Annotated in this window: 53 protein-coding genes and 3 tRNA genes (1 of these 56 only partly in view); 29 read left to right on the top strand and 27 right to left on the bottom strand. The window is 72.1% G+C overall.

Going from position 1 to position 55,206, the window contains the following annotated elements:
- From ACWC94_RS06850 to ACWC94_RS06835, 4 genes are all read left to right on the top strand, one after another.
- A protein-coding gene (locus tag ACWC94_RS06850) for an alpha/beta fold hydrolase (RefSeq protein WP_450795309.1) crosses the window boundary here: on the top strand, window positions 1–626 show its 3' portion. Its footprint begins 133 nt before the window's first position; the window shows 626 of its 759 coding nt (coding positions 134–759); the start codon falls outside the window, past its left edge; its stop codon occupies window positions 624–626.
- Window positions 627–758: 132 nt separating this feature from the next.
- Window positions 759–2,585 carry an acyl-CoA dehydrogenase gene (locus tag ACWC94_RS06845; RefSeq protein WP_450795351.1) on the top strand — a complete coding sequence of 609 codons (1,827 nt, stop codon included), beginning with the start codon at window positions 759–761 and terminating at the stop codon, window positions 2,583–2,585.
- A gap of 139 nt (window positions 2,586–2,724) precedes the next feature.
- A complete protein-coding gene (locus tag ACWC94_RS06840; RefSeq protein ID WP_450795308.1) occupies window positions 2,725–4,023 on the top strand; it encodes a M18 family aminopeptidase in 1,299 nt (432 codons plus the stop codon).
- Between the two features lie 66 nt (window positions 4,024–4,089).
- Complete coding sequence (locus tag ACWC94_RS06835) at window positions 4,090–4,344, top strand: DUF6458 family protein (RefSeq protein WP_450795307.1); 255 nt, start codon at window positions 4,090–4,092, stop codon at window positions 4,342–4,344.
- A gap of 30 nt (window positions 4,345–4,374) precedes the next feature.
- Here ACWC94_RS06835 and ACWC94_RS06830 read toward each other — a convergent pair whose 3' ends face one another.
- On the bottom strand, window positions 4,375–4,761 hold the full coding sequence (locus ACWC94_RS06830; RefSeq protein WP_450795306.1) for a cupin domain-containing protein: 387 nt from the start codon (window positions 4,759–4,761) through the stop codon (window positions 4,375–4,377).
- 52 nt (window positions 4,762–4,813) lie between these two features.
- Here ACWC94_RS06830 and ACWC94_RS06825 point away from each other — a divergent pair, with 52 nt between their 5' ends.
- Window positions 4,814–5,782, top strand: a complete 969-nt coding sequence (locus ACWC94_RS06825) for a GlxA family transcriptional regulator (protein WP_450795305.1) — start codon at window positions 4,814–4,816, stop codon at window positions 5,780–5,782.
- A gap of 32 nt (window positions 5,783–5,814) precedes the next feature.
- Window positions 5,815–6,309, top strand: coding sequence for an LURP-one-related/scramblase family protein (locus tag ACWC94_RS06820; protein WP_450795304.1), 495 nt, complete (start codon window positions 5,815–5,817; stop codon window positions 6,307–6,309).
- Window positions 6,310–6,328: 19 nt separating this feature from the next.
- Here the strand turns inward: ACWC94_RS06820 and ACWC94_RS06815 are convergent, their stop codons facing one another.
- Window positions 6,329–7,123, bottom strand: coding sequence for a carbon-nitrogen family hydrolase (locus ACWC94_RS06815; protein WP_450795303.1), 795 nt, complete (start codon window positions 7,121–7,123; stop codon window positions 6,329–6,331).
- Between the two features lie 220 nt (window positions 7,124–7,343).
- Between ACWC94_RS06815 and ACWC94_RS06810 the strand changes: the two genes are divergently transcribed.
- Window positions 7,344–8,168 carry a maleylpyruvate isomerase family mycothiol-dependent enzyme gene (locus tag ACWC94_RS06810; RefSeq protein ID WP_450795302.1) on the top strand — a complete coding sequence of 275 codons (825 nt, stop codon included), beginning with the start codon at window positions 7,344–7,346 and terminating at the stop codon, window positions 8,166–8,168.
- Between the two features lie 33 nt (window positions 8,169–8,201).
- Here ACWC94_RS06810 and ACWC94_RS06805 read toward each other — a convergent pair whose 3' ends face one another.
- Together ACWC94_RS06805 and ACWC94_RS06800 are read right to left on the bottom strand one after the other, a co-directional pair.
- Window positions 8,202–9,509, bottom strand: a complete 1,308-nt coding sequence (locus ACWC94_RS06805) for an MFS transporter (RefSeq protein ID WP_450795301.1) — start codon at window positions 9,507–9,509, stop codon at window positions 8,202–8,204.
- On the bottom strand, window positions 9,506–10,180 hold the full coding sequence (locus ACWC94_RS06800; RefSeq protein WP_450795300.1) for a GntR family transcriptional regulator: 675 nt from the start codon (window positions 10,178–10,180) through the stop codon (window positions 9,506–9,508). The genes ACWC94_RS06805 and ACWC94_RS06800 overlap by 4 nt, the downstream gene beginning before the upstream one ends.
- Window positions 10,181–10,369: 189 nt before the next feature.
- Between ACWC94_RS06800 and ACWC94_RS06795 the strand changes: the two genes are divergently transcribed.
- From ACWC94_RS06795 to ACWC94_RS06775, 5 genes are all read left to right on the top strand, one after another.
- Window positions 10,370–11,281 (top strand): D-alanyl-D-alanine carboxypeptidase family protein, encoded by a 912-nt coding sequence (locus tag ACWC94_RS06795; protein ID WP_450795299.1) that lies wholly within the window; start codon window positions 10,370–10,372, stop codon window positions 11,279–11,281.
- A gap of 99 nt (window positions 11,282–11,380) precedes the next feature.
- Entirely contained in the window at window positions 11,381–11,731 is a 351-nt protein-coding gene (locus ACWC94_RS06790) for a GntR family transcriptional regulator (protein WP_450795298.1), read from the top strand.
- On the top strand, window positions 11,728–12,708 hold the full coding sequence (locus tag ACWC94_RS06785; protein WP_450795297.1) for a DUF1648 domain-containing protein: 981 nt from the start codon (window positions 11,728–11,730) through the stop codon (window positions 12,706–12,708). The genes ACWC94_RS06790 and ACWC94_RS06785 overlap by 4 nt, the downstream gene beginning before the upstream one ends.
- Window positions 12,709–12,715: 7 nt before the next feature.
- Window positions 12,716–13,285 carry an RNA polymerase sigma factor gene (locus ACWC94_RS06780; RefSeq protein WP_450795295.1) on the top strand — a complete coding sequence of 190 codons (570 nt, stop codon included), beginning with the start codon at window positions 12,716–12,718 and terminating at the stop codon, window positions 13,283–13,285.
- Window positions 13,282–13,737 carry a hypothetical protein gene (locus ACWC94_RS06775; protein ID WP_450795294.1) on the top strand — a complete coding sequence of 152 codons (456 nt, stop codon included), beginning with the start codon at window positions 13,282–13,284 and terminating at the stop codon, window positions 13,735–13,737. Before ACWC94_RS06780 ends, ACWC94_RS06775 begins: the two co-directional genes overlap by 4 nt.
- Here the strand turns inward: ACWC94_RS06775 and ACWC94_RS06770 are convergent.
- Both ACWC94_RS06770 and ACWC94_RS06765 read right to left on the bottom strand, forming a co-directional pair.
- Window positions 13,734–14,660 carry an alpha/beta fold hydrolase gene (locus ACWC94_RS06770; RefSeq protein ID WP_450795293.1) on the bottom strand — a complete coding sequence of 309 codons (927 nt, stop codon included), beginning with the start codon at window positions 14,658–14,660 and terminating at the stop codon, window positions 13,734–13,736. The genes ACWC94_RS06775 and ACWC94_RS06770 overlap by 4 nt on opposite strands.
- A gap of 65 nt (window positions 14,661–14,725) precedes the next feature.
- Window positions 14,726–15,520 (bottom strand): hypothetical protein, encoded by a 795-nt coding sequence (locus tag ACWC94_RS06765; protein ID WP_450795292.1) that lies wholly within the window; start codon window positions 15,518–15,520, stop codon window positions 14,726–14,728.
- A gap of 232 nt (window positions 15,521–15,752) precedes the next feature.
- Here ACWC94_RS06765 and ACWC94_RS06760 point away from each other — a divergent pair, with 232 nt between their 5' ends.
- From ACWC94_RS06760 to ACWC94_RS06740, 5 genes are all read left to right on the top strand, one after another.
- A complete protein-coding gene (locus ACWC94_RS06760) occupies window positions 15,753–16,481 on the top strand; it encodes a Type 1 glutamine amidotransferase-like domain-containing protein (RefSeq protein WP_450795290.1) in 729 nt (242 codons plus the stop codon).
- 70 nt (window positions 16,482–16,551) lie between these two features.
- Window positions 16,552–16,623: transfer RNA gene (locus tag ACWC94_RS06755), tRNA-Arg, on the top strand.
- A gap of 10 nt (window positions 16,624–16,633) precedes the next feature.
- Window positions 16,634–16,705: transfer RNA gene (locus ACWC94_RS06750), tRNA-Pro, on the top strand.
- Between the two features lie 2 nt (window positions 16,706–16,707).
- Window positions 16,708–19,065, top strand: a complete 2,358-nt coding sequence (locus tag ACWC94_RS06745; RefSeq protein WP_450795289.1) for a hypothetical protein — start codon at window positions 16,708–16,710, stop codon at window positions 19,063–19,065.
- 194 nt (window positions 19,066–19,259) lie between these two features.
- Window positions 19,260–20,144: a BRO-N domain-containing protein gene (locus ACWC94_RS06740; protein WP_450795350.1), complete on the top strand. Its 885-nt coding sequence runs from the start codon at window positions 19,260–19,262 to the stop codon at window positions 20,142–20,144.
- Window positions 20,145–20,230: 86 nt separating this feature from the next.
- On the opposite strand, the gene ACWC94_RS06735 is transcribed toward ACWC94_RS06740, so the two are convergent.
- From ACWC94_RS06735 to pdhA (ACWC94_RS06725), 3 genes are read right to left on the bottom strand one after another with little or no spacing between them, the layout of a single operon-like run.
- Window positions 20,231–21,613: a dihydrolipoamide acetyltransferase family protein gene (locus tag ACWC94_RS06735; protein WP_450795288.1), complete on the bottom strand. Its 1,383-nt coding sequence runs from the start codon at window positions 21,611–21,613 to the stop codon at window positions 20,231–20,233.
- Window positions 21,614–21,623: 10 nt separating this feature from the next.
- Window positions 21,624–22,601 carry an alpha-ketoacid dehydrogenase subunit beta gene (locus ACWC94_RS06730; RefSeq protein ID WP_450795287.1) on the bottom strand — a complete coding sequence of 326 codons (978 nt, stop codon included), beginning with the start codon at window positions 22,599–22,601 and terminating at the stop codon, window positions 21,624–21,626.
- A gap of 1 nt (window position 22,602) precedes the next feature.
- Window positions 22,603–23,811, bottom strand: coding sequence for a pyruvate dehydrogenase (acetyl-transferring) E1 component subunit alpha (gene pdhA, locus ACWC94_RS06725; protein ID WP_450795286.1), 1,209 nt, complete (start codon window positions 23,809–23,811; stop codon window positions 22,603–22,605).
- Between the two features lie 322 nt (window positions 23,812–24,133).
- On the opposite strand from pdhA (ACWC94_RS06725), the gene ACWC94_RS06720 reads away from it, so the two are divergent.
- A complete protein-coding gene (locus tag ACWC94_RS06720) occupies window positions 24,134–24,811 on the top strand; it encodes a response regulator (RefSeq protein ID WP_450795285.1) in 678 nt (225 codons plus the stop codon).
- Window positions 24,812–24,903: 92 nt separating this feature from the next.
- Window positions 24,904–25,947, top strand: coding sequence for a phosphotransferase (locus ACWC94_RS06715; protein ID WP_450795284.1), 1,044 nt, complete (start codon window positions 24,904–24,906; stop codon window positions 25,945–25,947).
- A gap of 93 nt (window positions 25,948–26,040) precedes the next feature.
- On the opposite strand, the gene ACWC94_RS06710 is transcribed toward ACWC94_RS06715, so the two are convergent.
- Window positions 26,041–27,693 (bottom strand): protein kinase domain-containing protein, encoded by a 1,653-nt coding sequence (locus ACWC94_RS06710; protein ID WP_450795283.1) that lies wholly within the window; start codon window positions 27,691–27,693, stop codon window positions 26,041–26,043.
- Window positions 27,694–28,036: 343 nt separating this feature from the next.
- Here ACWC94_RS06710 and ACWC94_RS06705 point away from each other — a divergent pair, with 343 nt between their 5' ends.
- Window positions 28,037–29,671, top strand: a complete 1,635-nt coding sequence (locus ACWC94_RS06705) for a protein kinase domain-containing protein (RefSeq protein WP_450795282.1) — start codon at window positions 28,037–28,039, stop codon at window positions 29,669–29,671.
- Between the two features lie 153 nt (window positions 29,672–29,824).
- Here the strand turns inward: ACWC94_RS06705 and ACWC94_RS06700 are convergent, their stop codons facing one another.
- Window positions 29,825–30,370, bottom strand: coding sequence for a bacterial proteasome activator family protein (locus tag ACWC94_RS06700; RefSeq protein WP_450795281.1), 546 nt, complete (start codon window positions 30,368–30,370; stop codon window positions 29,825–29,827).
- A gap of 174 nt (window positions 30,371–30,544) precedes the next feature.
- Between ACWC94_RS06700 and ACWC94_RS06695 the strand changes: the two genes are divergently transcribed.
- Window positions 30,545–31,264 carry a hypothetical protein gene (locus ACWC94_RS06695; protein ID WP_450795280.1) on the top strand — a complete coding sequence of 240 codons (720 nt, stop codon included), beginning with the start codon at window positions 30,545–30,547 and terminating at the stop codon, window positions 31,262–31,264.
- A 188-nt stretch (window positions 31,265–31,452) separates the two neighbouring features.
- Here the strand turns inward: ACWC94_RS06695 and ACWC94_RS06690 are convergent, their stop codons facing one another.
- The 6 genes from ACWC94_RS06690 to pdhA (ACWC94_RS06665) all read right to left on the bottom strand — a co-directional run bounded on the left by ACWC94_RS06690 (window position 31,453) and on the right by pdhA (ACWC94_RS06665) (window position 38,418).
- Window positions 31,453–32,433, bottom strand: coding sequence for an NAD(P)H-quinone oxidoreductase (locus ACWC94_RS06690; RefSeq protein ID WP_450795279.1), 981 nt, complete (start codon window positions 32,431–32,433; stop codon window positions 31,453–31,455).
- 75 nt (window positions 32,434–32,508) lie between these two features.
- Window positions 32,509–33,864 carry a molybdopterin molybdotransferase MoeA gene (locus ACWC94_RS06685; protein ID WP_450795278.1) on the bottom strand — a complete coding sequence of 452 codons (1,356 nt, stop codon included), beginning with the start codon at window positions 33,862–33,864 and terminating at the stop codon, window positions 32,509–32,511.
- Window positions 33,864–34,763 carry an NTP transferase domain-containing protein gene (locus tag ACWC94_RS06680; RefSeq protein ID WP_450795277.1) on the bottom strand — a complete coding sequence of 300 codons (900 nt, stop codon included), beginning with the start codon at window positions 34,761–34,763 and terminating at the stop codon, window positions 33,864–33,866. The genes ACWC94_RS06685 and ACWC94_RS06680 overlap by 1 nt, the downstream gene beginning before the upstream one ends.
- A gap of 33 nt (window positions 34,764–34,796) precedes the next feature.
- Window positions 34,797–36,263, bottom strand: a complete 1,467-nt coding sequence (locus ACWC94_RS06675; protein WP_450795276.1) for a dihydrolipoamide acetyltransferase family protein — start codon at window positions 36,261–36,263, stop codon at window positions 34,797–34,799.
- On the bottom strand, window positions 36,263–37,267 hold the full coding sequence (locus ACWC94_RS06670) for an alpha-ketoacid dehydrogenase subunit beta (protein WP_450795275.1): 1,005 nt from the start codon (window positions 37,265–37,267) through the stop codon (window positions 36,263–36,265). Before ACWC94_RS06670 ends, ACWC94_RS06675 begins: the two co-directional genes overlap by 1 nt.
- The gene (pdhA, locus tag ACWC94_RS06665) at window positions 37,264–38,418 is read right to left on the bottom strand and encodes a pyruvate dehydrogenase (acetyl-transferring) E1 component subunit alpha (protein ID WP_450795274.1); all 1,155 of its coding nucleotides are present in this window, start codon (window positions 38,416–38,418) and stop codon (window positions 37,264–37,266) included. The genes ACWC94_RS06670 and pdhA (ACWC94_RS06665) overlap by 4 nt, the downstream gene beginning before the upstream one ends.
- A 175-nt stretch (window positions 38,419–38,593) precedes the next feature.
- Here pdhA (ACWC94_RS06665) and ACWC94_RS06660 point away from each other — a divergent pair, with 175 nt between their 5' ends.
- Window positions 38,594–39,091: an Lrp/AsnC family transcriptional regulator gene (locus ACWC94_RS06660; RefSeq protein WP_450795273.1), complete on the top strand. Its 498-nt coding sequence runs from the start codon at window positions 38,594–38,596 to the stop codon at window positions 39,089–39,091.
- 3 nt (window positions 39,092–39,094) lie between these two features.
- Here the strand turns inward: ACWC94_RS06660 and ACWC94_RS06655 are convergent, their stop codons facing one another.
- Both ACWC94_RS06655 and ACWC94_RS06650 read right to left on the bottom strand, forming a co-directional pair.
- Entirely contained in the window at window positions 39,095–39,682 is a 588-nt protein-coding gene (locus ACWC94_RS06655; protein ID WP_450795272.1) for a TetR/AcrR family transcriptional regulator, read from the bottom strand.
- Window positions 39,679–41,196: a 3-hydroxyacyl-CoA dehydrogenase gene (locus ACWC94_RS06650; protein WP_450795271.1), complete on the bottom strand. Its 1,518-nt coding sequence runs from the start codon at window positions 41,194–41,196 to the stop codon at window positions 39,679–39,681. The genes ACWC94_RS06655 and ACWC94_RS06650 overlap by 4 nt, the downstream gene beginning before the upstream one ends.
- Before the next feature lie 160 nt (window positions 41,197–41,356).
- Between ACWC94_RS06650 and paaN the strand changes: the two genes are divergently transcribed.
- Entirely contained in the window at window positions 41,357–43,051 is a 1,695-nt protein-coding gene (gene paaN, locus ACWC94_RS06645; RefSeq protein WP_450795270.1) for a phenylacetic acid degradation protein PaaN, read from the top strand.
- Here the strand turns inward: paaN and ACWC94_RS06640 are convergent.
- The 4 genes from ACWC94_RS06640 to ACWC94_RS06625 form a co-directional block, all read right to left on the bottom strand.
- Window positions 43,048–43,803: a TrmH family RNA methyltransferase gene (locus ACWC94_RS06640; protein ID WP_450795269.1), complete on the bottom strand. Its 756-nt coding sequence runs from the start codon at window positions 43,801–43,803 to the stop codon at window positions 43,048–43,050. The two genes, paaN and ACWC94_RS06640, sit on opposite strands and share 4 nt — an antisense overlap.
- The gene (locus ACWC94_RS06635) at window positions 43,800–45,098 is read right to left on the bottom strand and encodes an HTTM domain-containing protein (RefSeq protein WP_450795268.1); all 1,299 of its coding nucleotides are present in this window, start codon (window positions 45,096–45,098) and stop codon (window positions 43,800–43,802) included. Before ACWC94_RS06635 ends, ACWC94_RS06640 begins: the two co-directional genes overlap by 4 nt.
- Window positions 45,095–45,802 (bottom strand): DUF5819 family protein, encoded by a 708-nt coding sequence (locus tag ACWC94_RS06630; protein WP_450795267.1) that lies wholly within the window; start codon window positions 45,800–45,802, stop codon window positions 45,095–45,097. The genes ACWC94_RS06635 and ACWC94_RS06630 overlap by 4 nt, the downstream gene beginning before the upstream one ends.
- Window positions 45,803–46,317: 515 nt before the next feature.
- On the bottom strand, window positions 46,318–46,536 hold the full coding sequence (locus ACWC94_RS06625; protein ID WP_450795266.1) for a hypothetical protein: 219 nt from the start codon (window positions 46,534–46,536) through the stop codon (window positions 46,318–46,320).
- A gap of 103 nt (window positions 46,537–46,639) precedes the next feature.
- Here ACWC94_RS06625 and paaA point away from each other — a divergent pair, with 103 nt between their 5' ends.
- The 6 genes from paaA to ACWC94_RS06595 all read left to right on the top strand — a co-directional run bounded on the left by paaA (window position 46,640) and on the right by ACWC94_RS06595 (window position 51,569).
- Window positions 46,640–47,677: a 1,2-phenylacetyl-CoA epoxidase subunit PaaA gene (paaA, locus tag ACWC94_RS06620; protein WP_450795265.1), complete on the top strand. Its 1,038-nt coding sequence runs from the start codon at window positions 46,640–46,642 to the stop codon at window positions 47,675–47,677.
- Window positions 47,674–47,961, top strand: coding sequence for a 1,2-phenylacetyl-CoA epoxidase subunit PaaB (gene paaB, locus ACWC94_RS06615; protein WP_014673816.1), 288 nt, complete (start codon window positions 47,674–47,676; stop codon window positions 47,959–47,961). Before paaA ends, paaB begins: the two co-directional genes overlap by 4 nt.
- On the top strand, window positions 47,958–48,689 hold the full coding sequence (gene paaC, locus ACWC94_RS06610) for a 1,2-phenylacetyl-CoA epoxidase subunit PaaC (protein WP_450795264.1): 732 nt from the start codon (window positions 47,958–47,960) through the stop codon (window positions 48,687–48,689). Before paaB ends, paaC begins: the two co-directional genes overlap by 4 nt.
- Window positions 48,683–49,210: a 1,2-phenylacetyl-CoA epoxidase subunit PaaD gene (gene paaD, locus ACWC94_RS06605; RefSeq protein WP_450795263.1), complete on the top strand. Its 528-nt coding sequence runs from the start codon at window positions 48,683–48,685 to the stop codon at window positions 49,208–49,210. Before paaC ends, paaD begins: the two co-directional genes overlap by 7 nt.
- Window positions 49,210–50,274: a 2Fe-2S iron-sulfur cluster-binding protein gene (locus ACWC94_RS06600; protein WP_450795262.1), complete on the top strand. Its 1,065-nt coding sequence runs from the start codon at window positions 49,210–49,212 to the stop codon at window positions 50,272–50,274. The genes paaD and ACWC94_RS06600 overlap by 1 nt, the downstream gene beginning before the upstream one ends.
- A gap of 152 nt (window positions 50,275–50,426) precedes the next feature.
- Window positions 50,427–51,569, top strand: coding sequence for an acyl-CoA dehydrogenase family protein (locus tag ACWC94_RS06595; RefSeq protein ID WP_450795349.1), 1,143 nt, complete (start codon window positions 50,427–50,429; stop codon window positions 51,567–51,569).
- Between the two features lie 63 nt (window positions 51,570–51,632).
- Here ACWC94_RS06595 and ACWC94_RS06590 read toward each other — a convergent pair whose 3' ends face one another.
- From ACWC94_RS06590 to ACWC94_RS06575, 4 genes are all read right to left on the bottom strand, one after another.
- On the bottom strand, window positions 51,633–51,962 hold the full coding sequence (locus ACWC94_RS06590) for a rhodanese-like domain-containing protein (protein ID WP_450795348.1): 330 nt from the start codon (window positions 51,960–51,962) through the stop codon (window positions 51,633–51,635).
- Window positions 51,963–52,030: 68 nt separating this feature from the next.
- A complete protein-coding gene (locus tag ACWC94_RS06585; protein ID WP_450795261.1) occupies window positions 52,031–52,837 on the bottom strand; it encodes a hypothetical protein in 807 nt (268 codons plus the stop codon).
- A gap of 75 nt (window positions 52,838–52,912) precedes the next feature.
- The gene (locus ACWC94_RS06580) at window positions 52,913–54,331 is read right to left on the bottom strand and encodes a DUF2252 domain-containing protein (protein WP_450795260.1); all 1,419 of its coding nucleotides are present in this window, start codon (window positions 54,329–54,331) and stop codon (window positions 52,913–52,915) included.
- A 274-nt stretch (window positions 54,332–54,605) separates the two neighbouring features.
- A tRNA-Leu gene (locus tag ACWC94_RS06575) sits at window positions 54,606–54,689 on the bottom strand.
- Window positions 54,690–55,206 lie beyond the last annotated feature (517 nt).

Here is a 55,206-nt window from a genome sequence, read left to right as displayed (position 1 = left end):
CGGGCGGCACCCCGCGCGCGAGCCGGCCACTGGAACTGGACGAGCTGGCCGACCAGCTGGCGGCCGTCGCCGACGCGGAGGGAGTCGAGCGGTACACCGTCTCGGGGTTCTCGCTGGGCGGGGCGGTGGCGGTACGGCTGGCCGTGCGGCACCCGGAGCGGGTCACGGCGCTCGTCCTCACCGCCCCCTTCGCCCGCGCGGACGCGCAGGTCCGGCTGACCGCGCGCGTGTGGCGGTCGCTCATAGAGGCCGGCGACCCGGACACGCTCGGACGGTTCCTGCTCGCCCACAGCCTGAGCCCGGCCGCACTGGAGGCGATGGGCCCGCGGGAGCTGGAGAGCGCGGTGAAGGAGACGGGCGCGGGCGTCCCGCCGGGCACTCCGGAGCACGTGGAGCTGGCGGAGCGGCTCGACGTGACCGCGGACCTGGCCCGGATCACGGTGCCCACACTGGTCGTCTCGCCCGCCGACGACCCGCTCGTCGCACCCCGGCTGCACCGGGAGGTGGCGGCGGGGATCCCGGGAGCCCGGCTGATGCGGATACCGGGCGGTCACCTGCCTTTCGCCGAACATCCGGACCAGTGGGCGACGCTGCTCACGACCCCCTTCCCGGACAGGAAGGAGTAGACCCTTCTCACACTTGCGCCGACAGGGGTTGCTTCTTATTACCGGCGGGTAGCATCATCGGAGCTACTTGTTGGTACGTGAACTAGGTGCGAGGAGTCAGTGCCTCGCCGATCCCTCTACGGAGCCGTCGCCATGGGGCACTACAAGTCGAATCTCCGCGACATCGAGTTCAACCTCTTCGAAGTACTGGGGCGCGACAAGGTGTACGGCACCGGCCCGTTCGAGGAGATGGACGTCGACACCGCCAAGAGCATCCTGGAGGAGATGACCCGCCTCTCGGAGAACGAGCTGGCCGAGTCCTTCGCCGACGCCGACCGCAACCCGCCGGTCTTCGACCCGGAGACCAACACCGCGCCGGTCCCGGCGTCCTTCAAGAAGAGCTACAAGGCCTTCATGGACTCCGAGTACTGGCGGCTCGGCCTCCCCGAGGAGATCGGCGGCACCACCGCCCCGCGCTCCCTGATCTGGGCCTACGCCGAGCTGATCCTGGGCGCCAACCCGGCCGTGTGGATGTACTCCTCGGGCCCCGCGTTCGCCGGCATCCTCTTCGAGGAGGGCAACGAGGTCCAGAAGCACATCGCCAAGATCGCGGTCGAGAAGCAGTGGGGCTCCACCATGGTGCTCACCGAGCCCGACGCGGGCTCCGACGTGGGCGCCGGCCGCACCAAGGCGATCCAGCAGGAGGACGGCTCCTGGCACATCGAGGGCGTGAAGCGCTTCATCACCTCCGGTGAGCACGACATGGAGGAGAACATCCTCCACTACGTCCTCGCCCGTCCCGAGGGTGCCGGCGCCGGCACCAAGGGCCTGTCCCTCTTCCTCGTCCCGAAGTACCTCTTCGACTTCGAGACCGGCGAGCTGGGCGAGCGCAACGGCGTCTACGCCACCAACGTCGAGCACAAGATGGGCCTGAAGGCCTCCAACACGTGCGAGATGACCTTCGGCGACCAGCACCCCGCCAAGGGCTGGCTCATCGGTGACAAGCACGACGGCATCCGCCAGATGTTCCGCATCATCGAGTTCGCCCGCATGATGGTCGGCACGAAGGCGATCTCCACGCTGTCCACCGGCTACCTGAACGCCCTGGAGTACGCCAAGGAGCGCGTCCAGGGTCCCGACCTGGCGAACTTCATGGACAAGACCGCGCCGAAGGTCACCATCACCCACCACCCGGACGTGCGCCGCTCGCTGATGACGCAGAAGGCGTACGCGGAGGGCATGCGCGCGCTCGTCCTCTACACCGCCTCCGTCCAGGACGCGATCCAGGTCAAGGAGGCCGCCGGCGAGGACGCCTCCGCCGAGCACGCGCTGAACGACCTGCTGCTGCCGATCGTCAAGGGCTACGGCTCCGAGAAGGGCTACGAGCAGCTCGCCCAGTCGCTGCAGACCTTCGGCGGCTCCGGCTTCCTGCAGGAGTACCCGATCGAGCAGTACATCCGGGACTCCAAGATCGACACCCTGTACGAGGGCACCACCGCGATCCAGGGCCAGGACTTCTTCTTCCGGAAGATCGTCCGCAACCAGGGCGCCGCGCTGAACTCCCTCGCCGAGGACATCAAGAAGTTCCTGGCCCTCGGCACCGGCGGCGAGGAGCTGTCCGGCGCCCGTGAGCACCTGGCCAAGGCGGCCGTGGAGCTGGAGGCGATCGTCGGCCTGATGCTGACCGACCTCGCCGCCACCGAGCAGGACACCAAGAACATCTACAAGGTGGGCCTGAACACCACCCGCCTGCTGATGGCCTCCGGTGACGTCGTCGTCGGCTACCTGCTGCTGAAGGGCGCCGCGATAGCCGCCGAGAAGCTGACCACGGCCTCCGCCAAGGACCAGGCGTTCTACACCGGCAAGATCGCCGCGGCGAAGTTCTTCGCGGCGAACGTCCTGCCGGGCGTCACGCTGGCCCGCAAGGTCGCCTCGGGTGTCGAGCTGGACCTGATGGAGCTGGACGAGGCCGCGTTCTAGCAGACGTCCCCACCGGACGTCCCCACGGACACGTCACGGATACACCGCGGCAGACCCCTGCGGCTACGTCCCTGTAGATACTGTGCGGGCCCGCTCTCTTTCCGGGAGCGGGCCCGTGCACGTCGTTAAGGTGAATCCCATGAGCGCAGCAGCCCGCTTCGACCGCGGCCACACCGACGACCTGATGTCCTTCCTGGCGGCCGGCCCGTCGCCGTACCACGCGGTGGCCAATGCCGCCGAACGGCTGGAGAAGGCGGGCTTCAGGCAGGTCGCGGAGACGGACGCCTGGGACGCGTCGAGCGGGGGCAAGTACGTGCTGCGCGGCGGTGCGATCGTCGCCTGGTACGTCCCCGAGGGGGCCGAGGCGCACACGCCGTTCCACATCGTCGGCGCGCACACCGACTCCCCGAACCTCAGGATCAAGCCGCGCCCGGACAGCGGGGCGCACGGCTGGCGTCAGGTCGCCGTCGAGATCTACGGCGGACCGCTGATGAACTCCTGGCTCGACCGCGACCTGGGCCTGGCCGGCCGGCTCAGCCTGCGCGACGGCTCCACGGTGCTGGTCAACGTGGACCGTCCGCTGCTGCGGGTGCCGCAGCTCGCCATCCACCTGGACCGTTCGGTCAGCACCGAGGGTCTCAAGCTCGACAAGCAGCGCCATCTCCAGCCGATCTGGGGCCTCGGCGACGATGTCCGCGACGGCGATCTGATCGCCTTCCTGGAGCAGGAGGCGGGGCTCGCGGCCGGCTCGGTCACCGGCTGGGACCTGATGACCCACCCGGTGGAGGCCCCGGCCTACCTCGGCCGGGACCGGGAGCTGGTCGCCGGACCGCGCATGGACAACCTGCTGTCGGTGCACGCGGGCACAGCCGCGCTGGCCGCCGTCGCGACCTCCGGCACCCCGCTCACCCGCATCCCCGTGCTGGCCGCCTTCGACCACGAGGAGAACGGCTCCCAGTCGGACACCGGCGCGGACGGCCCGCTGCTCGGAACCGTGCTGGAACGCTCGGTCTTCGCGCGCGGCGGCTCGTACGAGGACCGGGCCCGCGCCTTCGCCGGCACGGTGTGCCTGTCCTCCGACACCGGCCACGCCGTCCACCCCAACTACGCGGAACGGCACGACCCGACCCACCACCCGCGGGTCAACGGCGGCCCGATCCTCAAGGTCAACGTCAACAACCGCTACGCCACGGACGGTTCGGGCCGCGCCGTCTTCGCCGCCGCCTGTGAGAAGGCCGGCGTGCCGTTCCAGAGCTTCGTCTCCAACAACTCCATGCCGTGCGGCACCACCATCGGCCCGATCACCGCGGCCCGGCACGGGATCCGGACCGTGGACATCGGCGTCGCGATCCTCTCGATGCACAGCGTGCGCGAACTGTGCGGCGCCGACGACCCGTTCCTGCTGGCGAACGCCCTCGGGGCCTTCCTGGAGGGCTAGCCGGGACGGCCCCGGGTACCCGGACGGCACCGGAGATTCCGGAACCGAAAGGGGAGGCGACTTCTCATGGGGCTCGGAGGATGCATCATCCTCATCGCCGTGGGGGCCATCCTCACGTTCGCGACCGACTGGCACATGCACGGGGTCAACCTCACGGTCGTCGGCCTGATCCTGATGGCCGTGGGGCTGATCGGCGTGGCGACCTTCAGTGGCATCGCACGGCGCCGCCGGGTCGTGATGCCACCGACCCCGGTGGTGGAGGAGGAACCCCGCCATCACCACCACCGCGTCGACGGCTACAGCGACGGTTACGGCGTCTGACGCGGGCGCCTGATCGCAGGACCGCGCCGGTCAGGACAGGGCGTGGCCGGTGGTCGCGTCCACGTGGTCCGGCACCTCCTCGTGCCGGTCGCCGACCGTCGCGGTGCCGCTGGGTTCCACGACGAGGATCGAGGTGGGCACGCGCGCGTACGGCTTGTGCTCGGTCCCGCGCGGGACGGTGAAGACCGAGCCCCTGGGCAGGACGACCGTGCGCTCCCCGGCCGGCTCCCGCAGGCCGATGTGCAGTTCGCCGTCGAGGACCAGGAAGAACTCGTCGGTGTGGTCGTGGACGTGCCAGAGGTGTTCGCCCCGCACCTTCGCCACGCGGACGTCGTAGTCGTTGACGGTGGTGACGATGCGGGGGCTCCACTGCTCGGTGAAGGAGGCGAGGGCCTGGTCGAGGGAGATCGGTTCCATGCGGTCATCGTGCGGGTGGCCGGGGCCGCCGTGCGAGTGCTAGGAATCGCACATGCCGCAAGGATCCTCTCACCGCGTCGTGCTGATGGTCGACGAGAACTCCAACCCCTTCGAGATGAGCTGCGCCATCGAGGTCTTCGGGCTGCGGCGGCCCGAACTGGGGCGGGACCTGTACGACTTCGGGCTGTGCGCCGCCGAGCCCGAGACCCGGATGCGGGACGGTTTCTTCACGCTCACCGGGGTCGCCGGTCTCGAAGCCGCCGAGGACGCCGACACCCTGATCGTGCCGAACCGGCCCGACACCGAGGTCCCGCGCACGGAGCGCGTCCTGGACGTCGTGCGCCGCGCACACGCGCGTGGCGCCCGGCTCGTCGGTTTCTGCTCGGGCGCGTTCACCCTCGCGGAGGCCGGGCTGCTGGACGGGCGCCGGGCGGCCTGCCACTGGATGTGGGCGCAGTCCTTCCGCAGCCGCTTCCCCCGGGTGCGCCTGGAGCCGGACGTGCTCTTCGTGGACGACGGCGACATCCTGACCGCCTCCGGCAGCGCCTCGGCGCTCGACCTGGGCCTGCACCTCGTACGCCGGGACCACGGCGCGGAGATCGCCAACCATGTCTCGCGGCGCCTGGTCTTCGCCGCCCACCGGGACGGCGGTCAGCGGCAGTTCGTGGAGCGTCCGGTGCCCGACGTGCCCGACACCTCGCTCGGCCCGCTGCTGGCCTGGGCGCAGGAACGGCTGGGCGATCCGCTGACGGTGGCGGACCTCGCCGCCCGCGCGGCCGTCAGCCCCGCCACGCTGCACCGCCGCTTCCGCGCCCAGCTGGGCACGACACCGCTGGCCTGGCTCTCCGGGGAGCGGGTGGCGCTGGCCTGCCGGCTGATCGAGCGGGGCGAGGAGCGCCTGGACGTCGTCGCGGCCCGCAGCGGCCTGGGGACGGCGGCCAACCTCCGGGCGCGGCTGCGCCGGGAGACGGGGCTGAGCCCATCGGGCTACCGCAGGCGTTTCGGACCGGCGCAGCCGTGAGGATCAACTCGCGGCGGGGAACGGGTCACGGCATGAGACTCCTCGTACGCGACCGGCTCCTCGGCATCGGTGACGACTACTGGATCGAGGACGAGCACGGCCGGAAGGTGTTCCTCGTCGACGGCAAGGCCATGCGGCTGCGGGACACCTTCGAGCTGAAGGACGCCCAGGGCCGCGTCCTGGTCGACATCCACCAGAAGATGTTCGCGCTGCGCGGCACCATGGTGATCGAGCGGGACGGCGAGGGCCTGGCCACCATCCGGCGCAAACGGCTGTCCCTGTTGCGCAACCACTACCGGGTGTCCCTGGCCGACGGCACCGGGCTGGACGTCAGCGGCAGGATCCTCGACCACGAGTTCGCCGTCGAGTACGACGGCGAACTCCTCGCGGTGATTTCCCGCCGCCGACTGCACCTGCGCGACACCTACGGCGTCGACATCGTGCGCGACGACGCCGATCCGGCGCTGCTCATCGCGGTGGCGGTGTGCGTGATCCACCTGGCGCAGAAGGAAGGGGAGGACGACTGAGCAGCCGGCTGTGCTGCTCTCACCGGCGCGGCGGCTCCAGGCCGAGCACCCGGTCCTTCAGCGCGGGGAACTGCTCGCGCGTGGCCGCCACCTTCGCCGGGTCGAAGTCGACGGTGAGGACCTCCTCGTCCGGGCCCGCCTCGGCGAGCACCTCGCCCCAGGGATCCACCACGATCGAGTGACCAGCCTGGGGAACCCCCGCATGCGTCCCGGCCGTTCCACAGGCGAGCACGAACGCCTGGTTCTCCACCGCCCGCGCCTGAGCCAGCAGCGTCCAGTGCGCCCGTCGCCGCTCGGGCCAGCCCGCCGGGACCACCAGGGTCTCGGCTCCGGCGTCGACGAGTGAGCGGAAGAGTTCGGGGAAGCGGAGGTCGTAGCAGGTGGCCACGCCGAGCGTGGTCCCGGGCAGCCGGACCGTCACCAGGTCCCGCCCGGCACCCATCAGCACGGCCTCGCCCTTGTCGAAACCGAAGCGGTGGATCTTGCGGTAGGCGGCGGCGAGCTCACCGGAGGGGGAGAAGATGAGAGAGGTGTTGTAGAGCGGTCCCTCGGGGTCCCGTTCGGGAACCGACCCGGCGTGCAGCCACACGCCCGCGTCGCTCGCCGCCTTGGCCATGGCCTGGTACGTCGGCCCTTCGAGCGGCTCGGCCGCACGGCCGAACTCCTCGTAGGCGAAGGCACCGGTGGTCCACAGCTCGGGCAGGACCACGAGGTCGGCACCGGACTGCTCCCGCACCAGCGCGGCCACTCGCTGCCGTCGGGAGTCGACCGATTCGTCCTCGTTCACGGCGATCTGGATCAGCGAGGCGCGCACACTACCACCGTCCTGGCATTCGAGTTGTCCACACGGGCCTACGATCGTCACACGAAAGCACTGCCGGGGTGCCTGGAGGCAGCGTAACTTGGGGGTCCCCCCGGTTCGAGCGAAGCCGAGAACCAGGGGGACTCCCAGACACCCGCCGAAGCGCAGCCGCCGCCCGCTGGCAACGCCGCCACCACCTGCCCGTGTACCGACCGCCGAGGGGTCCCGTTCCGTGAGTCTGCATCCCACCCTCCAGCCCTACGCCGACGCCTGGACCCACTCCATCGACGCGATATCCGAGATGGTCCAGTCGCTTGCGGAAGGCGAGTGGAACCGGCGGACACCGTGCCCGGGCTGGTCGGTTCGGGACATCGTGTCCCATGTGATCGGCATGGACTGCGAGATGCTCGGCGACCCGCGGCCGATCCACTCCCTCCCCCGTGACCTCTTCCACGTCACCAACGAGCACCAGCGGTACATGGAGATGCAGGTCGACGTCCGCCGCCACCACACGGCGCCGGAGATGACGGCCGAGCTGGAGTACACGGTCATCCGCCGCAACCGCCAGCTGCGCACCGAGTCCCGCGACCCCGGCACCACGGTACGCGGCCCCCTGAGCTCGGAGATCACCCTGGAACAGGCCTACCGCACCCGCGCGTTCGACGTGTGGGTGCACGAGCAGGACCTGCGCACGGCCCTCGGCCGGCCGGGCAACCTGGACTCGCCGGGCGCGCACGTCGTGCGGGACGTCCTGCTGGAGGCACTGCCCAGGGTCGTCGCCAAGGAGGCGAACGCGCCGCGCAGCTCGGCGATCGTGTTCGACGTGCACGGCCCGGTGGAGTTCCTGCGCACGATTCGCGTCGACATCCAGGGCCGCGGCACCCTGGAAACCGCCCCGGCCCTAGGCCCCGCCGCCACCCTCACCCTCGACTGGGAGACCTACGTCCGCCTCGCGTGCGGTCGTGTCACCCCGGAGGCGGTGGCGGACCGGGTGAAGACGGAGGGCGACCAGGACGTGGCAGCGGCGATCCTGCGCGCCTTCGCGGTGACGCCGTAGGAAGCGGCCCCGCCCACCACCGGCCCAGGGCACCTATGCGGGAACGTGCACCGTCTCCACCCGGCTGGCGACCAACCGCTCCCGCTCCCGCCGAGCCGCCCGCCCCCGCAGCCGCAGGATCTGGGACACCCCGAGCGCCTGCAGCACGAACACGGCACTGAACGCGACGGCGTAGTCGTCCCCGGTGGCGTCCAGCAGCACCCCGACCGCGAACAGCGTCGTCATCGAGGCGACGAATCCCCCCATGTTGGTGATGCCGGACGCCGTGCCCTGTCGCTCGGGCGGGTTGGCCGGCCGCGCGAAGTCGAACCCGATCATCGAGGCCGGCCCGCAGGCGCCCAGCACCGCGCACAACGCCACCAGCAGCCACATGGGCGCGTGCTCGCCGGGACACAGCAGCGTCGTCGCCCACAGCAACGCGGTCGCCCCGACCGTGCCCAGTGCCAGTGGCAGCCGCGCCGCGTGGTGCCGGGCGACGATCTGGCCGTAGACGAGCCCGATCACCATGTTGGACAGCACGACCAGGGTGAGCAGCTCACCGCCCGTGGCGCGGCTGAGCCCCTGGGCCTGGACCAGGAACGGCAGGCCCCACAGCAGCAGGAACACCATCGCCGGGAACTGGGTGGTGAAGTGCACCCACAGCCCCAGGCGCGTGCCGGGCTCCCGCCAGGCCGCCGCGATCTGCCGGCGCACGTACGCCGCGCCCTGGTGCGGCGACGGCTCGGGCTCGTGCCCGTCGGGGTGGTCCCGCAGGAACAGCAGGGTCAGGACGAGGACGACGACACCGGCGAACGCACTGCCGGCGAACGCCGGGGTCCAGCCGATGCCGTGCAGCAGCCGGGCGAGGACCAGGGTGGAGACCAGGTTGCCGGCCATGCCGACCAGCCCGGCGAGCTGCGCGACCAGCGGCCCGCGCCGGGCCGGGAACCAGCGGCTGCCGAGCCGCAGGACGCTGATGAAGGTCATCGCGTCACCGCAGCCCAGCAGGGCCCGGGAGGCGAGGGCGGTGCCGTACGAGGGCGAGAAGGCGAAGCCCAGCTGCCCGGCGGTGAAGAGGATCGCCCCGATGCTCAGCACCTTCTTGGTGCCGAGCCGGTCGACCAGCAGGCCGACGGGTATCTGCATGCCTGCGTAGACCAGCAGCTGGAGGATGGAGAACGTCGACAGGGCGGAGGCGCCCACATGGAAACGGTCGGCCGCGTCGAGGCCGGCCACGCCCAGCGACGTACGGAAGATGACGGCGACGAAGTACACCGCCACGCCTATGGACCACACGGTGACGGCGCGCCGGCCGCCCGGCGGATCACCCGGAAGAGTGGCGTTCCTGGACGGGCTGCTCATCGCACCTCGCCCCGGGCGAGGTGCGAGAACCAGCTCACATGCCGGTGCACGACGTCGACGGCCGCCTCCGCGTCCCCGGCGCGCAGCGCGTCGAGGATCTCCTCGTGCTCGGCGAGGGTCTTGGCGATCCGGTCGGGGTGGGAGTGCATGACGGCGACCCCCATCCGCAGCTGCCGGTCGCGCAGCTGGTCGTAGAGCCGGGACAGGATCTCGTTGCCGCCGCTGCGCACGATCTCGGCGTGGAAGGAGCGGTCGGTCACCGCGGCGGCGGCCAGGTCACCGGCGGCGGCCTGCGCCTTCTGCAGCTCCAGCAGCTCGGACAGCCGCTCCAGCAGACCGGGCGGGGCGGGTACGGCCTTGCGGGCGGCGTGCTCCTCGACCAGCTGGCGGGTCTCCACCACGTCGGCGATCTCCTGTGCGGAGACGGGCAGGACCAGGGCGCCCTTCTTCGGGTAGAGCCGGATCAGGCCCTCGGCCTCCAGCCGCAGCAGCGCCTCCCGCACGGGGGTGCGCGAGACCCCGACGGCCTCGGCGAGCTCGCCCTCGGTGAGCAGGGTCCCGCCCTCGTAGCGACGGTCGAGGACGCCCTGTTTGACATGGGCGTACACACGGTCGGCGGCGGGCGGCGGCTTGTCGTGCCGGCGTGCGGGCTGCTGAACGGCCGTCTTCATGTCCACAGGATAGATACAAGACGTACGCGTACGACAGCGGCGTCCAGCATCCGGGCGTGGCGAAAATCACCCGCAGCAACGACACAACTTTCTGTGCTACTTACGTGTCTCACACGTGCGGCCTCCTGCCCCCGCCACCTCAACTCGGCCGCACTCCAGGGGCATTCACGACAATCGGGGTATTTCACTTTGATTACCGGCATTAAGGGCGCACGCAGCACTCGACTCCGCAGAGCCGCCGCCGTCGCCGTCACCTCCGGCGCACTGCTGGCGACCGGTGCCCTCACCGCGGCGCCCGCGCAGGCCGTCACGACGCCCTCGATCGTGGCCAAGGGCGGCTACGTGATGAACAACGCGAACCACGCGACGCTGTTCAACAAGAACATGGACACGCCGCTCTCCACGGGTTCCACCACCAAGATCATGACCGCCAAGGTCGTGCTCGCGCAGTCGAACCTGAACCTCGACAAGAAGGTGACGATCCAGGCGGCGTACAGCGACTACGTCGTCAAGAACAACGCCTCCCAGGCCCACCTGATCGTCGGCGACAAGGTCACCGTCCGCCAGCTGCTGTACGGCCTGATGCTGCCGTCCGGCTGCGACGCCGCCTACGCCCTCGCCGACACCTACGGCTCCGGCTCCACCCGTGCCGCGCGTGTCAGCAACTTCATCGGCAAGATGAACGCCGCCGCCAAGAGCCTGAACCTGAAGCACACGCACTTCGACTCCTTCGACGGCATCGGCAACGGCAACAACTACTCGTCGCCGCGCGACCTGACGCTCATCGCCAGCAGCGCGATGACGAACGCGACGTTCCGCACGGTCGTCAAGACGAAGGCCTACACGGCGAAGACCATCACCAAGTCGGGCGGCACCCGCACCATGCAGACGTGGACGAATACCAACACGCTGCTCTCCAGCTACAGCGGTGCCATCGGCGTGAAGACCGGTTCCGGCCCGGAGGCCCAGTACTGCCTGGTCTTCGCCGCGACCCGGAACGGCAAGACCGTCATCGGCACGGTCCTCGCCTCCAGCTCCAAGGCGCAGCGCGCGGCGGACGCCACGAAGCTCCTCAACTACGGCTTCGCCAGGCTCGGCTGACGCACCCCCTGCCACTGACGGGCCCGTCGCGGAAAGCGGCGGGCCCGTCGCGTTGCCCGGGCGCGAGATGAAACCGATGGTGCTAGTGTCATTGGCACCATGCTGCTGCATCTGGACACGTCCGACACCCGCCCCCTGCACGAGCAGGTCGCGGCGGCGATCCGGCGGGCCGTCGCCGAGGGCGAGTGCCGCGCCGGCGATCGGCTGCCCTCGGCCCGTGAGCTCTCCGCCGCGCTGGACATCAACGTCAACACGGTCCTGCGCGGCCTGCGCGAACTGCGGGACGAGGGCCTGCTGGAGTTCCGCCGGGGCCGGGGGATCACCGTGGCCGAGGGAGCCGCCCGGCGTTCCGGACTGCAGATCAGGGTGCGGGAGCTGGTCGCGGAGGCATCCCGGCTCGGCTACAGCCGCACCGACCTCATCGAGATGATCCGGGGGATGACGACATGACGGACGGGGACGATCTCGAAGGCGGCCGTAGCCGCGCAACCCGCTGGGGGCCCTCGGGGTGCGCGGCGGCCGTCGCGGCGCTCCTCGCGGGCCTGCCCTGGGCCGTGCACGACCGGCTGCCCGACCGGCTGGCGACCCACTGGAGCGGCGGCGCCACCCCCGACGGCTCGATGCCGCTGTGGGCCGCCTCCCTGTTCCCGGCCGGGTTCTGGTTGCTGATCGCCCTGGCGGTGAGCGTGCGCCGGCGTCCTTCCCGGCCGGCCGCACGCTCTTGGCGGGTGATCGCACTGGCGCCCACGGCGACGGCACTCGTCGGCGCACAGGCGTCCCTCGTCCGCGCGAACCTCGACCGCGCCGACTGGCACGAGGCCCGCGAGCCGGCCCTGGACATCGTCCTGGTCCTGCTGGTGACGGCGGTCGCGGGCGTGCTGGCCTGGCGCTGGAGCACCCGGACGGGCACCGCGCCGGTCCCGGGCACCCCGGGACTGGACCTGCCGGAGGGCGAGCGGCTGGTGTGGTTCTCCCGCGCGACCAACCCCTGGCTGCAGCTGGTGGCCGCGCTGAGCGGCCTGATCGCCGCCGGCGCCCTGGTGGCTCTGGCCGTCGGCCTGGCCGACCCCACCGCACTGTGGCCGGTGTGCGCCTGCTGCGGCGTCGCCGCCCTCGCCGGTGCCGCGTTCTCCTCCGTCCAGGCGAAGGTCTCCGAAGGGGGCCTGGAGGTGTCGTTCGGCCCGCTCGGCTGGCCCGCCCGCCGCTGGGCCCCGGCCGCCATCGAGTCCGCCCGGGCCGAACACCGGCTGCCGTCCCAGGTCGGCGGCTGGGGCTACCGCCTCAGCGGCCTCGGCACGACGGTGATGCTCCGCGCCGGCGACTGTCTGGTCGTACGCCCCCGGGGCCGCCGTACCGACTTCGCGGTGAGCGTGGACGACGCCGAACGGGGCGCGGCCCTGCTGAACGCGCTGCGGCAGCGGGCCTGAGCCCGGCATGGAGATCCGGGGGACACAGGGCGGCCAGGGGGAGGGCGGTGGCCGGGCGACGCCCTGGGACACGGCAGTGCCCCTGGTCCGGGCCGCGCAGGACGGGGACGCCCTGGCCATGGACGACCTGCTCGCGCTGGTGACGCCGTACGTGACCCGGCTGTGCCGCCCGATCGCGCCGCACGACGTGGCCGACGCCGTACAGGAGTCGCTGCTGGCGGTCTTCAAAGGCCTGCACACGCTCCGCGATCCCCGGGCCTTCTACGGCTGGGTGCGGACGGCCACCGTGCGCGAGGCGGTACGGATCGCCCGCCGCGCCCGCGCCGAGGAACCGGCCGACCCCGCCGACCTGGCCCGTCTCGGCGGACTGCGCACGGACGCCGACGGGGAGTTGCCGGCGGACGTGCGGGACGTACTGGCCCGGCTGCCCGTGCGGCACCGCGCGGTCCTGGTGCTGCGCGAGCTGGAGGGCCTGGACGAGGCCACCGTCGCCGGTCTGCTCGGCGTACCCCAGGGCACCGTCAAGTCCCGGCTCAGCCGGGCCCGTTCCTCGTTCCGGAAAGCGTGGTCGCGATGAGTTCCTCCGATCCGGTGCTGCGGCTGCGGGTGCTGGCCGCGGGGCTGCACGCCGGCCTGTACGCCGAGGAGCATCTGGCGCTGCCCTACGACAGGGTGTGGGCGGTGGTCGCCGACCTGCAGGCGGAACTGCCGCATCTGGTCCCGTTTCTGCGGGAGTTCCGGGTGTCGCCCGGCGACGCCGACCGCAAACCGGCGCTGGCCGTGGGCCGTTCCGGCGTGACGGAGTCCTTCGAGGTCCGGCTGTCTCCCGGCTGGTGCCTGATGCAGTCCCGTCTGATCGTCGGCGGCATGGCGGCCGTCCCGGAGGCGGGCGGCACCCGCTTCGCCGTCCTCGGCGCCACCCGCCCCACCGCCCTGCGCCCCGCCCAGTGGCTCTACGGCCGCCTGCTCGGCGAACGGCACGGACGGGCGTTCACCGGCCGGGTCGCCGAGCGGGCGAGTCTGCGTTAGACCTCCCGGGCCCGGTCAGGCCGCCCGGATCTCATCGGCGAGGGGGCGAACAGTTCACGGATCGCCTCCGCCACCTCCTCCGGCCGCTCCTGCGGCAGAAAGTGTCCGGCCCCCGGCACCAGCCGGACCCGCAGCTCGTCGGCGTACGGCTCGGCGCCGGCCAGCATCGACGGTACGACGACGTTGTCCCGCTCCCCGCCGAGCAGCAGGGTCGGTACGGCCAGCCGCTGCCGCCGCGCCGTGCCCCGCAGCAACGCCGGTATGTCGCGCAGGACGTACTGCCAGAACATCGCCTGGCCCGCGACGGCGCTGTGCGAGGTGGCGGCGGCGTACTCGGCTATCTCCGCCCGCGTCCACACGGCCGCCGGGTCGGCGACCTGGTGGCGCAGCAGGAAGCGGGTGAAGCCGGGCCAGTGCCGCAGCACGGCCCGCCCCAGCACCGGGTACTCGACGAACGCGGTGAACCACAGCCGCCACAGGTTGGGCAGGACGGCGCGATGCCGGGGCCAGGGGTGCGACATGTTGAGCGCGAGATACCCGGTGAACCGCTCCGGTGCGCGCAGGCACAGCCGGAAGCCGAGATGCGCTCCCCAGTCGTGCCCGACCAGCCCGACCCGCTCCAGCCCGAGCGTGTCGAGCAGCGCGAGGGCGTCGTCCGCCAGGCCGTCCATGTCGTAACCGCGCCGTGTGCTCTGCGACCAGCCGAAGCCGCGCAGGTCCGGGCAGAGCAGCCGGTACCCGTCGGGCAGCTGCCCGGCGACCTTGTGCCAGGCGTACCAGTGCTGCGGGAAGCCGTGCAGCATCAGCAGCGCGGTGCCGGTGCCGCCGTACTCGGCGAGATGCAGTCGGGTGCCGCGAACGGTCGGCCAATGGTGCTCGGCACGCTCGTCGTACGGCAGCGGACGTGCGGTGCGCGGTGGCATCCGCGCCCCCCTTCGGGCCGGTGCGGTCCCCCGTCGGGCCCGCATCGCCGGGTCAGGAGTGCGGGTCAGCGCGAAAGGTTCCCTCCTTTCCGGTCCTTGTCCTCCCCCTTGGCCAGGAGCTGGTCGTAGGTCTTGAAGGTGTACGAGGCGTCGTACGACAGCAGGTTGCCCGTGGCGGCCGGCAGGCCGAGCCGCCGGTTGAGGGGTGCGGTGAGCGGCCCGCAGTGACCGGCGGCCGGGGCCGCGAACGTGTCGTCGTACGCCGAGAACTCGATCACCGGGGGATCCTGGGAGACCCACTTGGAGGGACCCGACCGCTTCATCTGGAAGTCGACGGGAGCACCCGCCCCGATGACGCAGCCGTGCGGCAGCAGCGGGCCAAGGAGCCGGAAGCGGAGGCTGAACTGTCCGGTGTAGGCGCCGAACCGGCCCCCGTACTCCGGCTGTATCGCCAGGCCCAGGACGGCCGCGCGATCGCCCGACGGGGTGCCGGTCAGCCCTCCCGGTACGGCGGTCGGGGAGCTGTGCATCGCGCCCCACACCTGCCCTTTGCTGCCGTCCGGCATCGGGCCTTCGGCGTGCGTCATGGTGATCGTGCCGAGTTTCACCGTGACGCTGCCGAGGGTCACCAGCGGGGCGGCCGTGTGCACTTCGCATCTCCACCGGGCCGGGTCGACACCCTCGGGCAGGGGTGGGCAGTCACTGAAATCGGTCGTCGTCGCGGCGGTGGCGCGTGGCGCGGAGTGGGCGACGCCCGGCGCGCACACCGCCGCCGCACCGGCGAGGACGGCGGCGCCCGCAACGGCGGCGACACGACGGGCGGAAGAGGGACCCGGGCGGGCGACAGCGAATTTCGTCATGTCACCAGCGTGCCGCCGCGACCGCTTCACCACTATCCGTGACGTCCCCCACGCCACCCCGAGCCTCCCCTGAGACACCATCAGGGTCGAGACGTTCGCGCCGGATCCGGCGAAGGATACGGTGCCGAAGACGCTTGCCACCCCTGTGTGGGAGCCGACGATGAACGGCACATGGTCCGAGGCCCCGTCCGCTCTCGTGTCCCCGTCCGCCATGCGCCGAGGAGGAGCACCCATGTCTGTCGTCACCGCATCCCGCCTGGCTCTCGTCGGCGGCGGATTCTCCACCGACGACGACGGGCTGCTGGACGACTGGGTGCTCGGTCACGCGCGCACCGCGCACCCCAAGGTGTGCTTCGTACCGACGGCCAGCGGAGACTCCCCCGCCTACATCGACCAGTTCCTCACCGCCTACCGGGCCCGAGCCTGCGAGCCCAGTGTCCTGCCGCTGTTCCGGCGGGAACTCGACGACGACGCGCTGCGGGAGTTCCTCCTCGCTCAGGACGTCCTCTATGTAGGGGGCGGCAACACCGCGAACCTGCTGGCGGTGTGGCGAGCACATGGCGTGGACCGGCTGCTGTGCGAGGCCTACGACCGTGGCACCTTGCTCTGCGGCATCAGCGCCGGCGCCACCTGCTGGGCCGAGGGCTCCCACACCGACTCCTTCGGCCCGCTGACATTCCTGCCCGACGGCCTGGGCCTGCTCCCCGGCTCGGTCTGCCCGCACTACGACAGCGAGCCGGGCCGCCGTTCCTCCTACCGAGCAGCCGTGGCGACCGGTGCGCTCCCCGCCGGATGGGCGGTGGAGGACGGCGTCGGCGCCCTCTTCACCGGCGGGGCCCTGACGGAGGTGGTGACGCGTGCACCGCGGGCCCGCTTGTACCGGGTGGAGCCGGACGGGAACGGCCGAGCGGCGGAACGCGTGCTGTCCTGCCGGCTCCTTCCCCACGGTGACACCGTGTGAAGCCGGCCCCGTCCGGCCGACCCGGAAAGTCGATTGTCCGTACGGCCCCCGCCGTCTACCGTCGCCCCATCGACGTGTAGCTCAGCAGCAGAGCACCGGGCTCCTAACCCGGAGGGCGCGGGGGCGGGACCCGCCACGTCGGCTGTGAACGACGACGTGTAGCTCAGTAGCAGAGCACCGGGCTCGGGACCCGGAGGGCGCGGGGGCGGAACCCGCCACGTCGGCTATGAACGACGACGCTGAGCAGCAGCACCCCGCCCAGGCGAACCCCGGATACGCGGCCGGTCAGCTGGCCGCCGCGTTCCGTACGGCCGCCGCACACCCGAACCCGCAGACCCGCCGACGCGGCGAGGAACGCGGACGCAGGTGGCGTGCGGTCCTGGACGGGATGACGAACGGCCTGCTGACGATCGGTTCCCGCACGCCCGTCGCCGGACTGCCCGCGTGGGTCACGCCGGAGGTCGTCCGGGGCGGCTTCGCCACCGGTGAGCCGAGCGCGGGCGGCCCCCTGCTCGACTTCGAGATCGTGGCCGCGCGCCGGGCCGGTGTGCCGGAGGAACGACGCGCGCTGTTCGGTCACTTCCTGTCCGAGGAGGGGCTCACCCATCTCTACGGCCTTCTCGACACCGGTTGTTACGAGGTGACCGTCCCCGAGGAGGCCGCCCTGCTCACCGTGGCCTGGCTGGTACGGGCCGGGGAGCCGGACGCCGCCCTGGACCTGGTGGAGGAGCTGGCGCCGTTCGCGGACCGGCTGCGGTTCAGCCCGCGGCCGGCCGAGCGGCCCGCGCCCCGGCCCGACGCCGTACACCGCTCCACCGTCGCCGACGCCGCCGCCGCACTCGCGCGCCGGCGCCCCAGCACGGCCGTCGAGACCCAGCGCGAGGCCCTCGCCGTCTGGCAGCCCTTCGGCGACGAACTGCTGTCGCACTGGCTGGAGGTCACCGACGAGGAGGGGTGCGTTCGCGTCCCCGGGCCCGCCGAAGACCGCGCGTGGCACGCCCGCTCCGCGGAACTGCTGTACCGGTACCAGGACCTGGCCCGGCGCCACACCCACTGCACCAAGCACCGCAAGCCCAAGGAGAACCTCGGCATACTGCGCGGCGCGCTGGAGGAGACCGTCGCCGGACGGGAACTGCAACCGCGGCGGCTGGGACTGCTGCGGCACGCCCTCGCCGCCATGGTCCGGCGACGCGGCCGGCCCGGCTCCGCCGAGCACACCGCGCTGCGCCGGGAGCAGGCCGCCCAGGCCGCGCTGCCCTCACACCACGCGCTGGCCCGCGTGGTGCTGACGCGACTGTCCGCTCTCCCGCAGGACGGCGGAGTGACCGAGACCGCGCCGGTCATCGCGCCGGTGAGCCCCGAGGAAGCCGGCGGGACCGGCGAAACCGGGCTTGCCGCGGGGATGGCGATACCTCCCGCCGTACGCCGGCCCGTCGAGGCGGCACTCAGCGCACCCGTGGGCACGCTCGTGGAGCGCGGGGTGGTCCCCTCGGCGGAGGTCCTGGCCGAGCTGGTCCCCCAGCTCGTCGCCGCCACCACCGCTGCCGCACACCCCGATCCGACCCTGCGCACGCTGGCCGCCGCGCACTACCGAGCGTTCCGCAACCGCCGCTCCCTGCTGCTGCTCAACCTCCAGCGGCAGGTACGGGTGGAGGAACTGCCATGGGTACGGGCCCTCGCCGCCCACCGTGCCGACGCGGGGGCGGACGAGGTGGCGGCCGGCACGCTGCGGGAACTGGGCGGTCTCGCGGTGCGGGCCTTCCCCGGCACGATCCTGCCCAACCCGCTGATCCGCGAACTGTCCGTACTCGCCCGCCAGGCCGAGCTGGGGGCGCCCTTCGTCGAGGAACTCGCGGCGGACATCTTCATGGGCACCTTCACCCCCAAGTTCCTGACGGCGGCACAGGTCGCGGCGGAACTCCTCGGCGGTGGCTCGCTGTACGAGCGGTACTACGCCATCGACTACCGGGCGGTGCGCAACCTCGCCGTCGTCGAGGCGGGGGATGCGGCACTCCGGCCCCACGCGGCGCGTACGACGCCGGGGTTCGCCACGCTGTGCCGGCAGCGGGCCGCGGAGTTCGCACCGGGCACGAGCGCCGATGCGGGCACGGGCGCGTCGGGTTCCTGGGTCGCCGGGAACGGCACGGTGATCGAGCAGGCTCAGATCCTCACCACCCACAACCTGGCCACCCTCGTCCACCGGGTCGGCATCCGGCCCCGTGCCGGCTGGGACGAGCTGGCGCTGCGCTGCTTCGACGCCGTGTGCCTGCTGACCGGGCGCGTGCACCACAACCCCCGGCCGCTCGGCACCATCAAGGATGTCGCCTACGCCTGGCGCCAGATGGTGTTCTTTCTGTCGCTGTGCACGCCGTGGGAGCAGCAGCGCGTGGTGGACCGCATGGCCGAGGAGACCGCCCGTCGGCCCCGGCACGTCGCCGGCCGCCTCGCCCCCGCCCTCACCGGGCTCCGCCAGACCATGGACGGTGCCCCGGCCGACGCCGGCACGGGCCGTCGCCTGCTGGGCTGGAGCACCGGGGGCCACTGGCTCCGTGCGGATCCTGGTCCGTCTGCCACGGGGTGCTGAAGTGCCCTGCCGCCGCGATGAGTTGTCCCCGCTGATGACCCGGCTCGCCCCACCGTGAGCGCGTGTACGTCCGCTCGGGCCGACTCCCGTCGACGACCGGCGGCCTGGACGGGGTTCGGCCGCCGTCGCCGTTCCCTGTCTGGGGTTTTCCGCAGACTTCACCCTCAATCGTGAACATCACGCATGCAAGTGGCATATTCGAATTCCCCCGCTCTACGTTCCGCTGCGGAGGTGGTTCACATGAGCGAACCCAGCAGGCTCTCGCCGATCACGTACCCGAAAGGCATCGAGAGATTCTCGAGACCGTAACTGGAGCTTACGGTCTCAGCGTTCCCGCAGGTCGGGAGTGGCGTCGAGACCTGAATCTCATCGATCTGCAGGGTCTCATCCTCCTCGTGAACGCCTGCACCAAACCCGCCTGCGCCCCCTTCAAGCAGTGGGCCGCGGAAGTGATCGAGACCGTGCAGCGGGAGGGTTCCTACACCCTGGAAGAGGCCGAGGTGCAGCCCGTCGAACCGGGCGCTCCGATCGCGTACGCCATGCCCGAGCAGGTCGCCGAGGCCATCGTCCGGCTGGAGGCGCACAACCTTCAGCTGGATGAGGAACTCGCGAACGGGCAGCGCAAATCGATCGAGCTGCAGCAGGAAACGCTGGCCCTGCAGCATGAGGCGCTGACCCTGCAGCGGGAGATGCTGGCCACCCGAAAGGCCACCCTCGCCGTGCAGCAGGCCATGGTCCGGGCGATGGAACGGATCGCGGACCGGCTCGACGCCCTGGTGACGGGCGGCCGGGCACCTGGTGAGCAGGTCATGGCATGGCCCACCACAGCCTCCGTACTGGCCGACTGGCGGCAGCGCCTGTCGGTGACCGAGGACGTGTGGACCGTGGCCGTGGTCATCGCGCCCGTCCTCGTCGAGAAGGGTGAGCTGCGCGAGCCGCTGGAGTCCATCGCGGCCCGTACGGGACTCTCCGTGCACCGCGTCAACGAATGTCTGCGGCTGCTGCGCAAGCACGCCTGCATCCGCTCGCGTGGCGGAGCCGAGGACGGGGTGCCGGTGTACGTGCTCCACCAGGTCTGAGAGACGAACCCGAAGCTGAGGGGACGGCCGCAAGACAAAGTTGCGGCCGTCCCCTCAGGCTTTACAACGCTACCCGTCCCGGACCGTCACGCCCAGGTGATGAGCCTCTTCGGCTGCTCCAGAATCGCCGCCACGTCCGCCAGCAGCTTGGAGCCCAGCTCGCCGTCGACCAGGCGGTGGTCGAAGCTCAGCGCCAGGGTGGTGACCTGTCGCGGCTTCACCTTGCCCTTGTGGACCCACGGCTGGAGCTTGATCGTGCCGACCGCGAGGATCGCCGACTCGCCGGGGTTGAGGATCGGCGTGCCGGTGTCGACGCCGAAGACGCCGACGTTGGTGATCGTCACCGTGCCGCCCTGCATGGCCCCGGGGGAGGTCTTGCCCTCCCTCGCCGTCGAGACCAGCTCGCCGAGTGCCGCGGCCAGTTGCGGGAGCGTCTTGTCGTGCGCGTCCTTGATGTTCGGCACGATCAGGCCGCGCGGGGTGGCCGCCGCGATGCCCAGGTTGACGTAGTGCTTCTGCACGATCTCCTGGTTCGCCTCGTCCCAGGACGCGTTGATCTCGGGGTTGCGCTTGATGGCCACCAGCAGGGCCTTGGCGATGAGCAGGAGCGGATTGACCCGCAGACCCTGCATCTCCTTGTCCTGCTTGAGCTCCTCGACCAGCTTCATCGTGCGGGTCACGTCGACCGTCACGAACTCCGTGACGTGCGGCGCCGTGAACGCCGAGCCGACCATCGCCGCCGCCGTGGCCTTGCGGACACCCTTCACCGGGATGCGGGTCTCGCGCGTGCCGTCGTACGAGGCGACCGGCGCCGGCGTCACCGGGGCCGCGGCGACCGGGGCCGCCGGCTCGGCGGGCTTCGGTGCGGCCGCCGCGTGGACGTCCTCGCGCGTGATGACGCCGTCGGGGCCGGACGGGGTGACCGTCTGCAGGTCGACGCCGAGGTCCTTGGCCAGCTTGCGCACCGGCGGCTTGGCCAGCGGGCGGGGCTTCTCGGCGACCGGCGCGTGGCCGTTCAGCTCGGTCTGGACGGCCGGGGCCGGGGCCGGGACGGTGATCTCCGGGCCCTTGCGGGGGCGGCGCTTGGTGGAGGAGGTCGCCACGCCGTAGCCGACGAGGACCGGCTGGCGGCCCTGCTGCTTCGGCTCCTCCTCGGCCGGCTGAGCGGGCTCGGCCTGGGGCTGTTCCGCCTCCGGTGCCGCCGCGCCGCCCGCCACGTCCACCGCGATGATGGCCGTGCCCACGTCCACCGTGGTGCCCTCGGGGAAGTGCAGGGCGCGGACCACGCCGTCGTAGGGGATGGGGAGTTCGACGGCCGCCTTGGCGGTCTCGACCTCGCACACCACCTGGCCGTCGGTGACCGTGTCGCCCGGCTGGACGTACCACTTGAGGATCTCGGCCTCGGTGAGTCCCTCGCCTACGTCCGGCATCTTGAACTCGCGTACGGACGCTTCCGTCATCGTCGTCACGACCCTCTCCTCAGTACGCCAGCGAGCGGTCGACGGCGTCGAGCACGCGGTCCAGGTCCGGCAGGTACTCCTCCTCCAGGCGCGCCGGCGGGTACGGGGCGTGGTAGCCGCCGACCCGGAGCACGGGGGCTTCGAGGTGGTAGAAGCAGCGCTCGGTGATCCGGGCGGCGATCTCCGCGCCGGAGCCGAAGAACACCGGGGCCTCGTGGACCACGACCAGGCGGCGGGTCTTCTCCACCGAGGCCTGGATGGCGTCGAAGTCGAGGGGGGAGACCGAGCGCAGGTCCAGGACCTCCAGTGACTTGCCCTCCTCGGCCGCCGCCGCGGCGACCTCCTGGCAGAGCTTCACCATCGGACCGTAGGCGGCCAGGGTCAGGTCGGTGCCCTCGCGGACGACCTGCGCCTTGTGCAGGGGCGCGGGGATCGCCTCGACGTCCACTTCCGCCTTGTCCCAGTAGCGGCGCTTGGGCTCGAAGTAGATCACCGGGTCGTCGCTCTGGATGGCCTGCTGCATCATCCAGTACGCGTCCGACGCGTTCGACGGGGACACGATCTTCAGGCCCGCCACGTGGGCGAACAGGGCCTCGGGGGACTCCGAGTGGTGCTCGACCGCGCCGATGCCGCCGCCGTAGGGGATGCGGACGACGACCGGCATCTTGACCTTGCCCAGCGAGCGCGCGTGCATCTTCGCGAGCTGGGTGACGATCTGGTCGTAGGCCGGGAAGACGAAGCCGTCGAACTGGATCTCCACCACCGGGCGGTAGCCGCGCAGGGCGAGGCCGATCGCGGTGCCGACGATGCCGGACTCCGCGAGGGGGGTGTCGATGACGCGGCTCTCGCCGAAGTCCTTCTGCAGGCCGTCCGTCACCCGGAACACGCCGCCGAGCTTGCCGACGTCCTCACCCATGACCAGGACCTTGGGGTCGGTGTCCAGGGCGCGGCGCAGCGACTCGTTGATGGCCTTGGCCATCGCCATCTTCTCGGCCATCTCAGTGACCCCCTTCTGCGTCCGCGAACGACGCCTGGTAGGCGGCGAACTGGGCTCGCTCCTCGTCGACGAGCGCGTGCCCGTCCGCGTACACGTTCTCGAAGATGGCGAAGTGGTCCGGGTCGGGCATGGCGCGGACCGCTTCGCGCACTCGCTTGCCCAACGTCTCGGACTCGGCCTCGAGTTCCGCGAAGAATCCGTCGTCCGCGAGGTTCGCGGCCTCCAGGTACCGGCGAAGGCGCAGGATCGGGTCCTTCGCCTCCCAGGCCTGCCGCTCCTCGTCGCCCCGGTAGCGGGTGGGGTCGTCGGAGGTGGTGTGGGCGCCCATGCGGTAGGTGTACGCCTCGACCAGGGTGGGGCCCTCGCCCTCGCGGGCGCGCTCCAGCGCCCACTTGGTGACCGCGAGGCAGGCCAGCACGTCGTTGCCGTCCACGCGTACACCGGGGAAGCCGTAGCCCTGCGCCCGCTGGTACAGCGGCACGCGGGTCTGCTTCTCGGTCGGCTCGGAGATCGCCCACTGGTTGTTCTGGCAGAAGAACACCACGGGCGCGTTGTAGACCGCGGAGAAGGTGAACGATTCAGCGACGTCGCCCTGGCTGCTCGCGCCGTCGCCGAAGTAGGCGATCACCGCGCTGTCCGCGCCGTCCTTGGCGATGCCCATCGCGTAGCCGGTGGCGTGCAGCGTCTGGGAGCCGATGACGATCGTGTACAGGTGGAAGTTGTTGCTGTTGGGGTCCCAGCCGCCGTTGTTCACGCCGCGGAACATGCCGAGCAGGTTGGTCGGGTCGACGTCGCGGCACCAGGCGACGCCGTGCTCGCGGTACGTCGGGAAGACGTAGTCGTCGTCGCGCAGCGCCCGGCCGGAGCCGATCTGGGCGGCCTCCTGGCCCAGCAGGGAGGCCCACAGGCCCAGCTCGCCCTGGCGCTGCAGGGCGGTGGCCTCGGCGTCGAAGCGGCGGGTGAGCACCATGTCGCGGTACAGGCCGCGCAGCTCGTCGGGGGTGATGCCGGCGACGTAGGCGTCGTACTCGGCGTTCTTGACCCGCTTGCCCTCGGGTGTCAGCAGCTGTACGAGCTCCGGCTCGGTGTCCTTCTTCGCGCGCGTGGCGCGCCCGGCGGTGCTGCGGGTGCCGGTCTTGGTGCCGGTGGTGCCGGCCTTGCCTGCGGCGCTGCGTCGCGGCTTGCGCGCGGCACTGCTGTCCACGGTCACGTGTGCTCCTCCGTCGTTCCGGCCCCCGGGGTTGCCGGTAGGCCAGTGCGGCTCACCTGTTTCGACCACCGGGCACGGGGTGGGTGCCACTCGGCCGGGAACAGGCGTGACAGGTGCCCCGGCGAGCGCCCTGCAACCATCACGTTACCCAGTGCTCCACATATCTGTGAAACCCCACCTGACCTGCGATTTTGCTTGGATTTCCAAGTAAATCGGAGAAGCCTGGAAGCGCGCTGGTCACAGCCTTGCGAAAGGCCGGAGCACCGGCACGTTATCCCGCTGACCCAGCTCACGGGAAGAGTTTGTGTGTGAGACTGATTCTGTGCACAGAGAGGGAAAAATCAGGGTATTTCTCCTCGACGACCATGAAGTCGTCCGCCGCGGCGTCCACGAGCTGCTCTCCGTGGAGCCGGACATCGAGGTGGTCGGTGAGGCCGGCACGGCGGCCGACGCGCTGGTGCGTATTCCGGCCACCCGCCCCGACGTGGCGGTGCTGGACGTGCGGCTGCCGGACGGCAGCGGGGTCGCGGTGTGCCGGGAGGTCCGCTCCGAGGACGCGACGGTGCGGTGCCTGATGCTGACCTCGTTCGCGGACGACGAGGCCCTCTTAGACGCGATCGTGGCGGGCGCCTCGGGCTTCGTCCTCAAGGCGATCCGCGGCAACGAACTGCTCCAGGCGGTACGGGACGTCGCGGCCGGGAAGTCCCTGCTGGACCCGGTCGCCACCGCGCGCGTGCTGGAGCGGCTGCGCGACGGCGGCGGCCCGCGCACGGACGACAGGCTCGCGCGGCTGACCGGGCAGGAGCGGAAAATCCTCGGACTGATCGGCGAAGGACTCACCAACCGCCAGATCGGCGAGCGTTTGCATCTCGCCGAGAAGACGATCAAGAATTACGTTTCGGGTCTGCTTTCCAAACTCGGTATGCAGCGCCGCTCGCAGGCCGCCGCTTATGTCGCCCGTATGCAGGCGGAAAAGAGCGGAAGCGACGGAACTCTCTGATAAAGCCTGCCACGTGACCGAAAGCGATCATCGGCGACTGCCTGTGACAAGCCCCAGCTCACAGCGGCTTTTCGTGCCCTAGCATCTGCGGCGTGCCGCGCTCTTGTGTACCACCCCCCGTACCCCATGCGCCCCCTCTCAGCGCCCTGCTCCGCCTGTACGCCGCCGGTACCGCCCTCACCTGTGAGCCCGTCGACCAGGGCCTGCTGAACCGCGGTTACCGGCTGTGCACCACCCGCGGCCGCTACTTCCTCAAGCACCACTTCGACCCCGACACCGCCGACCCGGCCGCCATCGAGCGCCGCAACCGCGCCACCCAGCGCCTGGCCGACCTCGGCGTCCCGGTCTCCGTACCGCTCGCGCACCGCGAGGGCCGCACGGTCGCCGTCGTCGGCGGCCATGCCTACGCCCTGCACCCCTGGATCGACGGCAGGCACCGGCACGGCGGCCAGCTCACGCGCGGGGAGAGCGCACGGCTCGGGGCGCTCCTGGGCGCCGTGCACGCCTGTCTGGAGCGCGTGATGCCACCCAAGGGGCGCACGCGGCCGGCCACGAGCCCCCACCCCGTGGAGAGCGCCGACCCGGACGACACCTTCGCCCTCATCGACGACCTGCTCGCCCAGGTGCGCCGGCACCGCCCCGCCGACGCCTTCGACGAACTCGCCCGGCACCGCCTGCTGGAACGCCGCGCGCTCCTGGAACAGCACGCGGACCGGCGCCCGCCGCGCGGCGGGCCGGTGGGCTGGGTGCACGGCGACTTCCACCCGTTCAACCTGCTCTACAAGGACGACGCCCCGGCGGCCATCGTCGACTGGGACCGGCTCGGGGTGCAGCCCCGCGCCGAGGAGGCCGTACGCGCCGCCGCGATCTTCTTCGTACGGGCCGCGGGCGCCCTGGACCTGCCGAAGGTGCGCGCGTACGCGCGCGCGTACCGGCGCGCGGCCGGCGCCACGCCCTCGGAGCTGGCGGCGGCCGTGCACCGGGTGTGGTGGGAGCGGCTGAACGACTTCTGGATGCTGCGCTGGCACTACGAACGCGGTGACACGCGCGCGGACTGCCAGTTCCCGGCCGCGTCGGCGCTCGCGGTGTGGTGGACCCGCGAGTACGACGCGGTCTGCGACGCGTTCGTCCGGTGAGCGCCCCCGGCCACGGGCCGGGTCACCTCGGCACGACCGCGTCCGCGCCCGGGGACTTCAGGGGGTCGCTGTCCCGTGCGCGGTGGGTGTCCTTCAACCGGTGGGGACGCCGGTGCCGCCGTCCGCGGTGGTCCCGGCGGTGGTCCCGGCGTCGGTGGTACCGGCGTCCGTGCCGCCGTCCGCGGTGTTCCCGGTGGTCGTGCCGCCGTCGGTGGTACCCGCGTCCGTGCCGCCGTCGGTGGTACCCGCGTCCGTGCCGCCGGTCGTGGGGTCCGTGGACTGCGACGGGCTGGTCTGCGGGTCCGACGGCTCGTCCGTGGGCCCCGTGGACTGCGACTGCGAGGTCTGCGGGTCCGACGGCGTGTAGCCGGAGCCGCCCGAGCTCGTGTCCGAGCCGTTGTCGGTGGTGGTGTCCGAGGGCTCGTCGGTGGTGTCGTCCGACGGCGTCGGGGAGTCCGAGTGCTCCTTGGCGGGCTTCGAGTGCGTCGTCGTCGGCTTGGTGTCCGTGCCGGTGCCGGTGTGGCTGCCCGTGCTCTTGAGCGCGATCGCGACGCCCGCCGCGATCGCGATGACCGCGAGGACGGCGAGGATCCACACCTTGCCGCGGCCGCTGCCCTTGTTGCCGTGCCCCTCGAATCCGCCGTCGTCGCCTCTGCCGTAGCCCTGGGGCAGGATCGGCTGCGGGATCTGCGCGGTCCCGGGGCCGAACTCGCCCGGGTGCTGCATCGCGGTGGTGCCGGTGAAGCCGCCCGCCGGGGTGTGCCGGCCGTCGTGCGCCTCCACCGGGCCGGTGTTCCAGGTGCCGGTGTGACCGCCCGCCTCGTAGAGCATCTGCAGGCCGTACTGGACCAGGCCGCGCATCTCCTCGGCCGTCTGGAACCGGTCGTCCGGCTCCTTGGCGAGCGAGCGCATGACCAGGCCGTCCAGCTCCGGCGGGCAGCCGTCGGAGAACTCCGAGGGCGGGGTCGGGATGTCCTGGACGTGCTGGTAGACCACCGACAGCGGGGTCTCGCCGGTGAACGGGGGCCGGAGGGCGAGCAGTTCGTACAGCAGGCAGCCGGTCGCGTACAGGTCGGAGCGGTGGTCCACGGCCTTGCCGAGCGCCTGCTCCGGGGAGAGGTACTGGGGCGTGCCCATGACCATGCCGGTCTGCGTCATCGTTGTCGAGGCGCCGTGCAGGGCGCGCGCGATGCCGAAGTCCATCACCTTGACCGCACCGCTGTGGGTGATGATCACGTTGGCGGGCTTGATGTCGCGGTGCACGATGCCGTGCTGGTGCGAGTAGGCAAGCGCTTCCAGCACCCCGGAGACGATGATCAGGGCCTGCTCGGGACCCGGCGCCTCGGCGTTCAGCAGCAGATCGCGGATGGTGCGGCCCTCGACCAGCTCCATGACGATGTACGGCACGGACTGGCCGCCGACGACGTCCTCGCCGGAGTCGTACACGGCGACGATCGCATGGTGGTTGAGGCCGGCGACCGACTGTGCCTCGCGCGTGAAGCGGGCCTTGGAGACCGGGTCCTCGGCAAGATCCGCGCGGAGCAGCTTGACCGCGACCGTACGGCCCAGACGGACGTCCTCGGCCGCGAACACCTCGGCCATGCCGCCCCGGCCGAGCCGGTGGGTCAGCCGGTAGCGGCCGTCGCCGACGAGCCCGCCGTTGCCCCACATCTCCGGCGCGTCCGACATACCGCCGCCACTCGCCTCGGGGTCGGACGGGCCCTGGGCGCGCTGCGTCTGTGCCATCAGTCCTCGCCGTCGTTTCTGCCCGCGGTGCGCGCGGTGTTGTCACGGTCTCCGTCGGCCACGCTACAGCCTCCGCGCGAGCCACCGGTTCGGAACCGGAACCCGGACCGGCCGGAGCCGGACCGGCCATGAAACCTGTAGCACGCGCTGTCGTGCAAATTCTGTGCACCCGTCGTACGCCCCCTGTAACGCTTGCGCGACGCTTCTTGCGCGTACGGTCACGGAACGGGCACCGCGCTTGACGTGTCGGTGCCCTGGGGCAGACTTGGCCGGGAATGACACATTCGATCAAGGCCCGTGCGATGAGTGAACACGCCGGACGGCCAGTGGGGGACGCGGAAAGATGAGCCAGGACGGCGCACACGGGCGGTACGCGGGGCAGGCGCTGGCCGGCGGCCGCTACCAGCTGCGCGACTTGCTCGGCGAGGGCGGCATGGCCTCGGTGCACCTGGCGTACGACGCCGTGCTCGACCGCCAGGTCGCGATCAAGACGCTCCACACGGAACTCGGCCGGGAACAGGCATTCCGTGAGCGCTTTCGCCGCGAGGCCCAGGCCGTGGCCAAGCTCACGCACACCAACATCGTCTCCGTCTTCGACACCGGCGAGGACGACCTCGGCGGTCTGACGACTCCGTACATCGTCATGGAGTACGTCGAGGGCCGCCCGCTGGGCTCCGTCCTCGAGGAGGACATCCGGCAGTACGGCGCGATGCCCGCCGACAAGGCGCTCAAGGTCACCGCGGACGTGCTGGCGGCGCTGGAGATCAGCCACGAGATGGGGCTGGTCCACCGCGACATCAAACCGGGCAACGTGATGGTGACCAAGCGCGGCGTGGTCAAGGTCATGGACTTCGGCATCGCCCGCGCCATGCAGTCCGGTGTGACGTCGATGACGCAGACCGGCATGGTCGTCGGCACCCCGCAGTACCTCTCGCCCGAGCAGGCCCTCGGCCGCGGCGTGGACGCCCGCTCCGACCTGTACTCGGTCGGCATCATGCTGTTCCAGCTGGTCACCGGACGGCTGCCGTTCGAGGCGGACTCACCGCTGGCGATCGCCTACGCCCATGTCCAGGAGGAGCCGGTGGCTCCTTCGTCGATCAACCGGTCCCTGCCCCCGGCGGTGGACGCCCTGGTCGCCCGCGCGCTGAAGAAGAACCCGAACGAGCGTTTCCCGACCTCCGAGGCCATGCGCGACGAGTGCCTGCGCGTCGCCGCCTCCTTCCAGGCGACCGCGCCCAGCATCGTGCCGGGCGCCGCGCCGACGCAGAGCGGCGCGGGCGTCGGCTCCGCGGTGTTCCCGCCGGTAGGCCAGACCGCCCAGACGGCCCCCGGACCGGTCCAGACGCCGTACACGGCCGGTCCGTACGGCGCGCCGCAGACCCCCGCCCCCGCCCCGTCCTACGGCTACCCGCAGCAGGGCGGCTACCAGACGCCGCCTCCCCTGGGTTACGGCCCGCAGGCTCCGCAGGCCGCGCCGACCCCGCCGCCGTACACGGTCTCGCCGCAGCCGTCCGCTCCGGTCTCCGGCGGGGGCAGGAGCAACAAGCCGGTGATCATCGGCTCGGTCGCGGTCTCGCTCGTCGCGGTCGTCGCCCTGGTGATCGCGCTGACGCTGAACAACGGCAGTGACGACAAGGGCGGCCAGGGCGGGGCGAGTGCCTCCGCGTCCAGCTCCCACAAGCCGGGCTATCGCGGGCCGGACACGAGCCGGGTGATCGACAAGGAGAAGTGCACGGAGCCGGAGGAGTCGATCAGCGACCCCAACAAGGTCGAAGTGCCCAACTTCCAGTACAAGGACATCACCTCCGTGAAGGCGTGCTTCCAGGCCGCGAAATGGAAGTACACGATCAAGCCCGTGGAGGGCAACACCTGGGGCGACGGCACGGTGCTGGACCAGTTCCCCAGCGCGGGCACGGACGTGGACCCGAAGGGCCCGGTCACCATCGAGCTGAGCGTCTCGACCGGCAATCCCGCCTGAGAACCGAGGTACTGACGGGCTTCTCGCCCAAAGGCCGGGCCCGGCACCTTCCGTGCCGGGCCCCGCTCGTTTCAGGTACGGCCCGGGGCGTTTCCGGTACGGCCCGGGTTGATTCAGGTACGGCCCGGGCTGTTGCAGCCACAGCCCGGGGTGTTACAGGTACGGTCCGCCCGAACGGCCGCCGGTGCGGTGGTCGTCGCCGCCCTCATGGCCGGTCATGCCCGGCGGAAGCGCGCGGCGCATCTGCTCCAGCTGGGCCCGCGCGGCCATCTGCTGGGCGAACAGCGTCGTCTGGATCCCGTGGAAGAGGCCTTCCAACCAGCCCACCAACTGTGCCTGGGCGATCCGCAGTTCCGCGTCGCTCGGGGTCACGTCGTCGGTGAACGGCAGGGAGAGCCGCTCGAGTTCCTCGACCAGCTCCGGCGCGAGGCCGTCCTCCAGCTCCTTCACCGAGCTGGCGTGGATCTCCTTGAGCCGCACCCGGCTCGCCTCGTCCAGGGGAGCCACGCGCACCTCCTCCAGGAGCTGCTTGATCATGCTGCCGATCCGCATGACCTTGGCAGGCTGCTCGACCTGCTCCGTCAGCGGAGTCTCTCGGGAGTCGTCGTCCCCGTTGCCGCCGCCGAGCGCCATCCCGTCCTGGCCCACGACGAGGATCTGGGGACTCTCCGGCGACCGTTCGTTCCTCGGCATCTCCATGCCGCCATTCTCTCGCACCCGTACACCTCATCACCGTGGTGCCCCCTCATGGGGCTGATCCACCGTTTAGACCCAACGGAGCATTCTGAAATGCCCTGTTTGCCATTGAATGTGAGGCTTATTTCCGTCCGTTATTCATCGATCACGACATCGGGGCTCAGGGAGGTCACCGACGTGACTCCATGGCTGCGCATCACGTTCCCCTGCGTACGACTGCTGCTCGCCCTCGGGGCGGCCCTTCCCGCGTACGGCACCGTCGCCCTGTACGGCACGGTCGCGTACGCCGCCGGGCCCGCACCCGGGAACGCCACCGCCCCGGGACACCCACCCCGTCCCGCCTCCGCGGAGCCCTCGGGGCATCCAGGGTCCTTTGGGCCCTCGGTCCACGCACACGCGGGGGGTGCCGGTGCCGAGCGCCCCGAGCCCCCGGAGCGCACGAAGCCACCCGGTCACGATCATGACCACCAGGGGCCGCCCACCGCCGGTCCCACCCTCGTTCCCATACCCTCCGATTCCGCCTCCGCCTCGTACCGCCCGGCGGCCGTCGAGCCGACCCGTGCGGGCAGCCGTGCGGGCGAGGGCCGGCTGAGGCCCGGCCGACCGGACGGGCCGGCGGCGGAGGTGGAGGGCGACGACGACCCCGTGCCCACCCGGGCGCCGGACTCCGGCCGGCCGGAGGAGCCGGAGACCGCGGACCTCCCGGCCGCGACACCGTCGGCCGTCCCCCACGAGGCCGGCCTCGACCCCGCCAGCGCCCCGGCCCAGAACGCGGCCCGGCAGAACGAGAACACCACCGGGCCGGTCCTGCAGATCCTCCCCCTGGGCAGCGGCCTGGTCCTCATAGGCCTCGGCCTCGGCCTGGCCTTCCTGGCCCTCAGACTCCGCAGGGGCTGACGCGGTCACGGACGCACACCTGACCGGCCGCCGTACGCGGAACCCGCAGGCAGTCGCGGACAGCCGCACCGGTGAGGCGGCACAGGCGGGCGCTGAAGGAACGCTCTGCGGGGGAGGCACCCGTAGACGCCGGCGAGCGGAACCCAGCCCCGGCCGCCGACGCAGAGCGCCGCACCAGCGCCCCGGCGTTACGACGTCACCAGCAGCACCTTGCCGACATGCCCGCTCTCCTCCACCACCCGGTGGCCCTCAGCCGCCTCCCCCATCGCCAGCTCCCGATCGACAACCGGCCGGACATGCCCCCCGGCAAGCAACGGCCACACATGCTCCCGCACCGCGGCCACGATCGCCGCCTTCTCCGTGAGCGGCCGTGCCCGCAGCGAGGTCGCACTGATCGCGGCCCGCTTGCCGAGCAGCGCACCGATGTTCAACTCACCCTTGACCCCGCCCTGCAGACCGATGATCGAGAGGCGCCCGTTGACGGCGAGCGCCTGGACATTGCGGTCCAGGTACTTCGCCCCCATGTTGTCGAGGATCACATCGGCCCCCGCACCCTCGGTGGCCTGCTTGATCTCGGCGACGAAGTCCTGCTCGCGGTAGTTGATGAGGATGTCCGCGCCCAGCGCGGCACAGCGCTCCAGCTTCTCCTTCGTACCGGCCGTCACCGCGACCTTGGCGCCGACGGCCTTGGCGAGCTGGATGGCCATGGTCCCGATGCCGCTGGACCCCCCGTGCACGAGGAGCGTCTCACCGGGCCGCAGATGGGAGACCATGAACACGTTGGACCAGACCGTGCAGACCACCTCGGGCAGCGCGGCCGCCTGCTTGAGGTCGACGCCCTCGGGCACGGGCAGCAGCTGCCCGGCCGGTACGACGACCTTCTCGGCGTAACCGCCGCCCGCGAGCAGCGCACACACCTCGTCGCCGACGGCCCAGCCGGACACACCGGAGCCGAGCGCGGCGATCCTGCCCGAGCACTCCAGGCCGGGGTAGGGGGAGGCGCCGGGCGGCGGGTCGTAGAAGCCCTGCCGCTGCATGATGTCGGCACGGTTGACGGCGCTGGCCACCACCTCGACCAGCACTTCGCCCTCGCCGGGCTCCGGGTCGGGGACCTCCGCCCACACCAGTGCCTCGGGACCACCAGGTTCGGGAATCGTGATCGCATGCATGCGCGCGACGCTACTCCCCAGGCATGGCGTCCTGGCGGCAGACCCGCTCCCTCCCGGATGGGCGCCCCGGGTGTTTCACGTGAAACACACCCCGATTCCGGCCGCCGCCCACGGCAGATCGATCAGCTCCGCCTCCTCGCCCTGCCGGGCCCCGCCCGGCGGTACGACAGCCAGCGCGTCGGCGGCGGCGACGCCGCGGAGCATGGCCGGACCGTTGTAGTGCAGCGGTACGGCAAGGTCGCCGCGCAGCACCACGGGGATGAGCCGGGTGTCGTACGGGTGCCCCTGGACCGCCTCCCTGAGCGGCAGCGTGTACGGCTCGGGCGCCGGGTGGGCGGCGAGGGTGCGCAGCAGCGGCTCCGCGAGCGTGAGCAGGCCGGAGACGGCCGCGAGGGGGTTGCCGGGCAGGCCGACGAGGTGCTGGCAGTCCTTGGTGCGAGCCAGCAGCATGGGGTGGCCGGGGCGCACCTTGACGCCGTCGACGAGGAGTTCGGCGCCGATGCGTTCCAGGACGGGATGGACATGGTCCACGGGGCCGGCCGCCGTGCCGCCGGTGGTCACGATGAGGTCGGCTTCGGAGTCGGTGACGGCCCGGTGCAGGTCCTCGGCGTCGTCGCCGATCCGGCGCACCGCGACGACCTCGGCGCCGAGCGCGCGCAGCCAGGGCGGCAGCATGGGACCGAGCGCGTCCCGGATCAGCCCGTCGTGCGGCAGGCCCGCGTTCAGCAATTCGCCGCCAAGCACGAGGACTTCGGCGCGCGGGCGCGGCACGGCGGTGACGGTGTCGTATCCGGCCGCCGCGGCCAGGCCCAGGACGGCGGGGGTGACCACGGTGCCGAGGGGGAGCAGCTGGTCACCGCTGCGGCACTCCTGGGCGCGTGGGCGGATGTCCTGGCCGTGCGCCATCTCCCGGGTGGCGTGGAGCCGGCCCTGTGCGTCGATCCGGCCGTGCTCGCTGCGCAGGACGCCCGTGGTGTCGGCCGGGATACGCGCGCCGGTCGCGATGCGGACCGCCTCGCCGTCGGTGAGCGGCTCGGGCTGCGCATGCCCGGCGAGCACCCCCTCGTCCCGTACGTCCCAGGGACCGGGTCCGGCGACCGCCCAGCCGTCCATCGCGGAGGTGTCGAAGGAGGGCAGGTCGGTCAGCGCGTCGAGCGGGGCGGCCAGGGCGAGGCCGAGGGCGTCGGCGAGCGGCACGGTGACGGGGGCGGGGCGGACGCGGGTACGGGCGGCGCGAGCGGCGATCTCACGGGCCTGGGGCCAGGGCGTGGCCCGGTGCCGCTCGCTGTGTGCGTCCGGTGCCGGGGCGGGCACCTGGCCCTGGCTCCCGTGGTCGTCCTTGGCTTCCCTCACCAGGGCCAGGGCCTCCTCGACGTCGAGGTCGTCGCTGTCCTCGGCGGGCGCCGCGGCCCGCGTTCCGGGGGCGGTCATCAGGCGTCCGGGGCGCTCGGGCCCCCGCTGTCGCCCTGGTTGTTCTCCTCTTCCCAGCGCAGCGCGAGCGCGGCCGCCTTGCGGGCGGCCTCGGCGACCGCCTCGGGGCCTCCCTTGCCCTGGGCCGCGGCATAGCCGACGAGGAAGGTGGTCAGTGGGGCGGCGGGCCGGGCCACGCCGTGCGCGGCGTCACGCGCCAGGTCGAGCAGGACGCCGGTGTCGACATCCAGGTCGATGCCCAGTTCGGCCTTGACTGCGGAGATCCATTCATCCAACACGTGCCCATGCTCCCTGATGCGTGCCCTGGCGTCGGCGATGTCGTCCCAGGTGTCGCAGTCGAAGGACGCGAGCGGGTCCGGGACGCGGGTGAGGCGGAGGGTGCCGGTCAGCCGGCGCAGGGGCAGCCCGGTCAGGCCGTCCGGGCCGGAAGCGAGGGCGGCCAGCTCGCGGCGGAGCGCGGCGGTGCGGTAGGCGGCCACGAGCGGCTGATCGCGGCCGTCGGCGTCGGTGAGCAGCGCGCCCTCGGCCCCGGTGCCGCCCAGGGCGGTCAGCAGGCGCCGCAGCGTGTCCGGCCGGAGAAAGGGCAGGTCGGCGGAGAGGACGACGGTGTGCTCGGCGGTGGTGAGTCCGAGGCCGGCCGCCAGCGCGGCGACCGGTCCGGCGCCGGGCGGCTCCTCGCGCGCCCAGCGCACCGGCCGCGCGGTGGGCCGCCGGTCGGCCACCACGACGGTCGTACGGGCGCCCGCGCAGGCCGTGAGAACCCGGTCGAGCAGCGCCCGGCCGCCGACCCGCAGACCGGGCTTGTCGGCCCCGCCGAGCCGCCGGGCGGCGCCGCCGGCCAGCACGACGGCGTCGTACGGCACCGGCGCTTCCGGGGCGGCGGGGGCGTTGTCGGTCACCCCCCGAGTATGTCCCGAGGAGCCCCGCGGGCGTCACAGGGTGCGCAGGAGCACCGCCGGATGTTCCACGCAGTCCGCCACGTACCGCAGGAATCCGCCCGCTGTGCCGCCGTCGCACACCCGGTGGTCGAAGGTGAGCGAAAGCTGGACGACCTGTCGTACCGCCAGCTCGCCTTCGTGTACCCAGGGTTTGGGGACGATCCGGCCGACGCCGAGCATGGCCGCCTCGGGGTGGTTGATGATCGGCGTGGAACCGTCGACCCCGAAGACCCCGTAGTTGTTCAGCGTGAAGGTCCCGCCGGTGAGTTCCCCGGGCGTCAGCTTCCCTGCGCGGGCGGCCTCGGTGAGCCGGGCGAACTCGGCGGTCAGTGACTCGGCGTCGCGTGCGTGCGCGTCCCGGACGACCGGCACGACGAGCCCGCGCTCGGTCTGTGCGGCGAACCCGAGGTGGACATGGTCGAGCTGGACGACCTCACGGGCCTCGGTGTCGACGTACGAGTTCAGTTCGGGGAACCGGGCGAGTGCGGCCGTGCAGACGCGGGCGAGCAGCGCGAGCAGGGAGATCTTCGGCCCTCCCGCGGCGTTCATCGCGGCACGCGCGCGCATGAGTTCGGTCGCGTCGGCGTCGACCCAGCAGGTGGCGTCCGGGATCTCCCGGCGGCTGCGGGAGAGCTTGTCGGCGACGGCACCGCGCACGCCCTTGAGGGGGACGCGGATGCCCGCGCCGGGCGTGCCCGAAGCGGCGGCGGGTGCCGGCAGGGCCGCGGCGGGGCTGTGCGTCGCCGGGGCGGGCACGTCGGCCGTACGGCTGCCCAGGGTCACCCTGGTCCGCAGGGCGTCCTCGACGTCCGCGCGCAGGATCAGCCCGTCCGGGCCGGAGCCCGCCAGCTGCCGCAGGTCCACACCGCCCTCGCGGGCCAGCCGGCGCACCAGCGGGGAGATCACGGGCACCGGACCGTCGACGTGCCGTGCGCCCGCACGCGCGTGGGCCGTCCCGTTGGGCGTCGTCCCCGCCAAGGCCGCGGTTGCGTCCGGTCGCCCCGCCCGGGAGGCCGCGGCCGGGCCGTGCCGCCTGTCCGGGCCGGTCCCCGAGGGCGCGCTCGTGGCCCGCGCGCTGTCGGCACCGGCGCTGCCGTTCGCGGTACCCGTCACCGCCGGGGCCGGCCGTACCCTGCGGCGCCGGGCCGGCGTTTCCGAGGTGCCGTACCCGACCAGGACGTTGCCGGATCCCTGCGGCTCGGCGGCCGCGTCCGGTTCGCCGACGGCCACCGTCAACAGCGGTGCGCCAACGGGCAGTTCGGTGCCCTCCTCGCCGAACCGGGCGGTGACGACACCGCCGTAGGGGCAGGGCACCTCGACCATCGCCTTGGCCGTCTCGACCTCGACGACCGGCTGGTCGACGGCGACGACGTCGCCGACCTGGACCAGCCAGCGGACGATCTCCGCCTCGGTGAGTCCCTCGCCGAGGTCGGGGAGCTTGAACTCCAGCACCTGTGCCATCAGCCCTCGGCCTCCCACTGCAACCGGGCCACGGCGTCCAGGATGCGGTCGACGCCGGGCAGGTGGTGCCGCTCCACCATGGGGGGCGGGTAGGGGATGTCGAAGCCGGCCACGCGCAGCACCGGCGCCTCCAGGTGGTGGAAGCAGCGCTCGGTGATCCGGGCCGCGATCTCGCCGCCCGGTCCGCCGAAGCCGGTGGCCTCGTGGACGACGACCGCACGTCCGGTGCGCCGCACCGCCGCGCAGACCGTCTCGTCGTCGAACGGCACCAGCGAGCGCAGGTCGACCACTTCCAGGTCCCAGCCCTCGGCCTGTGCGGCCTCGGCGGCCTCCAGGCAGACCGGCAGGGAGGGGCCGTAGGTGATGAGCGTGGCGCCGGTGCCGGGGCGGCGCACCACCGCGCGGCCGATGGGTTCCACGGCCGTGGGGTGCTCGGGGTTCCAGGAGTCCTTGGACCAGTACAGCCGCTTGGGCTCCAGGAAGACGACCGGGTCGTCGGAGGCGATGGCCTGGCGCAGCAGGCCGTAGGCGTCGGAGACCGTCGCGGGCGTGACCACGTGCAGGCCCGGGGTGGCCATGTAGTAGGCCTCGGAGGAGTCGCTGTGGTGCTCGACGCCGCCGATGCCGCCGCCGTAGGGGACGCGCACGGTGATCGGCAGGGGCATCCTCCCGCGGGTGCGGTTGCGCATCCGGGAGACATGGCTGATGAGCTGCTCGAACGCCGGGTAGGCGAACGCGTCGAACTGCATCTCCACCACCGGGCGCAGGCCGTACATGGCCATGCCGACGGCGGTGCCGAGAATGCCGGCCTCGGCGAGCGGGGTGTCCGTGCAGCGGTCCTCGCCGAACTCCTTGGCGAGGCCGTCGGTGACCCGGAACACGCCACCGAGGGTGCCGACGTCCTCGCCCATGACGTGCACGGAGGGGTCGGCGGCCATCGCGTCGCGCAGCGCGCGCGTGAGGGCCTGCGCCATGGTGGCGGGCTTGACGGCGACGGTGGTCATCGGGCGCCGCCTTCCTGTGCGCCGTGCTGCTCCTGCTCGGCTTCCAGCTCGGCCCTGAGCAGGTCGCGCTGTTCGCGCAGCTGCGCGGTGGTCTCGGCGTAGACGTGGTCGAAGAGGGCCATGGGGTCCAGTTCGGGGTCGCGGTTCATGCGTTCACGCAGGGATGCGGCCATCGCCTCGGCGTCCTGCCGGGCGGCCTCGATCCCGGTCTCGTCGAGCAGACCACGCGCGGTGAGCTCGGATTCCAGCAGGCGGATCGGGTCGTGGGCGCGCCAGGCCTCGACCTCGGTGTCGCCTCGGTAGCGGGTGGCGTCGTCGGCGTTGGTGTGGGCGTCGATCCGGTACGTCACCGCCTCCACCAGGGTCGGGCCGCCGCCTGCGCGCGCGTGCCGTACCGCGTCGCTGAGGACCTCGTGCACGGCTGCGGCGTCGTTGCCGTCGACCAGCCGGCCCGGCATGCCGTATCCGACGGCCTTGTGGGCCAGGGAGGGCGCGGCGGTCTGCTTGGCGAGCGGGACGGAGATGGCGAAGCCGTTGTTCTGCACGAGGAAGACGACCGGCGCCTGCCAGACGGCGGCGAAGTTCAGGGCCTCGTGGAAGTCGCCCTCGCTGGTGCCGCCGTCGCCGACCAGGGCGAGCGCGACCACGTCGTCGCCCTTGAGGCGGGCGGCGTGCGCGAGGCCGACGGCGTGCGGGAGCTGGGTGGCCAGCGGGGTGGAGAGGGGGGCCACGCGGTGCGTGTGGGGGTCGTAGCCGTTGTGCCAGTCGCCGCGCAGCAGGGTGAGGGCCTCGACGGGGTCCACACCGCGGGCGACGACGGCGAGGGTGTCGCGGTAGCTGGGGAAGAGCCAGTCGCGCTCTTCGAGCGCCAGGGCGGCGGCGACCTCGCAGGCCTCCTGGCCGGTGCTGGAGGGGTAGACGGCGAGGCGGCCCTGCTTGGTGAGTGCGGTGGCCTGCGTGTTGTAGCGGCGGCCGCGCACCAGCTGGGCGTACAGCCGGCGCAGCAGGTCCGGGTCGGCCTTGGCGGCCGCCTCGGTGCCGAGGACGCGATAGGGCTCGGCGTCGGGCAGCAGCGGCGCGGGGTCCATACGGGGCTGCCAGGCGGGCGGCGGCGATGGCCGGTACGCGCCCCGCTGCTCCAGAACCGTCATGACGGCACCTCCTCGTGGGAGCGGCTACGGGAGACGCGTCGACTGTGAGGCGCCTCACCAACCGATTGTTCGGTCGTCGGCACATTTTGGCTACAGGCGCCTCCAGGCTGTGGACAAACGGTTCTCCACAACCTGGAATGAATGCAGGACGTCCACGGCGAGGGAGCGGGGGGCAATGTCAGCTGAACAAATGGCCGACGGGCCGCAGGACGGCGCCCCGCTGCCGCCCCGTCCACTGGACGCCATCGACCAGGACATCCTGAAGATCCTCCAGGCGGACGGCCGTGCCTCGATACGTTCCGTCGCCGAACGCGTCCACGTCTCACGCGCCAACGCCTACGCGCGTATCAACCGGCTCGTGGAGGACGGCGTCATCCGCGGGTTCAGCGCGCGCGTGGACCACGAGCGGGCGGGTCACGGCACGTCGGCGTACATCACGCTGAAGATCGTCCAGAACACCTGGCGCACGGTCCGCGAGCAGCTCAGACAGCTGCCCGGCGCCTCCCACATCGCCCTCGTGGGCGGCGACTTCGACGTCCTGCTGCTGGTGCACACGCCCGACAACCGGGCGCTGCGCGAGCTGGTCCTCACCCGGCTCCAGGCGATCCCCGAGGTGCTCAGCACCCGCACGCTGCTGGTGTTCGAGGAGGAGGACCTGGAGCCCGACGGGTGAGGGTCAGTCCCGGCCCAGGCCCGTGAAGGCCAGCCGGACCACCGCGTCGGCCACCTCTCGGTCGCCGGCGCCCCGCGGGTCCGGCCGGTACCACTCCACGATCGAGTTGATCATTCCGAAGACCAGCCGGGTGGCCAGACGGACCTCGACGTCGCCGCGTACGTCCCCGTCGGCCGCAGCCGCCTTCAGCAGTTCCGCGACCCGGTGGTCGAAGTCGCGGCGCCGCTCCAGCGCCCACCGCTCGGTGGCGGTGTTGCCGCGCACCCGCAGCAGCAGCGTCACGTACGGCAGCTCGCCTATGAGCACCTCGACCATGCGCCGCACGACGTGTTCCAGCCGGTCGACGGGGCGCCCCACGCACGCGTGCTCCTCCGCCAGGATGGCGAACAGACCGTCCAGGGCGCGGCTGACCGCCCGGCGCAGCAGCTCTTCCTTGCCACTGACGTGGTGGTAGATCGAGGACTTGGAGATGCCGGCCGCCTTGGACAGGTGCTCCATGGAGGTGCCGTCGTAGCCGCGCTCGTTGAAGACCTGCACGGCCACGGAGAGCAGCGTCTCGGGGGTGTACGTGTCGCGCCTGGCCGTGGTCATGAGGTGCCCTCCCGCTTGTCGTCGATGGCGTACGCGTGGCGGTAGAGCGCGAGGGAGGGTGCGTAACGTCCGGAGGGGTCGCGCTCGTGCATCTCGTCCAGGACGTCGAAGGCGAACTCGCGGCCGAGCCGGCGGTCCCACTCGAACGGGCCGAGCGGGTAGTTCACCCCGAGGCGCATGGCCGTGTCGACGTCCTCCTCGGTGGCCACACCCTTGGCGACGGCGTCATGGGCGAGGTCGATGATCCGGGCGACCGTACGGGCGACGATCATGCCGGGGACGTCGCCGATGACGCTGACGTCCTTGCCGAGGGCCTGGAAGAGGCCGGTGGCCTCGGCCAGGGTCCGCGGCGAGGTGTCGGAGGACGCGGACAGCGCGACCCGGGTGGCCGCGCGGTAGTCCAGGGCGAGGTCGAACTGGACGACGTCCCGGAACTCGACACAGGTCTGCCCGTCGGCCAGGACCAGCTGGCCACCGCTCGGCAGCACCAGGCGGGTGCCGTTGTCCTCGTCCTCCTCGCGGACCTGGATTCCCGCCTCGCGGATCAGCGTGAGCAGTTCGGCCGCGGGGCCGAGGCCGCCCTCGGCGACGACGTACGCGGGCGGCTGCTCCTTGTCGGCGGTGTGCGGCTCGGGGCGCTCGGCGCCTTCGGCGTGGTCGTACCAGCCGTGCCCGGTCTTGCGGCCGAGGCGGCCGGACTCCACCAGCCGGCGCTGGGCCAGGGACGGGGTGAAGCGCACGTCCTGGAAGAAGGCCTGCCACACGGAGTGGGTCACGGACTCGTTGACGTCCTGCCCGATCAGGTCGGTCAGCTCGAAGGCGCCCATCCTGAAGCCGCCGGACCCGCGCAGGACCGCGTCGATGGTGGCCGGGTCGGCGGCCTGGGCCTCGTAGACCGCGAAGGCCTCGGCGTAGAACGGCCGGGCGATCCGGTTGACGATGAAACCCGGGGTGTCGGCGCAGGCCACCGGGGTCTTGCCCCAGGCGCGGGCGGTCTCGTACGCGCGCGTGGCCGACGTGACGTCGGTGGCGAACCCGGAGACGACCTCGACCAGCGGCAGGAGCGGCGCCGGGTTGAAGAAGTGCAGGCCCGCGAAGCGGCCGGGATGGCGCAGGGCGCCGCCGATGGCGGTCACCGACAGCGAGGAGGTGTTGGTGGCCAGCAGGCAGTCCTCGGCGACGATCTCCTCCAGTTCGCCGAAGAGCTGCTGTTTGACGTCCAGCCGCTCCAGGACGGCCTCGACGACCAGGCCGCAGTCCGCCAGCTCCGCGAGGCTCTCCGCCGGATCGAGGCGGGCGCGGGCCGCGTCCCGGTCGGCGCCGGTGAGCTGTCCCTTCGCCACGAGCCGGTCGAGGCGGGCGCCGATCGCTGCGGCCGCGTCCCGGGCGCGCCCGGCGACGGCGTCGTACAGCCGCACCGGGTGGCCGGCGACCAGCGCGACCTGGGCGATGCCCTGGCCCATGGTGCCGGTGCCGACGACGGCCACGGGGCTGCTGAGGTCGAGTGCTGTCATGTGCGCGATCCTCCCGCACGACGTTTTCCACAGATGCGGCGGACCCCCTTGTCCCGACCGATCGTTCGGTTACTCTAGCTCTGACCGCCCGATCCCGCTGCTCTTTCTGCCAGGTCGACGAACTCGACGAAGAGTTCTCCAGACGAGGAGTTGGTCCCGCATGGCCACCGCCGAACTGCCCACCGACGAGCTGATCGCCAAGCACCGGCCCACCCTTGACCAGGCGCTGGAAGCGATCCGTACGCGCGCGTACTGGTCCCCGCACCCCGAGCATCCCAAGGCCTACGGCGAGAACGGCAGCCTGGACGCGGCGGCGGGCAAGGCCGCCTTCGACGCCCTGCTGAACACCCGCCTCGACCTCGGCCAGCCCGGCACGGACGACTGGGTGGGCGGTGAGGTCTCGCCGTACGGCATCGAGCTGGGCGTGACCTACCCGCACGCGGACATCGACACCCTGCTGCCGGCGATGAAGGCCGGGCAGCGGGCCTGGCGGGACGCGGGCGCCGAGCTGCGGGCCGCGGTCTGTGTGGAGATCCTCAAGCGGATCAGCGACCGGACGCACGAGTTCGCGCACGCGGTCATGCACACCAGCGGCCAGGCGTTCATGATGGCGTTCCAGGCGGGCGGCCCGCACGCCCAGGACCGCGGCCTGGAGGCGGTGGCGTACGCGTACGCGGAGCAGGTCCGCACGCCCGGGACGGCGGAGTGGAACAAGCCCCAGGGCAAGCGCGACCCGCTCGTCCTCAGCAAGCAGTTCACCCCGGTGCCGCGCGGCATCGGCCTGGTCATCGGCTGCAACACCTTCCCGACCTGGAACGGCTACCCGGGCCTGTTCGCCTCCCTGGCGACCGGCAACGCGGTCCTGGTCAAGCCGCACCCGCGCGCGGTGCTGCCGCTCGCGCTGACCGTGCAGGTGGCCCGGGACGTGCTCGCCGCGGCCGGCTTCGACCCGAACCTGGTCGCGCTGGCCGCCGAGCGCCCCGGCGAGGGCATCGCCAAGACCCTCGCCACCCGCCCCGAGATCCGGATCATCGACTACACCGGGTCGACGTCCTTCGGCGACTGGCTGGAGGCCAACGCCCGCCAGGCGCAGGTCTACACCGAGAAGGCCGGCGTCAACACGGTGATCGTGCACTCCACGGACAACTACAAGGGCATGCTGTCCAACCTGGCGTTCTCGCTGTCCCTGTACAGCGGCCAGATGTGCACCACCCCGCAGAACCTGCTGATCCCCCGGGACGGCATCCGGACCGAGCAGGGCGCCAAGACCTTCGACGAGGTCAGCGCCGACATCGCCCGCGCGGTCGACGGCCTCCTCGGCGACGACACGCGCGCGAACGCGCTGCTGGGCGCCATCGTCAACCCCGACGTCAAGGCCCGCCTGGAAGCCGCCGCCGGCCTCGGTGAAGTCGCCCTCGCCTCCCGGGAGATCACCAACCCGGAGTTCCCGGACGCGGTGGTCCGCACGCCCGTTCTCGTCAAGCTGGACGGCGCCAAGCCGGACGACGAGGCCGCCTACATGAGCGAGTGCTTCGGCCCGGTCTCCTTCGCCGTGGCCGTCGACTCGGTGACCGACGCGGTGGAGCTGCTGCGCCGCACGGTCCGCGAGAAGGGCGCGATGACGGTCGGCGCCTACACCACCGACCCCGAGGTCGAGCAGGCCGTCGAGGAGGTGTGCCTGCAGGAGGCGGCCCAGCTGTCGCTCAACCTGACCGGCGGGGTGTACGTCAACCAGACGGCGGCGTTCTCCGACTTCCACGGCTCGGGCGGCAACCCGGCGGCGAACGCCGCACTGTGCGACGGCGCGTTCGTGGCGAACCGGTTCCGGGTCGTCGAGGTGCGCCGGGAGGCCTAGGGAGCCGGGACCGCGCCCCCGGTGGCGCTCCAGTGGTACAGCGTCATCGCCACGCTGGTGGCGAGGTTGTAGCTGGAGACCTGGGGGCGCATCGGCAGGGCCAGCAGATGGTCGGCACGCGCGCGCAGCTCGGCCGACAGTCCGCTGCGCTCCGAGCCGAACGCCAGCACGGCGTCGTCGGGCAGCTCGGTGCCCCGGATGTCCTCGCCCTCCGGGTCGAGCGCGAACAGGGGGCCGGCCGGCAACTCGTCGACGCCGAGGCGTTCCACGGCGGTCGCGAAGTGCAGGCCGGCGCCGCCGCGGACCACCGTGGGATGCCAGGGGTCGAGCGTGCCCGTGGTGACCACCCCGGTCGCCCCGAAACCGGCGGCCAGCCGGATCACGGCCCCGGCGTTGCCCAGGTTGCGGGGGTTGTCCAGGACCACGACCGGGGCGGTGCGCGGCGTGCGGGCCAGCGCGCGCAGGTTGTCCTCGCGTGACGGCCGTACGGCGAGCGCGGCCACGCCGGTCGGGTGGGGCCGCGGGACGAGGGAGGCGTACGTCTGCGCGGACACCTCCGTGAGCAGCGCGTCCAGCGCCTCCCGTACGTCTTCGGCCAGTTCCCCGGCGAGGGCGAGCGCGGCCCGCCGGTCGGTGGTGACCGCCACCGGGATCTCGGCCCCGAAGCGCAGCGCGTGCTTGAGGGCATGGAAGCCGTCGAGCAGCACGGCGGCACCGGCGTGCGCGCGCCAGCGGGTCAGCGGGTCGGTCATGCCGTGAACCCTCCCCCACCCTCGGCCGCGCTCGCACGGGCAGGCCCCCGTCGGCCCTGCGCGCTTCCCTCAGGCGTCTCTTCGAGTGTCGCTTCGGACGTCTCTTCAGGCGTCGCTTCGGGGGAGGTGCGGGGCGCGGGCACCGTACGGTCGCCACGCCGGACGATCCGCGCACGCCCGCGTGCCACCAGCGCACCCAGCCGGCGCAGGAACGGTGTGGGCAGGAAGACCGCGTCCGCGGTGATCATCGCCAGCGAGAAGAACGGCAGCCCGAGGACGACTGCGATCACCGCGTGCTCGAGCATCATCACCACCAGCAGGACGTTCTTGACCCGCCGGTTGAACAGGGTGAAGGGGAAGGCGACCTGCACCATGACCGTGCCGTAGGCGGCGACCAACATGATCGTCCCGCTGGAGGACATCAGGTCGGCGAGTCCGGGCCAGGGCGAGAAGTAGTCCAGGTGGAGGGGGTAGTAGACGGCGGTGCCGTCCTGCCAGCGCGAGCCCTGGATCTTGTACCAGCCGGCCGTCGCGTAGATCAGACAGGCCTCCGCCATGATCACGAACAGCGCGCCGTTGTGCAGGACGTTGGCGACGACGTCCAGCAGCATCCGCGGCTCGGGGGACTTCGCCCAGCGGCCGACGGCCCACCACAGGCCGAGCACGGCCCAGGCCGTCCACAGCAGCGCCGGGATCAGCCAGCCGTTGTCGAAGCGGCCGGTGAACGTCGCCAGGAGCAGCGCCAGGCCGAGCACTGCCCACAGCGCCGGCCCCAACCGGTCGGCGGAAACCCGCTCCCCACGCGCGCGTGCCGCCCCGGCGCGCGCCACCCGCCGTGCGTCCAGTGACCACACCTGTCCACACCGCGTGAACACGAGATACAGGGACATCAGGTGCAGGACGTTGTCGCCGCCGTCACCGACGAAGACGCTGCGGTTCTGCAGCGACAGCACACCCACCATGAACAGCACGGACGCCGTCCGGGTGCGCCAGCCGAGCAGCAGCGCCGCACTGGCGAGGACCGCCAGCGCGTAGCAGCACTCGAACCACAGTTGCCCCTCCGACCACAGCAGGGTCGTGAAGGCGTGGTTGTCGGCGGTCAGCTCCTTGGCGAGGTTCCAGCCCCACGGCCCGGCCGGGCCGTACAGCTCCTGGCGGTGGGGGAACTCGCGCAGCAGGAACAGCAGCCAGGTCCCGGCGAAGCCGATACGGATCACGGCACTCTGGTACGGCCCCAGGGCCGCCCCGGTCACACGGGCGATCCCGCGCGACAGGCTCAGGGAGAACTGGTTCACCGCACACCTCCGGCGGCCTCTTCGGCGGTCACCGTCCACCAGGGCACCACGCGGTAGACCGGTTTGTCGGACACCCGCTCACGGCTCCAGGCGGGCGGCTGCACGTTGGTGGTGCCGGAACGGACCTGCACCCGCTGGATGACGCCGTCCCGGCTGATCGGATCGGTCCGGTACAGGCGCATCACGACGATCCGGCGCACGTACTGCTCGGAGAGGGAACCGCGCATGCCGACGGGACGGTTGTCGGCGGTGTGCGTGGCGACGAAGAAGTCCCAGGCGCGGCGCAGCTCGTTCTGCTGGGTGTGACTGGGCACCGGGTTGCCGTCGATGGCGGCACCGTCCTGGGCGGACAGGTCGGTCCAGCCGGTGGTGCGCAGGCTGCCGTCCTTCATCCGCACCTCGGCCCGCGCCTGGACGGCGATGTTCTGCTGCAGCGGGTTGGGGGCGAACAGCTTCCAGTTCTGCTCGAACTCCGGGTACACCCACTGCTCCACCGCCTTGCCGTGCTGCTTGGTGACCGTGTTCGCGGGGGCAAGGCTGAGAAACACCATCAGCAGATGCACGCAGGCGGCGACACCGACCACCGCGAGCGCCAGCGCCGCGGCGACCTGGTAGCGGGGGGAGAGAGCGGCTACGCCGGTACGGGGGGCGGAGGGCGGCGGAGTGACGTCGGACTCGTCCCCTGGGGCGGGGGGCGCGGGCATACCGGGCTCGTCCGTCGGAGCCGTCGCGACCGCCGAGGCCGGCGCGGCTGATGTGGCCGGCGCGGCTGATGTGGCCGGCGCGGCTGGTGTGGCTGGCGTAGTGGCTGATGTGGCTGATGTGGCTGATGTGGTCGGCGTGGCCGATATGGCCCGGAGGTCTTCCTGAAGGTCTTTCTGCGCTGCCCGGGCCTGCCGAGGTCCCCGGTTCCCGCGGGCCTCTTGGGAAGGCACAGCTCCTCCGACCGCTCGCCCTCCCCGCCCCACCGGGGCCGGCGGCGCGCCGTCCGCGTCGCGGGAGTCGTCGTCCGCGGCGGCATCCTCACGATCCGCCGCGTCCGCGTCCTCCGGGGCGTTGACGTCAGCCGGGGCGTCTGCGTCGGCCGGGAAGTCGGCGTCGGCCGGGGGTTTCTCCGGGACACGCGCCCCCGCCGGCCCGCTGGGCCCGGGTCGGGCCCCCGGATCCTCGTCGTACGCGTCCATTCCGCCCCGTCCCCGTTTCGGCTCAGTCGTTCGGCTCAGTGGTCCAGCTCCGTGATGCGGCGCCCGCCACGAACGCCCCATGATTCACGTACGCCGCTCTCGGCGTCCACGGAACGGTACTCAGCCCCGGCCACCGGGCGCAGCCCCGGGTAGGGGCCCCCGGCCGTGGTCCTCGCCACGCCGTACGGCTCGGGCGCCGGGCCGTACCCGCTCTGCCACTTCCTTGTCCACAGGCCGTCCACCGAGTTTTCCACAGCGGTTGACACCCCACACCGCCCCGGCACACCATTGATTCCGCACGGACCGAACGATCGGTCGGGACAGGTTCACCGAAGAGCCCGAGGTCAGGGGGACCGCATGGCCACAGCAGCCGCGCAGCGCACGGCCCGTACGGAGGCGGACAGCGCACCGGACACCGTCGACACGGCGGCCTACCAGCACGCCTTCGACGCGGCCGTGGCCGCAGACGAACGCATCGAACCCCGCGACTGGATGCCCGACGCCTACCGCGCGACGCTGGTCCGGCAGATCGCGCAGCACGCCCACTCCGAGATCATCGGCATGCAGCCGGAGGCCAACTGGATCACTCGCGCGCCCTCCCTGCGCCGCAAGGCGATCCTGATGGCCAAGGTCCAGGACGAAGCCGGTCACGGCCTGTACCTGTACAGCGCGGCCGAGACCCTCGGCACCAGCCGCGACGAGCTGCTCGACAAGCTGCACAGCGGCCGCCAGAAGTACTCCTCGATCTTCAACTACCCGACGCTGACCTGGGCCGACGTCGGCGCGATCGGCTGGCTGGTGGACGGCGCCGCGATCACCAACCAGGTACCGCTGTGCCGCTGCTCCTACGGCCCGTACGCCCGCGCGATGGTGCGGATCTGCAAGGAGGAGTCCTTCCACCAGCGCCAGGGCTACGAGCTGCTGCTGGCCCTCGCCAAGGGCACCCCGGAACAGCACGCGATGGCACAGGACGCCGTCGACCGCTGGTGGTGGCCCTCGCTGATGATGTTCGGCCCGCCCGACGACGAGTCCCAGCACTCGGCGCAGTCGATGGAATGGAAGATCAAGCGCCACTCCAACGACGAGCTGCGCCAGCGCTTCGTCGACATCTGCGTCCCCCAGGCCGAGTCCCTGGGCCTCACCCTCCCCGACCCGGACCTGCGGTGGAACGAGGAGCGCGGGCACTACGACTTCGGCCCGATCGACTGGACGGAGTTCTGGCAGGTCCTCAAGGGCAACGGCCCGTGCAACGAACAGCGGATCACCCAGCGCCGACGCGCCCACACCGAGGGCGCATGGGTGCGGGAAGCGGCCGCCGCCTACGCGGCCAAACACACCGGCGGCACGGACGGCACCGGTGAGGCAGGACACGAGACAGGAGCGGAGCGAGCATGAGCACCACCGACTGGCCCCTGTGGGAGGTCTTCGTGCGCTCCCGGCGCGGCCTCTCCCACACCCACGCCGGCAGCCTGCACGCCCCCGACGCGGAGCTGGCCCTGCGCAACGCCCGCGACCTGTACACCCGCCGCGGTGAAGGCGTTTCGATCTGGGTCGTCCCGGCCGCCGCGATCACCGCGTCCTCGCCGGACGAGAAGGACCCGTTCTTCGAACCGGCCGCCGACAAGCCGTACCGGCACCCGACCTTCTACGAGATCCCCGAAGGGGTGAAGCACCTGTGACCGCCACCGGCCCCGCCACCGTCCCGGTGACCGCCGCGCTCGCCCTCGGCGACGACGCCCTGGTGCTCTCCCACCGGCTGGGGGAGTGGGCCGGTCACGCCCCCGTCCTGGAGGAGGAGGTCGCCCTCGCCAACATCGCCCTCGACCTGCTCGGGCAGGCCCGCCTGCTGCTGTCCCTGGCCGGCGACGAGGACGAACTGGCCTACCTGCGCGAGGAGCGGGCCTTCCGCAACCTCCAGCTGGTCGAACAGCCGAACGGCGACTTCGCCCACACGATCGCCCGCCAGCTGTACTTCTCCACCTACCAGCACCTGCTCTACGCCGAACTGGCCGCAGGAGACGGCCCGTTCGCCCCCCTCGCCGCGAAGGCGGTCAAGGAGGTCGCCTACCACCGCGACCACGCCGAGCAGTGGACGCTCCGCCTCGGTGACGGCACGGAGACCAGCCACGAGCGGATGCGCCGCGCATGCGAGGCGCTGTGGAAGTTCACCGGTGAGCCGTTCCAGCCGGTGGCAGGCCTCGACGCCGACTGGGCCGGCCTGGACGCACGCTGGCAGGAGTCCGTCACAGACGTCCTCACCCGTGCGACCCTCCCCCTCCCCGAGGGCCCCCGCGCCGGCGCCTGGTCGGCCGGGGCCGGCCGGCAGGGCCTGCACACCGAGCCGTTCGGACGGATGCTCGCCGAGATGCAGCATCTGCACCGCAGCCACCCGGGGGCGTCATGGTGACCGCCACCGCCCTGGAAGCGGAGCTGCTGGAGCTGGCCGGCTCGGTGCCCGACCCCGAACTGCCGGTGCTCACGCTCCAGGAGCTGGGCGTGGTGCGCGCGGTACGCCTCCTCGGCAGCGACACGGTCGAGGTCGATCTGACCCCCACCTACACCGGCTGCCCCGCCATCGAGGCGATGAGCGCGGACATCGAACGGGTACTGCGGGCCCACGGCATGCGCGAGGTCAGGGTCCGCACGGTGCTCGCACCGGCCTGGACGACCGACGACATCAGCGCTGAAGGACGCGCCAAACTCCGCGAGTTCGGCATCGCTCCCCCACGCGCATCCAGCGCCTCCGGCCCGGTCCCGCTGACCCTCGGCCCGACGCGCACACACGCGACACAGGCCGAACCGGTCCGCTGCCCGCACTGCGGATCCGCCGACACCGAGCTGCTGAGCAGATTCTCCTCCACCGCGTGCAAGGCCCTGCGCCGCTGCCTCGCCTGCCGCGAACCGTTCGACCACTTCAAGGAGTTGTGATGGCACGCTTCCACCCGCTCCCGGTGGCCGCGGTCGACCGGATCACCGACGACTCCGTCGCCCTGACCTTCACCGTCCCACCCGGACTGCGCGAGCAGTACCGGCACACGGCCGGCCAGCACCTGGCGCTGCGCCGACAGGTCGACGGCACCGAGATCCGGCGCACGTACTCGATCTGCTCCCCCGCGCCCGACCCGGCCGGCGCCGGCCCGGACAGCCTGAGAGTCGGCGTGCGGCTGGTGGAAGGAGGGGCCTTCTCCGCCTACGCGCTGAAGGAGATCAACGTCGGCGACGAGCTGGAGGTGATGACCCCGGCCGGCCGCTTCACCCTGGAACCGGCGCCGGGGCTGTACGCGGCGGTCGTCGGCGGCAGCGGCATCACCCCGGTCCTGTCCATCATCGCCACCCTGCTGGCACGCGAGCCGGCGTCCCGGTTCTGTCTGATACGCAGCGACCGCACGGCCGCCTCGACGATGTTCCTGGAGGAGGTCGCCGACCTGAAGGACCGCTACCCCGAGCGGCTTCAGCTGGTGACCGTGCTGTCCCGCGAGGAGCAGCAGGCGGGACTGCCGTCCGGCCGGCTCGACCGGGAGCGGCTCACCGGGCTGCTGCCCGCGCTGCTGCCGGTCGGCGAGGTCGCGGGCTGGTTCCTGTGCGGGCCGTTCGGGCTGGTGCAGGGTGCGGAGAAGGCGCTGCGCGAACTGGGCGTGGACCGGTCCCGTATCCACCAGGAGATCTTCCATGTGGACGCGGGTTCGCCGCCGGCCGCCGCCGCCCGGACACCCGCCCACAGCACGGTCACCGCCCGGCTCGACGGACGCGGTGGCACCTGGCCGGTGCGGGAGGGCGAGTCCCTGCTGGAGACGGTCCTGCGCAACCGCTCCGACGCGCCCTACGCCTGTAAGGGCGGGGTGTGCGGGACGTGCCGTGCGTTCCTGGTCTCCGGCGAGGTCCGCATGGACCGCAACTTCGCGCTGGAGGCGGAAGAGACGGAAGCCGGATACGTCCTGGCCTGCCAGTCGCATCCGCTGACGGAGCGGGTGGAGCTGGACTTCGACCGCTGAGGCCTGCACGGGGCCGACTCGGATGGGGTGGGGCGGGGGGGAGGGGGAGGGAGGGCCCCCAGGAACACAGCGACTCCGCACCGTTCCCTTCTCCTAGAAGCTGTTCTATCTTGACGCCCCGTCAGATGACCGCACCGTCGGAGGGACAGGCCGTGGACTTCACCTTCACCGAGGAGCAGAGGGCGGCGGCCGAGGCGGCGCGCGGGGTGTTCGCCGGCGTGGCACCGGACGCGGTGCCCAGTCCGGCGCTCACCACCGGTGCCGTGGCCGAGGGTTTCGACCGGGAGCTGTGGTCCCGGCTGGCCGAGGCGGACCTGCTGAGTCTGCTGCTCGACGAGGCACACGGCGGTTCCGGGCTGGACGCGATCGCGCTGTGCCTGGTGCTGCGTGAGGCCGCCAAGGTCCTCGCCCGGGTGCCGCTGCTGGAGCACAGCGCGGCGGCAGCGACCGTACAGGCCTACGGCGGGGCGCAGTTGACGGAACGCCTGCTGGCCCGGGCCGGACGCGGTGAGCTGGTGCTGACCGTCGCGGCGAACGGCCGCAGCGGCCACGACCCGGCCGAACGGGCCGTCGGTGCGCGGCGGGAGGGCTCGGCCTGGGTGCTGGACGGGGTGCAGACGGCGGTGCCGTGGGCGTACGACGCGGACCTCGTCGTCGTACCGGCCCACGTCGAGGGCACGGCCGCCGACCGGACCGTCCTCGCGCTGGTACCGCGCGAGCGGGAGGGGGTGGTCCTCGCCGAGCAGGTGTCCACCAGCGGGGAGCGGCTGGCCGAGTTGCGGCTCGCGTCGGTACGGATCGGGACGGGCGAGGTCATCGAGGCCGACGGCGCCTGGGAGTGGCTGCACGCGCTGCTGGCCACCGGCACCTGTGCGCTGGCGCTCGGTCTGGGCGAGCGGGTGCTGCGCATGACCTCCGAGTACACCGGCAAGCGGGAGCAGTTCGGGTATCCGATCGCGACCTTCCAGGCGGTGGCCGTGCAGGCCGCGGACCGGTACATCGATCTGCGCGCCATGGAGGCCACGCTCTGGCAGGCCGCCTGGCGGATCGCCTCCGGGGCCCCGGGGGCGCTGCCCGCGGCCGGGGACGTCGCGGTGGCGAAGATCTGGGCGGCGGAGGGGGTACGCCGGGTGGTGCAGACGGCGCAGCATCTGCACGGCGGGTTCGGTGCCGACACCGACTACCCGTTGCACCGCTATCACGCCTGGGCCAAGCACCTGGAGCTGGCACTCGGCCCCGCGGCGGCGCACGAGGAGAGGCTCGGGGACCTGCTGGCCGCCCACCCGCTGAGCTGACCGCGCGGCCCCGGACCGCCGAAACGGCCTGCCACACGAACCCGGGCCCGCAGCCGAGGCGGGCTACAGCACGAAGCCGGGCCGGCCGTCGTCCGTGATCACCGGGCGGCCCGCGGCCTGCCAGACCTGCATGCCGCCGTCGACGTTCACCGCGTCGATGCCCTGCTGGACCAGATACATGGTGACCTGCGCCGAGCGGCCGCCGGAGCGGCAGATGACGTGGACGCGGCCGTCCTGCGGGGCGGTGGCGGTCAGCTCGCCGTAGCGGGCCACGAACTCGCTGATCGGGATGTGCAGTGCTCCCTCGGCGTGGCCCGCCTGCCACTCGTCGTCCTCGCGGACGTCCAGCAGGAAGTCACCGTCCTTGAGGTCCGTGATCTCGACCGTGGGCACACGAGCTGCGAAGTTCATGTCCCCGACGCTACCCGAAGGTCCCGCGGTCGACCGGAACCACGGTGGGCTCAGGCCTGCCCCTGCAGGGCCGCCAGTTCCGTCTCCCGCTGGGCGATGTCGGCGCGCAGCCTGCCGGCGATCTCCTCGAGCAGCCCGTCGGGATCGTCCGGGGCGAGCCGGAGCATGCCGGCGATCGCGCCCTCCTCCAGTTCGCGGGCGACAAGGGTGAGCAGCTCCTTGCGCTGGGCGAGCCATTCGAGGCGGGCGTACAGCTCCTCGGCGGGGCTCGGGCGCCGCTCGGGCGGTACCGGGCCGGCCGCCCATTCCTCGGCCAGCTCCTTCAGCAGTGCCTCGTCACCGCGGGCGTAGGCGGCGTTGAGGCGGGTGAGGAATTCCTCACGCCGGCGGCGTTCCTCTTCCTCCTGGGCGAGGTCGGGGTGGGACTTGCGGGCCAGCTCGCGGTAGAGCTTGCGGGCCTCCTCGCTGGGCCGCACCCGCTGCGGGGGGCGTACGGCCTGGTCGGTCAGCATGGCGGCGGCTTCCGGGAACAGGCCGTTGCCGTCCATCCAGCCGTGCAGCAGTTCCTCCACGCCGGGGATCGGCATCACCCGGGCGCGGGCCTCCTCGGCGCGGCGGATGTCCTCCGGGTCACCGGTGCGGGCGGCCTTCGCCTCGGCGATCTCGGCGTCCAGCTCCTCGATGCGGGCGTAGAGCGGGCCGAGTCTCTGTTCGTGCAGCCGGGAGAAGTTCTCGACCTCGACACGGAACGTCTCGACGGCGATCTCGTACTCGATCAACGCCTGCTCGGCGGCCCGCACGGCCTGCTCGAGCCGTTCCTCGGGCCGCGGGGCCTGCTCGGCTTCCGGGGTCGTCACGCGACCAGGGTAGGCGATACGGCTCCGGGCCCCATGGGGAGAGGTGGTTCCGCCGCCGAGTCCCCCGGTCAGGCCTCAGACTCCCAGCTCAGCCGCGATCCGCCCGTCCCGGATCGCCTTGACCAGTTCGCTGTGGTCCGCCTCCGTGCGGTCGGCGTAGGTGACGGCGAAGGCGGCTGTCGCCTCGTCCAGTTCCTCGTTCTTGCCGCAGTACCCGGCGATCAGCCGTGGGTCGGCGCTGTGGGAGTGGGCGCGGGCCAGCAGGGCGCCGGTCATGCGGCCGTAGTCGTCGACCTGGTCGGCGGCGAGGGCGGCGGGGTCCACGCTGCCCTTGCGGTTGCGGAACTGGCGCACCTGGAAGGGGCGCCCCTCGACGGTGGTCCAGCCGAGCAGGATGTCGCTGACGACCTGCATGCGCTTCTGGCCGAGGACCACCCGGCGGCCCTCGTGCCGCACCGGCGGCGCCTCGAACCCGGCCGTGGCCAGGTGCGGGAGGAGCGCGGAGGGCCGGGCCTCCTTCACCTGGAGCACCAGCGGCTGCTCACGGTGGTCGAGGAGCAGCACGACGTAGGACCGGGTGCCGACGCTGCCGGTGCCGACGACCCGGAAGGCCACGTCGTGCACCGCGTGCCGGGCGAGCAGGGGGTGCCGGTCCTCGGAGAGGGTCGTCAGGTACTCCTCCAGGGACGCGGCGACGGCGTGGGCCTCGGCGTCGGGGATGCGGCGCAGGACCGGTGAGGCGTCCACGAACCGGCGTCCGCCGTCCGCCGCCGTCTCGGTGGACTTCGCCGCGAACCGGCCGCTGGTGTTGGCGCGGGCCTTCTCCGAGACGCGCTGCAGGGTGCCGAGCAGGTCGTGGGCGTCGGTGTGGGAGACCAGTTCCTCGTCGGCGATGGCGTTCCACGCGTCGAGGACGGGCAGCTTGGCCAGCAGCCGCATGGTGCGGCGGTAGGCGCCGACCGCGTCCCGTGCGGCCGCGCGGCAGGTGTCCTCGTCGGCGCCGGCCTCCCGCCCGGCGAGGACCAGTGAGGCCGCGAGCCGCTTGAGGTCCCATTCCCAGGGGCCGTGCACGGTCTCGTCGAAGTCGTTCAGGTCGATGACGAGGCCGCCGCGGGCGTCGCCGTACAGGCCGAAGTTGGCCGCGTGCGCGTCTCCGCATATCTGGGTGCCGATGCCGGTCATGGGCGTGCGGGCCAGGTCGTGGGCCATGAGTCCGGCCGAGCCGCGCAGGAAGGCGAACGGGGTGGCCGCCATCCGCCCGACGCGGATGGGGGTCAGTTCCGGGATCCGGCCGGCGTTGGACTCGGTGACCGCGGTCACCGCGTCGGGGCGGGATGCGTCCAGGTCGAGCGTGCGGTGCGCGGTGCGCGGCACGCTCGTCCGCAGCGCCCTGCCCTCCTCCTTGGGTGAGCCCTGCCGCGGCCACTGGGCGAATCCGCGCACCCGCGGCAGCCGGCGCGCGTCCGTGATCGTTTCCCCACCGGTTCCGGTCACCGCGACCGCCTCCCCCGCACGCCCTTCGGCACGAACATCAACTCGTGCAGACCGTACAACCGGCGTCCGGAACGCGTCAGGCCCTGTGGACGACGAGCTGTGGACAGCGTCCTGTGGACAACCCGGTGCCGATGGACCATCCGGTGCCGACGGCAGGTCACCGGGAGAGCTTCCTCACATCAGGGGAGGCGGGACATACGGCCACGGGTCGTACATGCGGGCACAGATACGACTACGGGCCCACCGTTTTCACGATGGGCCCGTAGCCTCTCTGTGCGCGAGGGGGGAGTTGAACCCCCACGCCCTTGCGGGCACTGGAACCTGAATCCAGCGCGTCTGCCTATTCCGCCACCCGCGCATTGGGTGTGTCTTCCGGTCCCGGCCCTTTCGGGCTGGCCCCTTCCGACATCCAGAACATTAGCACGTCGTACGGGGTGGGTTCACATCCCTTCCCGGCCCCCCGCCCGGCGGCACCGCGCCCTCCGGCACACCCCCGGCCTCCCGCAACCGCATCTCCACCATCCCGTCCTCCGCCGTCCCGGGCCCGCCATCCCGGCCCCGGCCCTCGCACCCGCCGCAGACGCCGCCCTCGCCCCCGCCCACGTCTCAGGGAGACGTGATTCACGTATCAACCTCGTACCGGTCCCGGGCATCTCCCCAGGAGGCGGGCCGGGTCCACAGCCGGGTGCGGGACACTGGTCTTCGCCCGCCTCTACGATCCATGGCAGCAGGAGTGCGTGCCGGGAGTTCGGAGGGCAGTCGCTGGGGGAACCGGCTGATTGCCGGGCGCGTAGATACGATCAGTGAGCAGTACCAGCACAACCGGGCAAGGCAGCGCACACAGCAGGGCAAGGCAACGGCAGGGACGGAGGAGG

The organism is Streptomyces sp. NPDC001135 (assembly GCF_053598395.1).
This window is presented reverse-complemented; position numbering and strand designations above follow the sequence as displayed.

Coding starts and splice junctions, on each gene's coding strand:
- ACWC94_RS06835 (WP_450795307.1), top strand. CDS start 4,090: ATGGGGCTCGGAGGATGCATCATCCTCATCGCCGTGGGGGCCATCCTC.
- ACWC94_RS06780 (WP_450795295.1), top strand. CDS start 12,716: ATGGAGATCCGGGGGACACAGGGCGGCCAGGGGGAGGGCGGTGGCCGG.
- ACWC94_RS06660 (WP_450795273.1), top strand. CDS start 38,594: ATGTCAGCTGAACAAATGGCCGACGGGCCGCAGGACGGCGCCCCGCTG.
- paaD (WP_450795263.1), top strand. CDS start 48,683: ATGGTGACCGCCACCGCCCTGGAAGCGGAGCTGCTGGAGCTGGCCGGC.
- paaN (WP_450795270.1), top strand. CDS start 41,357: ATGGCCACCGCCGAACTGCCCACCGACGAGCTGATCGCCAAGCACCGG.
- ACWC94_RS06805 (WP_450795301.1), bottom strand. CDS start 9,509: ATGAGCAGCCCGTCCAGGAACGCCACTCTTCCGGGTGATCCGCCGGGC.
- ACWC94_RS06600 (WP_450795262.1), top strand. CDS start 49,210: ATGGCACGCTTCCACCCGCTCCCGGTGGCCGCGGTCGACCGGATCACC.
- ACWC94_RS06765 (WP_450795292.1), bottom strand. CDS start 15,520: ATGACGAAATTCGCTGTCGCCCGCCCGGGTCCCTCTTCCGCCCGTCGT.
- ACWC94_RS06690 (WP_450795279.1), bottom strand. CDS start 32,433: ATGCATGCGATCACGATTCCCGAACCTGGTGGTCCCGAGGCACTGGTG.
- ACWC94_RS06800 (WP_450795300.1), bottom strand. CDS start 10,180: ATGAAGACGGCCGTTCAGCAGCCCGCACGCCGGCACGACAAGCCGCCG.
- paaA (WP_450795265.1), top strand. CDS start 46,640: ATGGCCACAGCAGCCGCGCAGCGCACGGCCCGTACGGAGGCGGACAGC.
- ACWC94_RS06825 (WP_450795305.1), top strand. CDS start 4,814: ATGCCGCAAGGATCCTCTCACCGCGTCGTGCTGATGGTCGACGAGAAC.
- ACWC94_RS06775 (WP_450795294.1), top strand. CDS start 13,282: ATGAGTTCCTCCGATCCGGTGCTGCGGCTGCGGGTGCTGGCCGCGGGG.
- ACWC94_RS06650 (WP_450795271.1), bottom strand. CDS start 41,196: ATGACAGCACTCGACCTCAGCAGCCCCGTGGCCGTCGTCGGCACCGGC.
- ACWC94_RS06640 (WP_450795269.1), bottom strand. CDS start 43,803: ATGACCGACCCGCTGACCCGCTGGCGCGCGCACGCCGGTGCCGCCGTG.
- ACWC94_RS06785 (WP_450795297.1), top strand. CDS start 11,728: ATGACGGACGGGGACGATCTCGAAGGCGGCCGTAGCCGCGCAACCCGC.
- ACWC94_RS06685 (WP_450795278.1), bottom strand. CDS start 33,864: ATGACCGCCCCCGGAACGCGGGCCGCGGCGCCCGCCGAGGACAGCGAC.
- ACWC94_RS06790 (WP_450795298.1), top strand. CDS start 11,381: ATGCTGCTGCATCTGGACACGTCCGACACCCGCCCCCTGCACGAGCAG.
- ACWC94_RS06745 (WP_450795289.1), top strand. CDS start 16,708: ATGAACGACGACGCTGAGCAGCAGCACCCCGCCCAGGCGAACCCCGGA.
- ACWC94_RS06770 (WP_450795293.1), bottom strand. CDS start 14,660: ATGCCACCGCGCACCGCACGTCCGCTGCCGTACGACGAGCGTGCCGAG.
- ACWC94_RS06760 (WP_450795290.1), top strand. CDS start 15,753: ATGTCTGTCGTCACCGCATCCCGCCTGGCTCTCGTCGGCGGCGGATTC.
- ACWC94_RS06675 (WP_450795276.1), bottom strand. CDS start 36,263: ATGGCACAGGTGCTGGAGTTCAAGCTCCCCGACCTCGGCGAGGGACTC.
- ACWC94_RS06670 (WP_450795275.1), bottom strand. CDS start 37,267: ATGACCACCGTCGCCGTCAAGCCCGCCACCATGGCGCAGGCCCTCACG.
- pdhA (WP_450795274.1), bottom strand. CDS start 38,418: ATGACGGTTCTGGAGCAGCGGGGCGCGTACCGGCCATCGCCGCCGCCC.
- ACWC94_RS06630 (WP_450795267.1), bottom strand. CDS start 45,802: ATGCCCGCGCCCCCCGCCCCAGGGGACGAGTCCGACGTCACTCCGCCG.
- paaB (WP_014673816.1), top strand. CDS start 47,674: ATGAGCACCACCGACTGGCCCCTGTGGGAGGTCTTCGTGCGCTCCCGG.
- ACWC94_RS06820 (WP_450795304.1), top strand. CDS start 5,815: ATGAGACTCCTCGTACGCGACCGGCTCCTCGGCATCGGTGACGACTAC.
- ACWC94_RS06705 (WP_450795282.1), top strand. CDS start 28,037: ATGAGCCAGGACGGCGCACACGGGCGGTACGCGGGGCAGGCGCTGGCC.
- ACWC94_RS06700 (WP_450795281.1), bottom strand. CDS start 30,370: ATGGAGATGCCGAGGAACGAACGGTCGCCGGAGAGTCCCCAGATCCTC.
- ACWC94_RS06845 (WP_450795351.1), top strand. CDS start 759: ATGGGGCACTACAAGTCGAATCTCCGCGACATCGAGTTCAACCTCTTC.
- ACWC94_RS06710 (WP_450795283.1), bottom strand. CDS start 27,693: ATGGCACAGACGCAGCGCGCCCAGGGCCCGTCCGACCCCGAGGCGAGT.
- ACWC94_RS06655 (WP_450795272.1), bottom strand. CDS start 39,682: ATGACCACGGCCAGGCGCGACACGTACACCCCCGAGACGCTGCTCTCC.
- ACWC94_RS06830 (WP_450795306.1), bottom strand. CDS start 4,761: ATGGAACCGATCTCCCTCGACCAGGCCCTCGCCTCCTTCACCGAGCAG.
- ACWC94_RS06840 (WP_450795308.1), top strand. CDS start 2,725: ATGAGCGCAGCAGCCCGCTTCGACCGCGGCCACACCGACGACCTGATG.
- ACWC94_RS06730 (WP_450795287.1), bottom strand. CDS start 22,601: ATGGCCGAGAAGATGGCGATGGCCAAGGCCATCAACGAGTCGCTGCGC.